This window comes from Microbacterium sp. CH1, from assembly GCF_001595495.1.
Classification (GTDB): domain Bacteria; phylum Actinomycetota; class Actinomycetes; order Actinomycetales; family Microbacteriaceae; genus Microbacterium.
Genome location: NZ_LOSO01000024.1, coordinates 328,674 through 379,121, shown reverse-complemented (window position 1 = coordinate 379,121; position 50,448 = coordinate 328,674). Strand labels below are relative to the sequence as shown.

The window sequence follows — 50,448 nt, the reverse complement described above, 5'->3', positions numbered from 1 at the left end:
CGCATCGGTGGCGCGCAGGCGGGACCGGGGCGGGGCCGGGACCGGGGCGGATAGGGGGGTCAGGGGGTGAGGGGGGCGAGGAAGGCACGGCGGACGGCGGCGACGTCGGCGTCCTCGCGCGTGGGATGCACGCGGTTGAGGAGCAGCACGCCGTAGGCGCCCGTCTCGGGGACGACCGCGAAGCACGTGCCAGTGAAGCCGGTGTGGCCGACCGCGTCGAGGTCGCCCATCCACGCGGCATCGCGCACGCGCAGGCCGATCGCCTGCCCGTAGCCGGCGTCGGCCTGGATCGACGGGGTCGTCATCCCGCGGAACGACTCCCGTGACAGCACTCGACCCTGCGGCCCCTCGCCCTCGTCGCGGAGGAGACGGGCGAGAGCGGCGACATCCCCCACCGTGCCGAACAGTCCCGCGTGGCCGGCGGGACGGCCGAGCGCATGCGCGAGCTCGTCGTGCACCTCACCGCGCACGTTCCCGCGATGCGGCTGCGTCTCGGTGGCGATCGAAGCGTCCCGCTCCGGAGCCGCGGTGAGCGACGCGGCGCCGATCCCCGCGGCCACCTCCGCCCAGAGCGCCGCGAGCGGCCGCCCGGAGACCCGTTCCAGATAGTCCCCGGCTGCGATGTACCCGACATCGGAGTACAGGTGGCGCACGCCCGGTTCGGCACCGAGCGCCCGGCGACGCACGCGGGCCCGCAACTCCTCCCCGCGCACGCCCTCCCGCCACTCGCGCCCCTCGGCCGGCAGCCCGGAGGCGTGGGTGAGGAGGTGCCGGAGGGTGATGCGCTCCGCCCCGGCACCACTGCCCACCGTGACGACGTGCTCGACGGGCTCATCGAGGTCGATCACCCCCGCGTCGACGAGCCGCAGGGCGGCGATCGCGGTGAAGACCTTCGTCAGCGACGCGAGATCGAACAGGTGCGCGGCGGTGAGCGGAGTGCGATCGCCGTGCGCCGGCGACCCGAGGAGCTGCAGCTCTTCCGCTCCCCCGGCGACCGCGCGCACCGACGCCCACGCCGAGCCCGGTGCTCCGTTCACCATGATCCGCCCGCCGCCGTCACTTGCTCATGCCGGAGGTGAGACCGTTGATGATCTGCTTCGTCGCCAGCAGGAACAGCACCACGAGCGGGATGGTGGCGATCGTGAGTCCGGCGAACAGCTGCGGCCAATCGGTCGAGTACTCCCCGAAGAACCGGGTCAGGCCCACCGGGAGCGTGTACGAGTCGCGGTCGCGCAGCAGGATCAGCGGGTAGAAGAAGTCGTTCCAGACCGGCACGAACCGGAAGACGATCACGGTCGCGAGCGCCGGGCGCACGAGCGGCAGCAGGATCTGCAGGAACGTGCGCATCGGTCCGGCGCCGTCGATGCGCGCGGCCTCCTCCAGCTCGATCGGCAGCGCTCGGAAGAACACGGTCAGCACGAAGGTGGTGAACGGGATGCCGAGGGCGCCGTAGACGAGGATGAGGCTGAAGACGTTGCTCGTCATCTTGAGCGCGTCGAGCAGATAGAACAGCGGCAGGATCGCCAGGTGCACCGGCAGCATGAGGCCCGAGAGGAACACGGCCTCGATCCCGCGGAAGAACTTCGCCCTGGCCCGCGCGAAGGCGTAGGCGGCGAGCACCGATACGACCGTCGTGACGATGACCGACCCGACCGTGACGGTGATCGAGTTGACGAAGTAGGTGTCGAACGAGGCGGTGATCCACGCGTTCTGGAAGCTCGTGGACGTCGGAGGGACGGGGAGTCCGAGCGGCTCGGTGGCGATCTGCTGCTGCGTGCGCAGGGAGTTGTTGACCATGAGCAGCAGTGGACCGATCGCGACCAGCGCGTATCCCCAGAGGAAGACGTTGGCGAGGAGGCGGCCGACGAACGGGGTGTCGTTCGTGCGACGGGAGCGCCGCCGCGGGGCGGAGGGCCGGCCGGAGACGATCGCCTCGGTGGTCGGCTCCTGACGGGTGTCGAGGGCGGTGCTCATCAGAACAGCTTTCGTTCGGCGCGGCGCATCGTCGTCGTGATGACGACGGAGATGACCATAATGAAGATGAACAGGACGGTCGCGAGGGCCGAGGAGACCCCGATGGAGTTCGGATTCCCGGACTCGAACGCGGTGCGGTAGAACAGCAGCATCATCACGTCGGTGGAGCCGGCGGGAGCGCCGTTCGACCCGGCGAGCGCGAACGGGATGGCCATCGCCTCCATGCTGCCGATGAAGGTGAGCACGGTGATGATGCCGATCGTCGGGGTGAGCATGGGGAGGGTGATGTAGCGGAAGCGCTTCGCGGCCGTGGCCCCGTCGAGCGACGCCGCCTCCTCGATCTCCTCGGGGATGCCGCCGAGGGCCGCGCCGTACAGCAGGATCGGGAATCCGATCCACTGCCAGGCGCTGACCAGCACGATGACCCAGATCGCGAGCTGCGGATCGCCGAGCCACGGCAGCGCGAGGCTCTCCAGGCCGACGCCGCGGAGGATCGCGTTCACCGGCCCGAACAGCGGAGACAGCATCAGCGACCACAGGTAGCCGATGACCATCGGGCTCACGAGGTAGGGCAGGGCGAAGATCGTCTGGAAGAAACGCTTGGTGCGCTTGCGGCGATGCAGCAGGGTGGCGATGCCGAGGCCGAGCGAGTTCTGGAAGACCAGGGCGCCGGCGAAGAGCAGCAGGTTGTGGCCGAACGCGTTCCACAGCTCGGAGGCGTAGGGCTCCTTGGTGAGGAGCGTGAGGTAGTTGCCGATACCGGCGAATCCACCCTGCTTGGTGCCCTGCCAGTCGAAGAACGAGTAGCTGAGCGCGGCGAGCATCGGGTAGAGGATCAGCACCGCGAAGAGCACGGCGGCCGGGAGCACGAACAGCGCGGCCGTCGGCGTCGACAGCGCGATGCCGGTGCGGGGGCGCCGGCTCTTCGGCGGGCGCACGGGGAGGGTCAGAGCCATGGGGGGTCCTTCGCTCGTGGTGGGGCGCCGGATGCGGCGCCCCACCACGCTCGGGTCAGGAGGAGGGGGTGAACCAGGTGGAGATGCCCGACTGCAGGTCGGCGCCCAGCTGCTCCGGGGTCTTCTGACCGAGGAACATGGCCTGGATGTCCGGGCCGAGCACGGCGGTGCCGGTCGGGTCGCCGTAGCGGAAGTCGACGAGCAGCAGGTACGGAGCCGGGTTGGCGGTGTACTGCTCGTTCATCTCCTGCATGAGCGGGTCGGAGTACTCCACCCCGGGGAGCGCGGAGAACTGGTCGACCTCGTCGGCGACGAGCTGGCCGAACTCCTTCGTCGTCATCCAGTTGAGCAGTTCGGTGGCCGCCTCCTGGTTCTCGCTGGCCGCGTTGATACCGAAGCTGCCGTCTGCGTAGCCCGGAGTGACCGCGTGGTCGAGCGCGCTGTCGGGGGACGGCGGGACCTCGTAGACACCCCACTCGGTGTCGGGCGCGGAGCTCTGGAACGTGGGCAGGTCGAACGAGCCGCCCGGCCACTGCGCGGCCTGGCCCGAGGTGAACTGCAGGACTGCGTCGGCGACGGCGATCGCGTTGACGTTCTTGTCGAGGTACTTCTGCATGTCCTGGACGATCTGCAGAGAGGACACGTAGGCGGGGTCGGTGAAGTCGACGTCGCCGGCGAGCACCTTCTCCTCGAAGTCCGCACCGCCGTAGTGCGCCGAGCCGACGATGTCGTGGAACATCGGCAGGACCCAGTCCTCGCGGGCGCCGAGCGCCATGGGGGTGACGCCCTCCTTCAGGAGGGTCTCCTGAAGCTCGATGAACTCGTCCCAGTCGGTGGGCTCCTCGAGGCCCATCTCGTCGAACATGGTCTTGTTGTAGAACATCTGCATGGTCTGGTACGCGAAGGGGACGCCGTAGGTCTTGCCGTCGTCCTTGCCCTGGGCCGCGCGCAGGACCGTCGGGTCGAACTGGTCGAGTCCGTCGACGATGTCGTCGATCGGCACGATCTGCTCCGACTGGATCGCCGACTGCACGCCGCCGTAGGCGCGCAGCATCGCGATGTCCGGACCATCGCTGCCCTCAAGGCCGGTGGCGAGGATCTGGTTGTACTCGGTCGGCTGGAAGCCCTCGAACTCGATGGTGACGCCGGGGTGGGACTCCTCGTAGGCGTCGAACACGGCCTCCCACTTCGGGGACGACGACGCCTGCCAGGACCAGACGGTCAGGGTGACATCGTCCTGGCCTTCGCCGCTCGAGGCTGCGGGCGCGCAGCCGGCGACGGCGAGTCCGGCGACCAGGATCCCTCCGGTGAGAGCGAGGCGGACGGGTCGGTTTCGCATGGTGTTCCTCTCGGGTGACGTCTTCGTCGCGGCACGGGGACGATGCCGACACTGCCACTGTGGGCAATCTCTTACAAAAATGCAAGCCTTTCTGAAAATTCCTACCGAGCGCAGACCCGACCTGCCATCATGGGCTCGTGCCGAACAGTGTCGTGACAGCCATCCATCAGCGCCTCTCCGCGCTCACTCCCACGGAACGCCGCATCGCCGAACGCGTGCTCGCCGAGCCGCAGGCGGTCCTCGAGAACTCCATCACCCGGCTCGCCGAGGAGTGCGGGGTGTCGGTCGCCAGCGTCGCGCGCTTCACCCGCAGCCTCGGGTTCCCCGGGTACCCCGACCTGCGGATCGCCCTGGCCGGAGAGCTCACGCGGAGCGCGTCCGAGCGCGAGCGCTTCCAGGTGTCCGCGGGCGATGTGAGCCGCCACGACGACGCCGCGACCACGGTGCGCAAGATCGCCTTCGCGGAGGCCGAGGCGATCGAGCGCACCGCCCGCCAGCTCGACATCGCCGAACTGGAGCGATGCGTCGCCGCGGTCCGCAGCGCGCGCCGCATCGACATCTACGGCGCGGCCTCCAGCGGGCTCGCCGCGCAGGACCTGGAGCAGAAGCTCCATCGCGCCGGTCTCGTCGCCCAGGCGCGGACCGACCACCACCTCGCCCTCACCGGCGCCGCGCTCCTGGACGATCGGGACGCCGCGATCGCCATCTCGCACTCCGGCCGCACCCTCGAGATCGTGCAGGCCGCCGAGGTGGCCGCCGCTGCGGGCGCCACCACCATCGCCATCACCAACAACCCGCGCTCGCCGCTCGCCCGCGCATGCGCGCACACCCTCGTCACGGCGGTGTCGGAGTCGACCTTCCGCTCCGGCGCGATGGCCAGCCGCATCGCCCAGCTCGCCGTCCTCGACTTCCTCTACACGCGCATCGCTCAGGCCGACTACGACCGGATCTCCGCGAACCTCCAGCGCACGCACGACGCCGTCACCGCTCACAGAATCGATTGATCATGCAGCTCGGAATCGACCGCCTCCTCCACGACGACCTGACGCAGCCGCAGCGGGACCGCCTCCGCGGCGCCCGCATCGGGATGGTCACGAACGACCTCGCCCTCACCTCGACCCTCGCCCGTGGACGCGCAGGCCTCGCCGACGCCGGCTTCCCGCTCACGCTCCTCTTCGGCCCCGAGCATGGCCTCGACGGCCGAGCCCGGGAGGGGGAGCTGATCGGGGATCTGCGCGACACGGTGACCGGGCTCCCGGTGCGCAGTCTCTACGGCGAGAACGTGCGGCCCGCGACCGCCGACCTCGCCGACCTCGACGTCGTGCTCGTCGACCTTCCCGACGTGGGTGCGCGTTTCTACACCTACATCTGGACGATGAGCCATGTGCTCGAGGCGTGCGCCGACGCCGGCGTCGCCGTGATGGTGCTCGACCGCCCGAATCCGCTCGGCGGACGCCTGGAGCAGGCCGAGGGCCCCATGCTCGACGAGGCGGCGAACTCGCTCGTCGGGCGGTGGGCGATGCCGATCCGCCACGGCTTGACGATCGGCGAGCTCGCGCGGCACTGGGTGCGTACGCGCCGGATCGACGTGGAGCTGCACGTCGTCGAGGTGCACGGATGGACGCGCGATCAGACCGTCCTCGGCCGGCAGGAGCTGACCTGGATGCCGCCCTCGCCGAACCTGCCCAGCGCCGCGACCGCCCTCCTGTACCCCGGCACGTGTCTGGCCGAGGGCGTGAACGTCTCCGAGGGTCGCAGCACGGCCGTGCCCTTCCGCGTCGTCGGCGCCCCGTTCATCGACGCCGAGGAGTACACGACCGCGTTCGTCGAGTTCGCCCTTCCCGGTGTCACCGCCTCCCCCTACGGCTTCACCCCTCTGGTGCGGGATCACGCCGGCGAGGCCTGCCAGGGGCTCCTCCTGCATGTGACCGACCCGGTCGCCTTCCGGCCGGTGCACACCGGCGTCCGCCTGCTGTCGCTGCTCGCCACCCTCTACCCCGAGGCCCTGGCCGAGCGGGCGCTGGTGCCGATGCCCGGGGAGTCCGACTGGTCCCCTCTGGAGAAGCTGTTCGGGGTCGAGGGCGCCTTCCGCCGGATCACGGCGGGCGCGTGGGACGAGCCGGAGTCGCTCGCGGTGCCGGACTGGCCGGGGCTCGTCGACGCCGACCTCCTCTACCACTGACCGGCGGCCGCGCGGACGTCAAGGGGATGGCGCGGCGCGCGGCCGCCGCACAGGATGGCCGGTATGACGGACGACGGCCCCGCGCAGACCGCGGACGGACACCACATCGTCGTGAACGGCCGGCGGTGGCGCGCCACCGATCCGTCGATCCCCGAGAACCTGCGGCAGGAGCTCGTCGACGAGCTCATGGCCGCACGGCGCGCGGTCAAGGCGGCGGAGCCCGACGCCCGCCGTCGCGTGCAGGATGCGAAGACCGCCCTCGGCGAGCGGGGTGCCCCGTGGTGGGAGGCACCCTCCGCGGCGCAGGCCGAGGAGCGGATCGCCGCGACGATGCGCGCCCTCACCCGGAAACGCGCGGACTCGTCGATCTGCCCGAGCGACGTCGCCCGCGCGGTCGGCGGCGAGGAGTGGCGCGGCCGGATGTCCGACGTGCGCCGCGTCGCCGCGGATCTCGCCTCCCGCGACGTCGTGGTCGTCACACAGAAAGGCGAGCCGGTCCAGATCACCGACGCCCGGGGCCCCGTCCGGATCCGCCGCGGCCCCGCCCTCTGAACGCCCCGGGCGCCCGACGCCGACGGCGCGCCGTCACCGGGCGTTCACCGTCCGCGGCCAGACTTCGACCATGACCTCACCCGATCCCGCGGCGGGCACCCCCGAGCCCGTGGCGACAGCGAACAGCGGCGCCGTGGCCGTCGTCGGCCTCGATCTGCGCGGAGACACCCCCGCGCCTCGGAAGCAGGTGTACTCCTGGGCGCTGTGGGATTGGGCGACCCAGCCGTTCAACACCGTCATCCTCACGTTCGTCTTCACCGCGCTGTACCTCGTCAGCGCCTCGTTCCTGCCGCCGGAGGTCGCCGCCCTCGACCCGAGCGACCCGGTCCGCGTCGCCGCGGAGGCCGACCTCGCCTCCGGTCTCGGACTGGGGTCGACGATCGCCGCCCTGGGCATCCTCCTGCTCGCTCCCGTCCTCGGCCAGCGCGCCGACGCGGCCGGACGACAGAAGCTCTGGCTGGGCATCGGCACCGGCGCTCTCATCCTGTGCATGCTGGGACTGTGGTTCGTGGAGCCGCAGCCGGCCCTCTTCTGGCTCGGCGTCGCGCTGATCTCCGCCGGTTCCGTGTTCGGCGAGATCGCCGCGGTGAACTCCAACGCCATGCTCATCGGCATCGCGAACCCGAAGAACATCGGCCGCATCTCCGGCCTGGGCTGGGGCTTCGGCTACCTCGGCGGCATCATCGCCCTCGTCATCGTCGTCCTGCTCGACACCTTCGACTGGTTCGGGATGTCCACCGACAACGGCCTCGCGTACCGGCTGATCGCCGTGGGGTGCGCGGTCTGGGCGATCGTCTTCAGCATCCCGATCTTCCTCAACGTGCCGGAGCCGTCGCTCGGGCGGCCCGAGCGCAAGGTGGGGTTCTTCCGCTCCTACGTCCTCCTCGTGCAGGACGTGATCGGTCTCTACCGCGACCCGCAGACCCGGTCGACGTTCTGGTACCTGCTCGCCAGCGCCGTGTTCCGCGACGGCCTCGGCGGGGTCTTCGCGTTCGGCGCCATCATCGGGACCGCGGTGTTCCGGTTCGGCACCCAGGACATCATCGTCTTCGGCATCGCCGCGAACCTCGTCGCCGGCGTCTCGACCATCATCGCCGGACGCCTCGACGACCGCCTCGGCCCCAAGCGGATCATCCTCGGATCGATCGGATCGATGATCGTCGCCGGCCTCGCCGTGTTCCTGCTCCGCGACGCCGGGTCCCTCGTGTTCTGGATCGGCGGCCTCGTGCTCTGCGCCTTCGTCGGCCCGGCCCAGGCGGCGGCGCGCTCCTTCCTCGCCCGCGTCACCCCGGCCGGCCGGGAGGGCGAGATCTTCGGTCTCTACGCCACGACGGGCAGGGCCGCGAGCTGGATGGCCTCCGCCGCCTGGACCGTGCTGATCGTCGCGACGAGCCAGACCGCCTACGGGATCCTCGGCATCGTCATCGTGCTCATCATCGGGTTCCTCCTCCTGCTCCCGGTGAAGGCGCCGCGCTGAGCCCGCTCAGGGCGCCGGACGAGTCGGGCGGGAGTAGCCTGACCCGGTGACCGTCGTCCTCGCCTTCCTCGCCAACATCCTCGTCGCGATCGCGAAGACGGTCGCCGCCGTCATCACCTCGTCCGCGTCGATGGTGGCCGAGGCCGCGCACTCCTGGGCGGACGCGGGGAACGAGGTCTTCCTGCTCATCGCCGACCGGCGCGGCGCGAAAACCAAGGACGCCCGGCATCCGCTCGGCTACGGCCGCAACGCGTTCGTCTGGTCCCTCATCGCGGCGTTCGGCATCTTCACCGCCGGCTCGATCGTCTCGATCATGCACGGCATCCAGGAGCTGTCCGACACCGGCCCCGTGGAGAGCCCGGTCGTGGCGTACATCGTGCTGGGCATCGCCTTCGTCCTGGAGGGGGCGTCGTTCACCCAGGCGATGGTTCGCTCCCGTCGGCTGGCCCAGGAGCGCGGATCCTCCACGTGGGACTTCGTGCTGGAGACGAGCGACACCACGCTCCGGGCGGTGTTCTTCGAGGACTCCGCCGCCCTCATCGGCCTCGTACTGGCGGGCGGATCGATCCTCCTGCATCAGCTCACCGGTGTCGCCGCGTGGGATGCGATCGGGTCGATCCTCGTCGGGATCCTGCTGGGCGTCGTCGCCGTGATCCTGATCGGACGGAACATCGCGTTCCTCGTCGGCACGTCGGTGTCCCCCGCACTGCGCTCGCGGGTGGGCACGGCCCTCCTCGGCATGGACGACATCGAGCGGGTCACCTACCTGCACATCGAGTACGTGGGGCCGAACCGGCTGTTCCTCGTCGCCGAGGTCGACCTCGCGGGCGATGCGCGCGAGCACGACGTGGCCCGGCGGCTGCGGGAGGTAGAGCGGCGGATCGAGGCGCACGACGCGGTGGAGACCGTCGTGCTGTCCCTCTCGGTGGACGACGAGCCGTCGCTGGACTTCGCCCGCGCGTGAGTCCGGTCAGGCGCGCCAGTTGTCGGCGAGCTTGGTGAGCAGCCGCGCGAGCTCGGTCCGCTCCGCATCGGTGAACGACTCGAGTGCGCGGCCGAGCAGTTCGCGGCGTTCGCCCCGCATTCCGCGAGCCAGTCGGCGCCCCTCGTCGGTCAGCGCGATGCGGGTGCGGCGGGCGTCGTCCGGATCGGCCTCGCGGCGCACGAACCCGGCCTGCACGCCCTGCTGCACGAGCCGGGACGCCCGCGGCTGATCCACGCCGATCGCCTGCCCGAGCGCACTCACGCTGAGGGGTTCCGGCGCGGCGGCGAGGGCTTCGAGCATGCGGAGACGGGCCGGTCCGCCGAGGCGGCCGCCGTCGGCCATCCACGGCGGCATCCCGGGGTGACCGCGGTGATGGGCGAAGTGCTCGCGCGGGTCACCGTGGGGCCCATGCCCGTGTGCGCCGCGTGGCCCGCCGTGCTCGCGACCGCCGGGCCCTGGTCGACGTCCGCGCAGCCGGGAGAGCGCCTGCGCGATCGCTTCGGCGGCATCGGGGGATGCGGGGTCGATCGGATCGGTGGCCATGCCCCGATTTTACATGCAGCTTGACATGCGTTTACTTTCCATGTCACACTGCATGTACATGCACAGTGACATTGATATGTCGGATGACATCCGTCATCGGTGCACCACAGACCACGAAGGATCACCATGAACACCACTGCAGACAGCACTTCTGACAACACCTCCCGCCCGTTCGGTTTCTGGCTCAAGGCCGTCGACCGCCTGATGGCACAGGACTTCGCCACCGCCTTCGCCGCCGAGGGCGCGACCCGCCGCGATTGGCGGCTGCTGAACGTCGTCGACGGCTCGGTACCCGCGCGCCGCCCGCTGAACCCGCACAAGCTGCACGATCTCGTCGACCACGGCTGGGTCGAGGCGGACGGCGACGGATGGGCGCTGACCGACGAGGGCCGCGCGGCGAAGGAGCGTCTCGGCGCCGCCGTCGACGGCATCCGCGCGAAGGTCGCCGACGCGGTCTCCGACGAGGAGATGGCGACGACCCTCGCGGCGCTCGAGAAGATCGCCCGCGCCTTCGGCTGGGACGAGGAGACCCCTCTCCCTCGGAAGCGGCGCCCCGGGTTCGGCTTCGGCCCTCGCGGCGGCTTCGGTCGTCGGCACGGCTTCGGGCACGGGCACGGCTTCGGTCCCGGGCACGGCTTCGGCCACAGGGAAAGCTTCGACCGCGGGGACTTCGGGCCCCGGCACGGCTTCGGCCCCGGGGAGGGCTTCGAGCCCCGGCACGGCTTCGACCGTCACGACGGCGAGGAGGACGGCGGGTACCGCGGACGCGGTCACCACGACGGTCACGCACACCGCGGCCACGGTCACGCGCACCGCGACCACGGCCATCGGGCGCAGCGGATGGCGGAGCGCGCATTCGAGCGCGGCTTCGACGCCGGATTCCGCCACGGCCACGCCGCCTGACCTCACCTCCCCGAAGCGCCCCAGCGGAACCCCGGCTGGGGCGCTTCTGCGCGCCGGGACACATCTCCGGGATCACTTCCGCACCTCCCGAGCGCACTCGAGGCACGTCTTCGATCCCTCACCCGAGGCACCGCCCGTCGGACACTCGAGACGGGATCAGAAACGGCCTTCCAGAGCGCTCCCCCGGCACGCTTTCGATCCCGCGCTCTGCGCCGTCGGAGGGAAGGTTCAACCCTCTGGCGGGATCAGAAAAGGCCCTCCGCGGCGAAATCGCGGCACGTTATCCGTCCTGCACCGGCCGACCCGTCCGCCGCCCTTCCGAGCCCTACACCCGGGTCGGCAGGAAGCCCGCGCCCGGGTCGGCGGCCGCGAACGGCAGCCCGACAGTGGTGATCAGCACGACGAGCGTCACCACAGCCGCCGCGAGCAGGAGGAAGAGCACGACGAAGACGACGACCGCGAGCATCCGGTAGCTGCCGGTGTCGGCGGCCTCCGGGGCGATGGACCGCTGCGCCCAGTCGTCCGCAGCCGCGGCGGGCTGCTCGCCCTGGAGGATCGCGGGCGTCGGACGGGATCGCTCCGAACGACGGGTCGGTGCCGGAAGCGCATCGCCTGCGGCGTCCGGTGCCGTCAACAGCCCCTCCGGAATCGGCGTCTCCGGCGGCGGAGGCGGGATCACGGCGTCGGCCGGCGGGATCACCGCGTCGGCCGGCGGGATCACCGCGTCGGCGGGAGCGATCTCCGGCCCCGACTCATCCGGCGGCGCCGCCCCCTCGGGCACCGCGGACTCGTCGGAACCCGTCCCGCTCGCGTCGCTCATGTCAGCCTCCGACGGCTCCGATGTCAGTCACTCCCACGTCGGTGCGGTGGAAGTTCTGGAACGACCGGGACGCCGTCGGACCCCGCTGACCCTGGTAGCGGTTGCCGTAGGCACCGGAGCCGTACGGGTTCTCCGCCGGCGAGGTGAGCCGGAAGAAGCACAGCTGGCCGATCTTCATGCCGGGCCACAGCTTGATCGGCAGCGTCGCCACGTTCGCGAGCTCCAGCGTCACATGCCCGGAGAAGCCCGGGTCGATGAAGCCGGCGGTCGAGTGGGTGATGAGCCCGAGGCGACCGAGCGACGACTTCCCCTCCAGCCGCGCGGCGATGTCGTCCGGCAGGGTGACCTGCTCGAACGTGGCCCCCAGCGCGAACTCGCCGGGGTGGAGGATGAAGGGCTCGTCCGGATCGACCTCGATCAGCCGCGTCAGCTCGGGCTGGTCGACCGAGGGATCGATGAACGGGTACTTGTGATTGTCGAAGAGGCGGAAGTAGCGGTCCAGTCGCACGTCGATGCTCGACGGCTGGATCATCTCCGGCGCATGCGGTTCCAGGCCGACGCGGCCGGAGGCGAGTTCTGCTCTGATGTCGCGATCGCTGAGAAGCACGGCACAAGCCTAGTCATGAGCGACCCGCGCTTTGGCCATCCGGCCCGCGACAGGTAGGCTTGCTCCACCTGCTCTCGGGCGGGTGCGGGGCTGTAGTTCAATGGTAGAACTTCTGCTTCCCAAGCAGACAGCGCGGGTTCGATTCCCGTCAGCCCCTCCACGTAGTTTCCCCCAGGTCAGACCGCGTTTTCGCCTGCCGTCAAGCCCATGCGAGTGACCGAATCCAGGCCTTTTCGTGCCATCCCCGTGCCAGTAGCGCCCTCAGAGCGCGGCTCCAGGGCCGCTCCTGCGAGCACATCGATCGCCGCCGCGAGGACGCCGTTCCTCTCCTCAGCCACATGCTGATAGATCAGCGAGGCACGCTCGGTCCGGTGTCCGGCTCGGGCCATGAGTTCTCGCGTCGTAGCGCCCGCCTGAGCCGCCAACGTGAGGCCCGCATGCTTCGTGTCGTAGGGCCGGTACTGAGCCAACCCAAGCGCCCGCGCTGACTTCCGCCACGCATGACCGAGCGCGTTCGTCGTGATCGGCTGGCCGTCTTCGCGCGAAAACAGGGGAGACCGAGGGAACCCGGTCGTCCTGGTGAGATAGGCCTCGATCTCCGCCGCGATGCTGGGCGGGAGAACCACCGTCCTAGTGTCCTCCGTCTTCGTCGGAGTCGTGAGGATCTCGCCGCGCACTCGCTGGATCTGCCGCTCGACACGGAGCGCGCCGTTCGCATAGTCCCGCCGCTGGAGTCCGACCAACTCGCCCGGGCGCAGGTGGGCCCCGAACATGGCACGGATCGGAAGGTGCCACTTCTCGGGCATCCCACCGACGATCGCCCCAAGCGCAGCGGGAGGCATGAACGGGCGCTCCGGGTCGCTCACACTCCCCGCTCCGGAGATCTGACATGGGTTCTCGCTGATGAGCCGGTCCCTGACTGCGGCGTTTAGGACCGTCCGGAGCAGGCTGTACGCCTGACGGAGCCGTGCCCTCCCGGTGGCTCCGGGCCGATTCTTGACCGCCTTTGTGAGAGCCTTGCCGGTGCGGCTGTACCAGGTGCGCACTTCGTCGGGGCTGATCGCGCTGAGGGCTCGATCATGGAATCCGGCGAGCGGTCCGTCGAGGAGGTCCTCGTAGAGGGCTGTGGTCTTGGGTGCGAGGCGTCCTCGGGTGCCGCCGTTGCCGACCCACTTCCTCGCGTATGGGCCGAAGGCCTGTAGGCCGTCGCGATGGTCTCGGTAGGTGCCTCGGGTTCGGTCGGCGCGGACTCCGGCGAGGTGGTCGAGGGCCTCCCGCTTCGTGCCGAAGGTGTGGGGCCCGGTCATGGGCTTCCCTGCTGGGTCGAGGTAGCGGGCTTGCCAGCGTCCGGAGGGGAGTTTTCGGACCGATCCGAAGTCGATTCTGGAATTTTTTCTGCCGGTCGTAGTCATGGGATCCGCCTTCCGTTCTCAACGCCTGGTTTCTGCGCCTGATCTGATCTTTCCTGCGTTCGCTCCAGATCTCACCGTGGGCTCTACTTAGTTCTCATGATGGGAAATAAGTTGTCTGATCTGGGGTTTTCTTGTCGCTGGGACAGCCTAATCTGGTCCCAGGACACCGATCCGCACCGAACGAACGGAAGCCAGAAATGACCGCCAGAACCGCCGCCACTTCGCCGCAGACCCTGACAATCGAGGACCTCCACGGACGCGCAACGTGCACCGTCCCCGAGGCCGCGCAGATCCTCGGAATCGGCACCTGGAGCGCCTACGAAGCGATCAAGCGCGACGAGATCCCAGTCCTCCGCATCGGCAAGCGGATCCTCGTGCCCGTCGCACGCCTCCGCGCCCTCCTTGGCGCAGACGCCTGACCACAGATCCTCCACGCATCTGACCGCCCCGAATCGGTCGAGATTGAGAGCAACCAGGGGTGCCAACGATGACAGAGCAGACACGCCTCTACAAGCGGTTCGAGCGGGCCCGCCAGCAGATCGCTGAGGCTCGAGCAGAAGCCCGCCGCCGCGAGCACGAACGCCGGGTCAACCCGCCGCTGTTCGACCTTCACGAGATCGAGGAGGACGACCGATGAGCAGGCACACATCCCGGATCCCTCACTGGCTCCAGGAGCACGGTTCCGCGCTGGGCCTCCAGAGCGCCGATCTTGCGGTCTACGCCGCGCTCCTCCACGAGTGCGACTGGCGGAGCGGAATCACCCGCCGCGTCAGCATGGCAACGATCGCCCGACTCGCGCTGATGAAGTCCGCGACGACCGCCGATGCATCGATCAAGCGACTGGTCGGCGCGGGGGCGGTGATGATCCACGAGCGTGGGGTCAACCGCCCTCACCTGTACCGCCTCGGCATGATCCCGGAGGCCCTCAGTTCACAGAATCTGGTGACCAGCAATCGGGGACCGAAGGATCTCAGTCCCCAGAATCTGGTAGGCAGTCCCCAGAATCTGGTGCCTCAGTCCCCAGAATCTGGTGACGATCTAGAAGAGAACTCTTTCAAGAACCCCGGGGCTCCGCCCCGGGCTGATGACGGGCCAGGATCATCGACCCCCGGGATCTGTCCCACCGACGAGTTCGAGGCCTGGTACGCCGCATACCCCGTCGATCGGAACAAGACCGCCGCTCGCAGGGAATGGGATAAGACACGGGCTGAGCATCCGGCAGATCTCCTCGCCCGCACAAAGCAGTTCGCGCGCTCCGTCCAGGGCAAGGACCTCCAGTTCGTGAAGCACCCTGCGACCTGGCTCCGAGATCGGATGTGGGAGAACGTCATGCTCCCCACGATCTCCCCGGATCAGCGAGCCCGCGAGGTCTGGGAACGCCACGGACGACCCGAGGAGGGCAGCCCCGGCTGGGATGCCTTCGTAGCCGAACGCGACGACGAACGGAGAGCATCATGACCATCCCCCGCCGCACCGACAGCACCTATCAGCCCGTCCGCGAAGCAAGCCGCGAACTCCAGCGGGTCACCCCCGCATTCAAGCGAGCGATGGACGCCTCCCCCGGCTGGGTCAAGGACGCAATCAGGGACTACTGCTCAGCGATCCGAGCAGAGGCGGCGGCATACCGCGTCGAGGCCCGGACGCACCGACTCCGCCTGGAGGAGATCACCCGCACCACCACGACACCCATGGACCAGGACACACAGGAGGATCAGGCATGACCAGCACCAAGGGCAAGACCCGCACCCAGATCCGCGCGGAGGCTCGGACCCGAGAGGCGAAGGCTCTCGATCTCCGCCTCCTCGGCTACTCGTATGACCGCATCGCCCGAGAACTCGGCTGGACTCATCGGAGCGCGGCACGGAAGGCAGTGGAACGCGCACTCAAAGCGATCCCCCGCGAGGCGGCACTCCAGTTGCGGGACATCGAACTGGAGCGGCTGGATTTCGCTCAGCGGTCGATCGCTAAGCAACTCCTCGCCGGGAACCTCGGCGCGATCGATCGGCTGATCCGGATCATGGACCACCGCGCGAAGTTGCTGGGCCTTTATGAACCTCAGCCCGATACCGGCATGGCTGAGGTCGCGGCGGTCCTCGGCGCATGGCTCGGCAAGGTCCGCGAGGAGGACGAAGCCCTGGGCGGCGATCTGCCGGATCAGGAGCCCGAGGTCCTCCCCGGACCCCTGGACCACGAGAACTCGCGGCAGACGAGCGCAGGAGGCGTCTGACAGATATCTACCAGGGCGAGACGCCCATCACTCGACCAGATCCGTACATCCATCCAGCCCGACCGGGCACCATCACAGATCGGAGATCTACCACCATGACCACCACCTACGCCGAGGCGTTCGCTCGCCTCCAGAAGGAGCGCCGCGCCGCGATCAGCCACGAGGACCGCGACCTGTCGCCCCAGGCCCTCACCGCCCACCGGCTCAGGCTCCTCCAGCGCGCGAACGAGAACCTCGCCGCCCACATCCCGACCGTCCCCGAGATCACCGGCCCGAGCCGCACCGAGATCCTCGACGGCCTCCACCCGGCCACCGCCGACGAGATCGCCGTCTCCCGAGACATGCGCGAGCGGATCCAGGCCGACCTGGACCGTGGCCGTCGCCTGGAGCAGATCCTCGCCTCGGCGGATCAGCGCACGATCGTGTCGCTCCTGCACTGGCTCCCAACGATGCCCGACGTGGCAGGCTCCCAGCACCGCGACGAGATCGTGGCGGAGATCCAGGCTCTCGCGTTCGAACGGCTCGCGGAGATCGGCCACGAGCCCGCCTCGACCCGACGCCAGGCCGAGGAGGCGACCGCGCTACCCGCCGCCGTGACTCGGGTGTTCTCGGAGGCCCTCGCGGGCACGGTAACCACCGGGGCATGGACGGACCTCCACCGCGCGGACCCCGACCTCTACCGGGAGATCCAGGCGGCGGAGATCCCGGGGCTCGCGGACGAGGTTCGCCGGTTCGGGATCCTCGCGGAGCGCCAGGTCGAGCCGGATCAGTTCGCTGTGCGGTAGGCCTCTCGACTGGTCGAGCGCCTCGGTGTGTACGGATGCCGGGGCGCTCTGTTCGTCAAGCGAGATGCCCTCGCCACTGGCTGGGCTCAAGCGTCACTCCGTCACCATGTACCGCGCCCTTACGTCGATGGAGTCGATACGCGCCAGGAGTCGCCAAGTCGATGCCCGCGATCACAAATAGTTCGTAGCGATCGGCGTTGGCTATCGAGAACTTCCGCTCACCCTCAGTAAGCCAGAACACCGGCTCTCCCGCCTGAGTGCCTTTGACCTCCACGAAGGCAACCGGATCCTCGGCAGGACCGACGCGGACATCGAAGCCCGGGTTGTTTCGTGCCTGCTCGACGACTTCAACATCCGGGTGCTCAACATGGAGGAGGTCGAGGACTATCCCCACGGCGTACCGCTCCACCGCAAGGGCCGTCGCCGCGTCGGCGTAACCGGGCACCCCGTCGGTGTCTGTTGCATGGTCGCGGCCCGGAGTGCCGTCCGGCCAGCCCGCCGCAATCATCCGCTCGTATGCGCTCTCCGAGACGCGGCGGACCCCCTGCGACCAGAACACCCCGAATCGCCCTGACTCGGGGTCCGCCTCGTAGTAATGATCGTCTGGCCCTCGGAGCGGAACCTGCACATCGAACTGCTTGTAATCGAGGATCTCGCAGACGCTGTTGGATGCGTTCTCCGAGAGCCGTATAGGGCCGATCAGACCGGCTCCGCTGTAGTGACCAGGGCGGTGATAGATGAAGCGCTCACCCGGTTGAATCATCGACAGATAGCGATCGGGAAACTCGTAGGAAACGCCGGTTCGGTCATCGTAGACGTAACCGGCGCGGGACGGACCCTCGCCGGTGTAGAGGACGATCGGCATCTACTTCTCCACGGCAGTGCGCTCGACTGCGAGGCGCGACCTGTTGAGCCGCATCGTCACCGACTCCGGGACCTCTTTGTCCCCGCACGCGGCGACGTAGCGCTCCAGAAACGCTAGTTCATGCGGATACTCCCGGAGACGGCGCAGGACGACCGACATCTGCTCTGAGGGCCAGGGGTCAGGAACCTCGCCCGTCACGCCTGCCTCGCGCTCTGCGGCGTAGATGCACTGCTCCAGCACGTCGCGTGCTTCTTCCATCCTCTTCTGCCGCTTGAGTTCCGAGATCGCGGGTTTCAGCAGAGGCCAGTACTGACCATCGACTGCACCAGCGGCGCGGCGGGCTTCCTTGTGTGCTTCGCGGGCCGCCTTCTCGGCCTCCTTGCGTTCTCGCTCGGCCTCGCGCTCTGCGTAGTAGGCCTCTGCCTCTCGACGCTCAGCGGCGTAATCCTTCTCGCTCTCGCGGTCCCCGGAGAACATGAGAGTCACGCGGGATCGCCAGGTGCCGTCGTCGTTGCGAGCCCAGATGCGGGCAAGAACGGTGGCAACGTTGCCGCGTCCCACGCCGGCGCAGACGCGCGCAATCGCGGCGCTGGCCTCCTGCGGGACGTGTCCGACCTGCTCACCCATGACGACCACGCGGACGGCGTTCCGGTCGTACTTGTTGTTGGGCTCGGGCACGAGGTAGGCGGTCTGCATGGTCACGCCGCCCTCGGCGCGTCCGAGGCTCCGGAAGATCTTGCCGATGCCGTCGCGGTAGTAGGACTCCCCGGAGACTTCGAGATCCTCGCGGAATGAGACCGAGACCTCGCGGCCTGGAGCAGTCGGAGCAGGGTCCGTTTGAGGCACCGGCGCTGGCTCGGTCTTGGCCTTCTCGCCGCCGAACAGTTTGGACAGGAACCCGGCCATTGGCACCCCTCATGTCAGCGAGACATCCCAGACATCCCGTCTCAACGGAGTCTAGCCACCAGAAACTTGCGAGTTAGGAGCGGATGACATGTTGATAGTCAGCGTTCTGTCGGACGTGCCGTATAGTCTGTCGCAAGGACGGGCCGCCTGATGCTCGCCGGGGATCGCCAGCGGTGCTGCCACCGCACTCCTTAAGTGGATCGGCCCCTGGGGGCTTCAGGGGGCCCGTACTGCACTGCAGTGCTTGCACAGACAGTCGTTCCATTCCAACTGCCGTGCAATGCGGTTATCCGGCATCGACATGAATCCCAAGGGAATCCGGCAGTCCTGATAGCCACGTCGCACTTGCGGCCAGATCGTCCGGAGATACTGCGGCTCAACTAGACCGAACTCTGCGGGCCAGACAGCAGCCCGAAGGAAGCCCCCGTAGAGGTCGGCAGCCTGACTCTCGAGGTATTTGTCAGCGGACACCCACTGCAGTCCCCGTTCGAGAGTATGTGGAACCTTCGGGTCCATTGACGACTGGAACTCGAGGTATTGCTTCGACCCCGTGTGGTCATGCCCACGGACGTGGCCGTAACGAGTGTGAACTCCCGCTGAGCCCTGCCAGTTCCGAGCAGCCCACAGGATGTTCTTGTACATCTTGAACGCAACGTAGTTGTAGAACAGTTCGCGATTCTGGGTGTACTGCCCGGTCACCTGATCCTTCTGGCAATAGACATAGGACACCCACACATCGGGCACGGCTGCCAACATGTTCGCGGCGTACTGTCGTCGCGCATGAGTCTTGACGTGTTCCTTCCAGGACATCACCTTGTTGGCGGGAACGTGGAAGGTGGTCCGCAGGTGAGAGATGGCCGCTCGCAAGCCTGGGGCGGAGAGGTCAGTGACGAGAACCGCCGCCATGCCGAATATCGGACTTGACCCGTTCGTGCCCGCCAACCCACGGTCGCCGGTCTCATCAATGTATGCGAATACGACCACAGCACAACCATAGATAACACCCGTCACGACGGCGTGCCGGACGCGCGTGCTCCGTGCCAGATCCGTGCCATTAGAGGGCCATTCGTGCCATAACTCCCCCTCACAGGACCAAACGACCACGCCACAGAATCCCCGAGATCACGCGGGATTTCGGGCCTCCAGGGCGAGCCGTGGGTCTGCTTCCCAAGCAGACAGCGCGGGTTCGATTCCCGTCAGCCCCTCCATATGTCCAGCCGCGCGCGGCGCGCCCCTTGGCAGGGGCTGGCGTCCGCACTTCGGTCACGCTGCCGATCGTTCCTCCGCCGCGACGGGCGAAGCGACAGTGGTCATGTCACGGGCTGACCCGCTCGGGGATGGGCTGCGACGGATGCGGGGTGTCCCCCAGCTCGGCCTGCAGCGACCAGAGGACTGCTTTCAACTCTTCCCGCTGGTCCCGGTAAGCAGGCTCGTGATAGACGTTGCGGAGCTCTTCGGGATCCTCAACGAGGTCGTACATCTCCCACTCCGGCGGGTAGACGAACGGCGACGAACCGGGCAATCCCATCCCATCGTTGTAGAAGTAGATCAGCTTGTGCGTTTCCGTGCGGACGCCGTAGTGAGCGAGGGCATGGTGGTTCGCATCGTCATTCTCGAAGTACCGGTAGTACATCGCCTCACGGGTCGGTTTGTCCGGGGCATCCGTGAGCTGCGGCCAGAAACTCACCCCCTGCATACGCGGGTGCGGCTTCAGTCCGGCAGCGTCGAGGATGGTCTGCGCGAAGTCGACATTCGTGACGATCTGTTCGATGGTGCGTCCGGGGTCGCTGATTCGGGAGGGGCAGCTGATGAGCAGGGGCATGCGCAACGACTCGTCGTACATGAAGCGCTTGTCGAACCAGCCGTGGTCGCCGAGGAAGAATCCCTGGTCCGACGTGTACATCATGAGCGTGTCATCGAAGAGGTTCTCGTCGTGCAACCAGTCGATGACTCGCCCGACGTTGTCGTCGACGGACGCCACGCAGGCCAGGTAGTCCTCCATGTATCGCTGGTACTTCCACAGTGCGGCCTGCTCGTAGGTCATGTCTTCCGGCGGGCTCTGCTTGAGATCCGTCAAGGTCAGGTGGTCTGCGATGCGCATCGCGGCGCGATGCGCAGCCGACGAACGCGTCGCGTAATCATCATCGAACGTGTCCGGGACGGGGATCGGGTTCGTGAACATCTCCTTGTGCTTCTCGTCCGGCTCCCACGGACGGTGTGGGGCCTTGTGATGGATGAGGATGCACCACGGCTCGTCGCCGGGCAACGACTCCAACCACCGGAGCGAGAGATCCGTGATGATGTCAGTGGCGTAGCCCTCGATGATCTCCACTCCACCCGAGGTCAGGATCTGCGGGTTGAAATACTCGCCCTGGTCGCGGAGCACCGCCCAGTAATCGAAGCCCTCCGGGTCGTGTCCGGGCCCCTCCCCCATATGCCATTTGCCGACAAGGGCTGTGCGGTACCCCGCTTCCCGCAACTGCGTGATGAAGGTCGGCTGGCTGGCGTCGATGGGCGTCTCCAGGGTGGTGACGCCGTTGATGTGGCTGTACGTTCCGGTAAGGATGGATGCGCGGCTCGGGGTGCACAGGGCGTTGGTGCAGAAACAGTTGTCGATCCGCACACCGCTGTCCGCGATCTCGTCGATGCGAGGGGTCGCGTTGACCACTGAGCCATAGGCACCGATCGCGTGCGATGCGTGGTCATCCGTGAGGATGAGGACGATGTTGGGGCGTTGCTGGTCAGTCACTGCTGGCCTCTCCATTCCTTGGGTCATCAGGGGCGTGCCGCCTCGATGCGGCGTGTGAGCTCGGCGAGGAACAGCTCGTCAGCGAGTTGCGCGGCGGCCGCTTGGATCACGTCCTCGAAGGGGTCCACTCCGGCCTCGGTTCGCGAGAGGCATCGGACCTCCGCGGTAGTCCCGTCATCGCGTGTCACGACCACCTGCTCCCCGGCACGCAGCAGCAAGGCCGAGGAGACCACGGTGTCGTCACTCTCCTGCAGGGTACGGACCGTCGTCTCGTCGATATGGAGTTCCGTCGACGCCTGGGCGCGGCCGCGCTCCCATTCCGTGACCCGCACGACGATCACGTCCTGACGGGCGAAGAAGTCCAGGTTCTGCTCGTAGTACTCCCGGACGTCGTTGCGACTCAACCCGGAACGAATCGACGAGACGATGAGTTCGATACTGGTGTCCACCTCACGCTCGTACGCCTCCCAGGAGGATCGTCCGCGTGGTCCGGCCTGAGCCGACTCCGGCGGCTGCAGAGCGTCGACGGTCACGGGCTCCCTGAGCTCGAGTTCCGCCGCCCAATCGAAGACCACGATGTCGTGGAGCTGCTGGGATGGCGAGGCGTCCGGCTCGCCGGCTCGCTCATAGATCGCGTGCACCGTGGACTCCGAGGAGCTCAGCTCCGGCTGCGCGGAGCACCCACCGCTGAACGCCAGGGCTCCCGCGATGAGCGCGATGATGACGCCCTGCCGTGCCTTCATGTTGTCGAGCGCCGTGTGTACAGACACCACCCGACGATTGTCGTCAGGGCGGCACCGACAAGCAGGATCAGCGGAACAGGAGACCCCGTCTGAGCGAGAGCCGCGACGGCGGCAGCGGAACCGGCGGATGTGGCGGCGCCAGTCGGAGGCGCCGTCCCTCCGGCCTCTGCGGAGACGTCCCCTGACGCGCCACCACCTGTCGACTCAGCGGGGACGAACTGCACCGCTCCCACGGTGATCCCCTCGGGCTCGAGGACCGGCGCCGTGCCGGAAGGAAGCGCAGCGCCGCGGAAGTCCGTGCCGTACGTGACGCCGTCGACCTCCGGAAGGTTCCACGCGGCGACCATGTCGATACTGCTGCTTCGGCGTGCCACCGCGTGGATCTCCATCGGTGAGAGATCGCGACGGTCGGTCACCGTGCCGTCATAGCGAGCGACCAGCTCGGCCAGCGTGATGCCGGCTCCTCGGAGCGAAGAGTCCGCCGCAGGTGCGTACCCGTCGAAGCTGGTACCCATGTGGGCGCCGGTACGCGGCCGTGTGATGTCGATGTTCACCGGCGCGTCACCGATGTCTGGAAGCCCCAGGTCGCCTGTCACCGCGTGTTCCTCTTCTGCGGGTGCGGCGATGCCGCCGGCGTACGCGTTGTTGTAGAGCCGCACCTGGGAACGCATCGTCGCTGCCTCGCCGACGTAGAACGGCTGTCCTTCCGGGTAGTGGAAGACGTTGTTGAAGATGAAGACCTCGCGGTTTCCGGTGCCCGCTGCGGAGTTGGCAAGGTCCAGCACGCCTCCGCGGGGTCCGCGGAGAAGCGAGTCCGAGGAGATGGTGTTGTTGTAGATCATCGTCCCGGCCGCCGTGCCGCGGGAGAACTCGAAGGTCTTGTCGGCATCGTTCTGGCTGATGTTGTACCGGACGGTGGGCGCGGTGTGCGGGAATCCGTTCATGATCAGCATGAACCCGCCCTCGTTGTCGTGCGAGTAGTTGTACTGCATGACCGAGTAGGACGACACGTGATCGGTGTCCAGACCTTGACCGTCCTGAACACCGTGTGTGTGCGACACCTCGTTGTACTGGATCACGGTGTTCGTGGCCTGGAACGGCCAGATGCCTGCGTTGTAGCCGGTGTTCTGGTATCGGGCGTGCTGCACGAGGTTGTACTCGATGAGCGCTCCGTCCGAGTCGCGCACGGTGATGCCGTCTCCACCGGTGTACCGGATCTGATTGTCGCGGAGCACGATGCCGGTCGACGGGTACCAGTGCAGCGGAATGTTCGGCGAGTTCTGCGCGGACTGGTTCGCCCAGGTGGAGCTCACCAGTTTGATCCCGGAGCGGTCGACGCGCTCGATGACGTTGTCGGCGATGAGGACCCCATCGAACTTGGTGGGCACTCCGCGGAGTTCCCCATCTTCGATTGCCGCACCGATGTCGAAGAAGATGCCGCCGTTCCATTTGGAGGACAGGTTCCCGTTGATGTCGTGGATATGCAGGTCCGTCAGGGAGATGTCCGAGACGACCCCGAAGTCACGCGCGGAGACGTTCACCGCGCGAAGGTTCTTCACCTGGTTCGTGCTCGTGTTCAGACCGAAGCGGCTGTCGTACCCGGGATGCACGTTGGTGATCTCGAGCCCGCTGATGCTCACATGCTCTTGGTTGAAGAGTGAGATGACGTTCTCGACCTCGCCGGCACCGTCGAGGCGAGGCCGTGGGCCCTCCCCGTACGCGCCGACCTCGATGGGTGCGTTCGCGGAACCCGAACCCTGGAACCGGAGTGCCGCGTCGTCTCCGTCGAACACGCTGCCGCGTTTGAGGAGGATGCGATCCCCGGGCCCGAAGGCCCTGTTCAGGGGTGTGAAGGATGCCCAGGCGGTCTCAGCGGAGGTTCCGGTGTTGCTGTCGGCTCCGCCCGCCGGGTCGACGTAGTACGTCGTCGGGGCGACTGCTGCTGAAGTGAAGTTCGCGGTGAGGACGACGTCCTCCGCCACATCTTTCGGGATGGTGAAGCCCCCATCGGGTACAGGGTTCCCCTTCCAGGACAGACCCTGGAGGACGTACCCGCCCTTGGGGAAGGCATCCCACGTCACCGTTTCCCCGCTGGAAGCGGTGTACCGGGACAGGACGACCGCGCCCGCCGTTCGCTCGGCGTCTGCGACCCCATCCTTCGAGATCTCCACGCTCACTCCGACCTGCACGGGCGTCCGGACGATCGTCAGATTGTCGACGGCGATGGATGAACCCGCTGTCATGTTGATGACGCCCGCGCCAGGGCTGAGTCCCGACCACCCTGCGCTGTCGTTCACGCTGTCGACGTTCACGTACGACAGGAGCGGGGAGCCGTCCACGGTCACCGAGACCGTGTCGCCGGACACATCGATCGACACGTGTCGGGCCCTCTGGTCGAACACGAACGCGGTACTCGCAAGCTCCACATTGGCGGTCGCGTCGATTCGGCGCAGGAGCGCCTTCGAGCCGTTGAGCGCCAGGACGTAGCGAGATTCCATACCGGCGCCGCGGAAGGCGATCTGAGCCGTACCCGCAACGGCGTCGGCCTTTCGGACGTCCACCTCGATCGCGTAGGCGGGTGGGTCCGCCCAGCCGCTCGACCGGACGAAAGCGGACGCAGAACCGGCGGTAGGCGCGAGGACCAACGCCTGGTCCTCCACACGCACGGCGGCCCCGCCCTGGATGTCGTAATCGTTGTCGGCGTTGAGGGCCCCGGTGAAGTCATCGCGGAACAGCAGGTTGGGGTCGGCGGGCTCGGTCACGAACATGGCGATGATGACGACGCTGCCGGTCTTGTCGTCGAGGGTGAACCGGTTGTCGCTGATGGTCAGGAGTCCGTCCGTGCTGGTCATGGTGTCTGCGCGGAGGGAGATGTACCCGTCGAAGACGTACCCGGGGCGCGCGGTGTATGTCAGCGTCACGGCGTCACCGGCGTTCCCTGATGAGCGGCTCGCGGTGAGCGTTCCGCCGGCTGTCTCGATCGAGGTGTCGCGGACACCGTTGGTCTGGGTCGCGACATCCACGGTGTATTCACCCACCGCCTCGGCCTCGTCGGTGGTGACGACGATGTTGTCGACGCTGTAATCCTGTTGGGGGAATTGGCTGGCCAGGACGATGCGGCCGGCAGCGGCGTCGGCCATGTCGGCGTCGACGGTATCGAGGAGCAGCTGGCCTCCGACGCGTGCCCGCACCCGGTCGCCGTCCACGCTGATCTCCACGTGATGGGCGGTTCCATTGGTGTTGACGGGGAGACTGAGCGATGCGGGCACGCCGCGCAGCGTCGTTGCCCCCTGCTCGACCCGTTCGAACGCGAGGCGACTCCTCGGCGCGTCGTACGTCACTTGGTAGCGGGATGCTGCGGCTTCGGTGGCGAAGAAGCCGAACTTGATGGCGCTGTTCGTATTGCCGGCATGGATGAAGAGGTCGAGACTGAGGGTGAAGTCGTGGGCGGCGATGACGTCTTTGGTGACGATGCGGTTCTCGGGTCCGCTTCCTTTCACGTTCACCATCCCGCCGGTGTAGGTCACCTGGGAGGCCGCGTTCGCCGTGGTCACGTTCCACTGCGCCCCGTCACCGGCGGTGAAGTCTTCGCTGAAGACCGTGCGGGTCGTGGCTTGGCTTTCGGCCGCGACCGGCACGGAAGCGGACGCGGGAGCGGCGAGACCACTCCAGCTGAAGGCGATCGCGAGGGACGCCGCGATTGACGCCCTGACTGTTCTGTTCATCGTGTCCTCACCACATCGTCGGGGTCAGCTGGGGCTCCGCAAGAGCCCCCGAGGTTGATAGCAGGTCGTGTTCACGCCGTACCCGCGCAGCCGCATCGTCGGCGTCGAGGGCGGGGTTCCAGATCCGTTCGGCCACGGCGAGCAGGCGGGGAAAGAGCATGTCGAGCAAGTCGGCCCCGTCCAGCACGAACTCCGACCAGACGCAGGCCTGCACCCCCAGGCACCGCGGGTCGGCTGTCTCGGGCCAGGGCGCGTGAAGGATGTCGTCGACCGAGATGGCGGGCGTCATCCCGTTCTGCTGGCCGCTGCCCTCCGGATCGACCCGGTTCAGGTACAGAGTGCGCGCGTCGGCGAATACGTAGGGAAGCGTCGAGCGGCCCACACGTTCCATTCCGCGGGCTTCGTCCCATGCGATGACGATGGCGTCGTCCTCGTCCCAGATATCGCAGGCTTCGTCCCAGACAGCGACCGTCTTGCCGTGGCGCTGCAGCTCCGCGGACGCGACGTTCATGAACCATGCCTGCAGGTCTTCGATACGCGCCAACCCACGGGTTTCCAGGGCTGCCGGGAGGTCCGGATCGGACTCCCACTGACGGTACGCGCACTCATCGCCGCCGATGTGGACGAGCTTCCCGGGGAAGAGTCGGGCCACACGGCGGAGCACTGCTCGGACGAATTGTTCTGCGTCGGCAGTCGGCCACAACAGATCGTTGCGGGCAGGCCACCACATGTGGTCGCGCATCGAGCCATCGGGCAGGGGGAGGTGCGCGGGGCGTCCGAGTTCCGGGTACGCCGTGATCGCCGCCGACATGTGCCCGGGAAGGTCGACCTCCGGGATGATCTCGATCCCGTGCGCGGTGGCGTAGTCGACGACCGTGGCGATCTCCTCGTCGGAGTAGAACCCGTTGGTCCATTTGGTGACTGCGGCGGCTTTCGCCCGCTCCAGAGTCTCTGCCGCAAGGGCGTTGTAGTCGTCGAAGGCGCCTCGCGGCAGGGCGGCGCCGATCGCCGTCAGCAGAGGGTAGTCGGGCACGTCGAAGCGCCAGCCTTGGTCGTCGGTCAGGTGCCAGTGGAGCCGGTTGAACCCGTATCGTGCAGCGAGCTCGATGACCCGCAGGATGGTCGGCACCGTGAAGCGAGTGCGGGCAGAGTCGATCATCAGCCCACGCCAAGGGAATGACGGTTCGCGCCCCCGGACTGGTCCGACGAGGACAGGGGGCAGATCAGCGAGAGTCATCCCTTGACCGCTCCGGCAACCATCCCCTGGGAGATCTTGTTCTGCACGGCCATGAAGATGATGATGACGGGGACGGCGATGAGGGTGGCGCCGGCCATCACCCCGCCCCAATCGGTCGCTTTGAGCCCCTGCTGGAACGACTGGATCCAGATCGGGAGGGTCACCGATGAGTCCTTGGAGAGGACGATCAGCGCGAGGGTGTACTCATTCCATGCGAAGAGGAAACTGAAGACGGACGTGGACACCAACCCGGGCGCGAGCAGGGGGAGGGTCACGCGCCGGAACGCGCCGAAGCGAGAGCACCCGTCGACCATGGCGGCTTCCTCGAGCTCGATCGGAACTCCGTCGACGAACCCGCGCGTCATCCAGGCGACGAAGGGGACGATGGTTCCGATGTAGAGGATCGAGAGCCCGAGAACCGAGTTCAACAGCCCCCACCCGTCCAGCATCCGATACTGCGAGATGAAGAGCGCTTCGGCCGGGATCATCTGCACCACGAGGATCGCGATGATCATGATGGTGCGGCCGCGGAAGCGGAAGCGCGACAGAGCGTACGCGGCGGTCAGCGCCCCGATGGTGGAGAACACGACAGTCAGAGATGCGGCGAGAAGGGACGATCCCAGCGCGGGAGCGAAGTGGGGATTGGTCAATGCCGAGATGAAGTTCCCCCAGGTGAACTCCTGGGGCAGCAGATGCGGCGGCCAGGACATGAGCTCGGAGTCGGATTGGAATGCCGAGTTGACCATCCAGTAGACCGGCACCAACCACAGCAGCGCGACGAGAAGACCGGTGACGTTCGCGAGCGGGTTCTTCGGCCGCCACGAGCGAGTGGTGATGTCTGTCGCCTTCGCCCCGACCTTCGGGGAGGTGGTGAGAACGCGCGTCGACGTGTCCACGGTGTGAAGCGCCATCAGAACATTCCTCCCTGGCGGTACAGCATTCGGAGATAGCGGGCGGTGAGCACGAGGGTGAGCGCGAGGACGACCATCGCCAGCGCGGAGGCCACCCCGTAGTCGCCGTGAGCGATTCCGGTCTGGTAGATGTACGTCCCCAGCAGGTTGGTCTCGCTCGCGATACCGCCGGATTGCTGGAGGACGTAGATCTGGGTGAACACGCGAAGGTCCCAGATCACTTGGAGCACTCCGATGAGGGAGATGACGGGCGCCACCATCGGGAGCATGATGTGGCGGATCTGCTGGAACCCGGTGGCACCGTCGATCTCGGATGCCTCGAGAACCTCGGTGGGCATCTGCGCAAGAGCCGCGTAGATCGTGATGGAGACCAGGGGCAGGGACGCCCAGATGATCACGGCCGATGCGATGAGGTAGAACGTCCAGAAGTTCTCGCCCAGCCAGTTGAAATTCTCGAAGCCGCTGAGTCCGACGCTCGTGAGCGCGTAGTTCAGCAGACCCGAGCGGGGGTCCACCAGCCACTGCCAGATCGTCAGAGCAGCCAGGGCCGGCATCGCCCACACGATGATGAGGGCGGTGTTCAGGAACGACCGGATCACCTTGTGCAGTCGCAGCATGAGCACCGCGACGCCCACTCCGAGCAACATCGTCACACCCGCCGTCCAGGCGCAGAACGCCAGAGACTTCAGGAACACGCTCCAGAAGTAGGGGTCGGTGAGGATGGTGGCGTAGTTCGACACACCGGCCCACTCGGCGGGCTGCCCGAACTGCTGCGCCAAGCCGAAGTGCTGGAAGGACATGATCGCTTGCCGCACCAGCGGGTAGCCCAGCGCGACGGCGACCATGATCGTCGCCGGCGCCAGGAGCATCCAGGGTGTCAGGCGTCCGCGAGCGCCACGGACCCGTGCGCTCATCGCTGCGGTGGCGGTCTTCGCGGTGCGCTCGCTGCGACGAGCGGGCCGGAGTGTCGTCTGCGTCATGAGGAGATGTCGATCCGTCTTACTTGTTCAGCGAGGTGTCGACCTGCTCGTCGAAGGATGCGGCGACGGCGGCGACGTCTTCCCCCTTGGCGATGCGGGTAAAGAACTCGTTCAGCTGCGTGGATCCGAAGGCCACACCCCATTCCGGGCTGTTCGGAGTCAGCTTCGAGTTCGTGATGATCTCACCGGCGATCTCGCCGAAAGGACCGGCAACCGCATCGCTGTACGCCGTGTTGCCGGGAACCCAGCCCTCCTCAGCGAGCCGGGTCTGGAAGTCCTCGCTGAAGATCAGCTCGAGGGCCTTCGTCGCCAGCTCCGGCTGCGGAGAATTCGTCGCCATCGCAATGTTCGACCCTCCGGCGAAGGTCGCACCGGGGACGCCCGGCTCGTCAGAGGGGATCGCGAAGACACCGACCTTGCCGGCGTCCCACAGCGCCTGATCGATCTTCGTTCCGATGTTCCCGGTACCGATGAGGATGCCCGTGGACCCCTCGTTGAAGTACCGCTCGAACGACTTCTGCCCGGCCTGCGAATCCAGGGCGAAGGTCGTGCCGTTCTGAAACAGGTCTTGCAGTGCGGTGAGAGCCGCGAGGGACTCATCGGTGGAGGCCGCTCCCACCCACTCATCGCCGTCCTGCTCGGCGTACTCGAAACCCTGCGGGAAGAGGTACGACTCGACCCCGTGCGGGTCCACAGCCGCGAGGTACATGCCCGAGAAGTTCGGGGTGCCTTCGGGGTTCGCCGCCTGCAGCGCGATCGCCGCTTCACTGAATTCTTCGATGGTCGTCGGGACGCTGATCCCGGCCTGCTCGAACAGGTCCGTGCGATAGAACACACCCCGCGCGCCGGCGTAGAGCGGGTATGCGTAGATCTTGCCGTCGATGGTGGACGCGTCCACGAACGACGGAATGAGGTCATCGCCGCCGAGCTCGTCCTTGAGGCCGGTGACGTCGGCGAACGCTCCGACTGACGTGAACGTCGAGGTCTGAGTGTTTCCGATCTCCACGAGATCGGGGCTCTCGTTCTTCGACGCAAGGGACGTCTGGAGCTTCGAGACGATGCCGTCCCATTGCTGCACCTCGACCTTGAGTTCGCTTCCGGGGTTCTCCTCGGCGAACTGCTCCTCGAGGTACTGCCGACTCTCATCCGAGAGCGAGCCCTCCATCACCCAGAGCCTCACCGTCCCGGTCTCGTCCCCGCTGTCGCCTGCGCCTGTGCCCGCGTCGTTGCTGCAAGCGGCCAAGGTGAGAAGTACGGATGCACTGGCGATGCCAGCCAGCACGCTGCGTGCCTTCATGATCCCTCCGATGGAATCTGCCCCGCTCTGCTCACGGCGGCGACGGGCGATGGTTGATCTCGACGTTGAGTGTGTGAGCTCGAATCAGCATGACGGGCACATTCGAAAGTGTCAATAAATTTAACAAAATCGTCGAGGGGGCCCACCTCGAGCACGGTAGGCTGGAGCCCGGCTGAAGGGAGCCCGATGACGAGCGTCACACCCAACGCGCAGCGCCTGCTTCGATCTCTGATGGTCGATGGCCCCGCCTATCGGGCGGACCTCGCTCGCGTCCTGGATGTCTCGCGAGCCACCGTCTCCAACCTCACCAACTCGTTGCTGGAGGAGGGGTGGATCGAGGAACCGGGGCACGAGCCGGGGGCCCTCAAGACGCATATCGGCACGTCCGTCCGGCTGGGTGTCCTCGTGTCCATGGTGTTCCTCGTCGACTCGTGCACGGTGACGTTGTCGCGCGTGGATGGAAGAGTGGTAATTTCCCACACACTCCGGACGAATACGTCTGCGTCCGCCGAGCAGCGGCTGCACGCCGGCGCTGACCTCATCGACCGCCTGTTCGAAGAGGTCGGACACCCGCGCACACTTCTGCGGGCCATTCATCTCGCCGTCGACACGCAGATCGACACGCAGACGGGGCTGGTCTACGCTCAGCGCGCATCGAGCCGCTGGTACGGCGTCAATCCGAAGCTGCACCTCGAGACGCGGTTCGGGGTGAGCGTGCATCTGCAGAACACCGCACGCCTCGAAGGTCTCGCGGAATCACTGTGGGGCGCGGGGGCCAACCATCGGGACGTCCTCTACGTCGACGTCAGCTTCGGCGTGACCTCCGGGCACGTGGTCGATGGACTGATTCGCACGGGCGCCCGCGGAGGCTCCGGGGAACTCGGACACACCATCTACGACTGGAACGGCCCGCTATGCACCTGCGGGAACGCCGGCTGCCTCATGCAGTATGTATCCGTCCCTGCCCTCCTCCGCGACTACCAGACGAGCACGGGCTCCGCCGTCGACTGGGGCCGGTACTGCGAACTCGTCACCCTGGGCGACGAGTCCGCCCTCGCCCTCGCTCGGCGCGCCGCCGAGGTCTTGGGACGGGTTCTCGTCAACACCTGTCACCTCGTGGATCCGGAAGTCATCGTCATGAACGGTGAGCTCGTCAGATGCCTCCCTGCGTTCATCGATGACACCGCGGCCGCTCTGCGTGCGTCGGCGCTCCCCCTTGTCTCCCGTAACGTCACCGTTCTCGCCGCACAGGAAGAAGACGTCCTCGCAACGACCGCTCTGGCGGGAATCGCGTCCCTGCGACGCATCGAGGACGTCGTGGTTGCCGTCACCGGTCTCACCGCAGACGCCAGATGACACCCTGAAGCAAGCGTTCAGCGCCGGCCGCGATGACGCCGACACTCGTCATCGACGCCGCGGGGACAAGCGCGCACAGGCAGCATCGCCGCCCGACCGGCATCCATCGAAAGAGGGAGACTTCCCTCCATCGTCGTGACGATGTCGCCGTACGACGCTCCTGGTGGAGTGACGGGTATGGCAGATTATCGCGCTCTTCGGCGCTTTCCCGAGTGGATGACCTCCCGTGGCGGCGCATGGATCGCGCTCGGCGTGGTCCTCCTGATCATGATGACTCTCTTCGGCCTGTTCGGGTCGGCGAAGGCACCCGCCGGCACCGAGCAGGCCCCCGCGGGGTCGGAGTCGGCGCGCACGAGCGCCCTGCTGGCCGAGTTCCCGAACGCGGATCGGCAGTCCGTGATCGTGGTCGCGTCGCGCGACGACGGCGCGACGCTCACGGCACCCGACGTCGACGCGCTCGAAGGCCTCCTCCCGGTGCTCGGCGCGCACGCGGACGCGGATCCGACCGGGCCTCTCGTGAGCGAGGACGAGATGGCGGCGGTTCTGGTGACGCCGATCGCGGTCGGCCAGACGAGCACCGACACCGCCGGGGTGATCGCGGCGCTCCGCGCCGACATCGACGAGCACGCACCGGCTGGGATGACCCTGCTCGTGACCGGCGGACCGGCCTTCGGCGCCGATATCGCCGCCTCCTTCGAAGGCGCCGACTTCACTCTGCTCCTCGTGACCGTCCTGATCGTCGCGGTCCTTCTCATCGTCACGTACCGGTCGCCGGTGCTGTGGTTGCTGCCGCTCGCCGCCGTCGGTCTGGCCGACGGACTCGCCGGACGACTGACCGCGGCTGCCGGTTCCGCGTGGGATCTGCAGTTCGACGCCGGGATCATCAGCGTCCTCGTCTTCGGCGCCGGGACCAACTACGCCCTGCTCCTGATCTCGAGATATCGGGAGGAGCTCACCACCACGACGGACCACCGCCGCGCGCTCAGCACGGCCTGGCGCCGGACAGCTCCGGCGATCCTCGCCTCGAACGTCACGGTCGTCCTCGCCCTCCTGACACTCGCCCTCGCGGTGATCCCCGGCACGCACGGACTCGGCGTCTCGTCCGCCATCGGCCTGCTGGTCGCCCTCGCATCCGTTCTCTTCCTGCTGCCTCCCCTGCTGGCGGTGTGCGGACGGACGGTGTTCTGGCCGCTCGTCCCTCGTCCCGGAGCTGCCGAACGGCGCGGTGGAGTGTGGCGGACGATCGCGACGCGCGTCGTGAGCCGGCCGGTCGTGAGCCTCCTCGGGGGTGCAGCCCTGCTGGCCGTGATGACGGTCGGCCTCGTCGGGACGCCCGTCGGGCTCGACCAGGTCGACAAGTTCCGGGCCCCGTCCGCGTCCGCGACGGGTCTCGAGGTGCTCTCGAACCACTTCCCGGCGGGAGAGGCGCAGCCGATCCTCATCGTCACGGACAGCGGCGAAGTCGAAGCCGTCCTCACCGCGGCGCGCGAGGTGGACGGCGTCGTCCGCGCCACTCCTGTCGGGACGACGGACGACGAGATGCTCACGAAGATCCTGGTGACCAGCGAGTATGCGCCCAGCACCGACGAGAGCCTGGCCCAGATCACGGATCTCCGGGACGCCGTGCACGATGTGCCGGGGGCGCGGGCGATCGTCGGCGGCGCGGTGGCGACGGACCTCGACGCCCGTGCCGGGAACCTAGCGGACCTCGGCGTCGTGGTGCCGCTGGTGCTGGCGGTGAGCTTCCTGGTGCTGGCGTTCCTGCTGCGATCGCTGGTCGCGCCGCTGCTGCTGCTCGCCGTCAACGTGGCGAGCGCCGTGGCCGCCATCGGCGCCGGGGCCTGGCTCAGTCGCGTGCTGTTCGGGCAGCACGCGCTCGATCTCCCGGTACCGCTGCTGGCCTTCCTGTTCCTGGTCGCCCTCGGCATCGACTACACGATCTTCCTCGTCCACCGCGCCCGGAACGAAGCGGCGCTGCGGGGTACCCGGGACGGCATGGTGGAAGCGGTCGCCCACACCGGCGGCGTCATCACGAGCGCCGGGATCGTCCTCGCCGCCGTGTTCGCGGCGCTCGGCGTCCTGCCGCTGGTCACCCTCGGGCAGCTCGGGCTGATCGTCGGGGTCGGCGTGATCGTCGACACCCTGGTGGTCAGGACCGTGATCGTCCCGGCGCTGTTCGCTCTCATCGGCGACCGCATCTGGTGGCCGGGGCGACCGGCCTCCCGGCGGGCCGCCCCCGACCTCACTCGCGGATGAGCGGCACGAGCACGGTCTCCCCGTCCGGCGCGATGTCCACCACGCCGCGCTCGTCGACGATCACGATCCGCTCCGCGCCGACCGTGCTCAGCGCCTGCACAGGACCCTCGGCGGCCCCCACCGTCGCCCAGGCCCCGTCGGCGTCCGTCGCCCACAGAACACCCTCCACATCGACCCCGACGAGACGCCCGTCCGCCCGCGCGTCGACGGAGTACAGCACCGGCGCCCCGGCGAGTGCTTCGAAACCCGCTCGCCCGTCGCTGCTGTGCAGGAGCCCCGACTCGGTCGCCGCGTGGATCCCGGCATCCGTCACTGCGAGGTCGACCGCCTCCAGCTGCGGCCCCCTGCTCCAGGTGACGCCCTCATCGACGCTCGTCAGCAGCTCCGGACCGCTCGACCCGATGCCATAGAGGGTTCCGTCCGGATCGGCCGTCAGCACGTGGAAGTCCTCGACCCCGGTGAAGGCGACCGGCTCCCACGTCTGGCCCGCGTCGTCACTGCGGACGATGCCGAGGTTCCCCTCGCCGAGGTCGGGCGATGTGGACGGCCCAGGGTGTCCGGAGGCGAAGAGCGTCAGCCCTGCGACCGTGAAGCCCATCGCGTCGAAATCATGGCCGCCGACGGGTCCCGCAAGGGCACCGTCCGCGCCCACGGTGAAGACACCGTTGTGCGTGGCGATGAGCAGCGCGTCACCCGTGGGCGCCTCGGCCACGGCGTGGACGTGCTCGATCACCGGTGGGCCGGACTCCGGCGCCTCCGCCGCCCCACACCCCGTCAGGATCACGAGCATCCCCCCGAGGGCGCAGGCCGTCGATACGCGCGCTCCTCGCTTCATCGCTGTCCCCGGTAGAGGCCGCGGAGCACGACAACGGCGACGAAGGAGATCGCGACCCCGGCGGCCACGATCAGGCTGGTGAAGACCACTTCCATCGCATGGATCGTGGCCTCATCGACGAGCGGCTCGGGGCCGCGTCCCAGACGGATGTTCATGTGCTGTCCTTCTCTGCTCGCGCGGAGGGCGCACAAGAAGGACCTCGACCGCACGGTTTCCGCGCTGAGACACCCGACGACCCTTCTTGGTCAGTCTTGTCGCTCAGCGGGTACTGCGCCCTCGTCCGCAGGCCCGATTGCGGGCTTGCGCACACCGTACCAGGGCACCCTATGCAGGGAGCACTTCGGCCGGCCGATACCGCTGCGCGACGGCACCGGAACGGAACTCCCGCCGCTCCACGAGTTCGAGCCGAAGACGCTCGTGCACGCCGTCGAGCAATCGGGGGCCATGCCCCGCGACGACCGGATGGACCACGAACAGGTACTCGTCGATCAGCCCGAGGTCCGCGAGCGCCGCGGGCAGCGCCACACCGCCGACCGACAGACCCTCCCCCGGCTGATCCTTCAGCCGCCGCACGGCCTCGGCGAGGTCGCCGCGCACGAGGTCCGCGTTCCAGTCGACGGCATCGAGCGTCGCCGACACCACGTACTTCGGCAGACGATCGATGGTCTCGGCGAAGGGCGTCTCCCACTCCTCCATCCAGTCCGGCCAGACCCCGGAGTCCGGACGCCGCCACGCGGCCCGCATCATGTCGTACGTCACCCGACCGTAGAGCACAGCGTCGGCGCGCTGCAGCTCCGCGGTCCAGAAGCGCATCGACTCCTCGTCGGGCGGGAGTCCCGCTTCGTGATGGCAGCAGCCGTCGAGCGTCACGTTGATCGCGTACCGCAGCGGTCTCATCGGAGCTCTCCGACCGGGATCGGCACCGTCAGCACGTTGCCGGGTGGCGCCAGCGGGCACGCCCACGCCGGGTCGTAGGCGCAGGACGGGTTGTACGCGAAGTTGAAGTCGAGCACGAGCGTGCCGCGGCGCGGGTCGGCCCCGAGGTCGGCACCCTTGATCGTGTCGATGAGGTACCGCCCGCCGCCGTATGTCCCCCCGCTCTGCCCGGCGGAGGCATCGCGCACCGGCACGAACAGGCCGCCGCCGTACGAGGCAAGCCGCCACACGTCGAGAGACCCGACGTCAGGGATCTCCACGACGCCGACGCGCTCGAACGGCACGATGCCGTCCGTCCCCGTCGCGAACTCGAACGTGGCCGGATCGGTGTCGAGGATCGGGAGCTCGAACCGCCAGGCGGGGTCGTACGAGGCGATCGGCAGCCCCTCGAACAGCGCCCTGTCCTGCGGGAGGAGGGGCGTCGCCGGGTGCCGCAGCAGCAGTTCATCGCGCTCGATCCGCCACAGCTCGTGCGCCTCCTCCGGGGAGTCGGCCCGTCGCACCGCTTCGTACAGGGCGAACACCCGCCGCCGCCAGTCGACGACCTCGACGGCCGTCTGCGCATTCGTCATGCGCCCACGGTACGCCGGACGACGGACGCTCGGAACGGCCTCAGCCCCGGTCGATCATCTCCGCGTAGCCGTCCTCGTAGGTCGGGTAGTCGAGCCTGCCGAGGACCGCATGCACCAGCGAGCCGTCGTAGACGAAGCCGGTCGCCGCACCGCCGTCGTCCGGGGGCACGGGCACGCCGAGGCGATCGGCGAGGAAGGTCACGACGTCTCCCAGCGGAGCGGGCGCCTGGTCGACGGCGTGCACGAGCGCCGGGGGCTCCGGCATCCGCAGCAGCAGGTCGAGAATGCGTACGAGATCGGTCTCGTGGATCCGGTTCGTGCGGCGGCGATGCGTGACGGGTGCCCCCTCCGTGACCTTCCGGAAGAGGAACTCGCGCCCGGGGCCGTAGATCCCCGCGGGGCGCACGACCACCGCGTCGAAGAGCTCGACGGCCGCCTTCTCGCCGTCCCGCAGACCGCGGCCCCGGTCGGTGGTGGGTGCCGGCTCGACCCGCTCGGTCACGGGCTCGGAGCTCCCGGCGCCGTCGAACACCCCGGTGGACGAGACGAAGACCGTCCGCGTCGGCCGGGCCGGCAACGCCGCCGCGAGATGCGCGAGCGCCGTGCGATACGACGACACGTCGGGCCCCGGTGGCAGGGTCGTCACGACCGCGTCGACCTCGGGCAGCGGCGCGGTGAGCGGAACGGTCAGATCGGCCGCGAGCGCCGTCACCCCGTCCGGCACGGGTCCGTCACTGCGGCGGAGAGCCAGGACCTCACCACCGTCCGCGAGGAGCAGCGGAGCGAGCCGGGTGCCGAGCTTCCCGAAGCCGACCAGGAGGGTGCGGCGCGGCGGAGGCGGAGTGGTCATCCCTCCCACCCTCGCACATCGTCGCCGGACGACGGACGTAGGCTTGATCGGTGACGGAATCGCAGGGACGGGTGTGGACGGGAGTCCTCCGCGTCGGTCCGCACCGCGGGGATCACCGGGTCGCCCTGCGCGCCGCCGTCAGTGTCGCCGTCCCGCTCCTCGTGCTGTGGGCCGTCAGCCGGCTCGACCTCAGCATCTATGCGAGCTTCGGTGCCTTCGCCGCACTCTACGGCCGGCACGACGTCTTCCGCGACCGGATCCGTATGCAGGCCAGCGCCGGCGGCGTGCTGCTCGGCGCGATGCTGATCGGCACGGCCCTGTCGGTCCTCGCCGCCCCCGCCGTGCTGAGCATCGTCGTCGTCGCCCTCGTCGCGTCGGCCGTGACGCTGCTCGCCTACGTCCTGCAGTGGCACCCGCCCGGTCCGCTGTTCACGGTCTTCGCGACCGGGGCGTGCGCGACCATCCCCGCCACCGGCGCCTCCTTCGGCGCCGTCCTGCTCGTCGGCGGCGCGAGCGTGCTCTTCGGCCTCGCGCTCACCGCCCTGGTCGCCGTCGTCACCCGGACCACGGCGGAGGCGGCACCGAAGGCACGCCCGGCCGTCGGGCCGGTCGCCGCCGAGATGGCCGCCTCGGTCGCCGCCGCGATCGTCGGAGCGGGCGTGGTCGGCCTGCTCCTCGGCGGCACCCACTGGTACTGGGCGGCGGTCGGCGCGGTCGCGGCGGTCAGCGGCGCGCAGCTCAACGCCCACGTGATCCGCGGCATCCAGCGCCTCGTCGGCACGCTGCTCGGCGTGCTGGTCGCCGCCGGGATCCTCGCCCTCGACATGCCGCCGCTCGCCGTGATCGCCATCGTGGTGATCCTGCAGGGGACGGCCGAACTGTTCATCGGCCGCAACTACGGCATCGCGATGGTGTTCGTCACCCCGCTCGCGCTCCTGATGGTGCACCTGGCCGCGCCGACTCCTGTCGCCGATCTGCTGACCGACCGCGTGCTGGAGACGATCATCGGCGTCGTGGTCGGAACGGTGGTGGCCGTCACGTCCGCCGCGCTGCGCCGACGGAGCCGACGCCGCTGACGAGACGACGAAGCGCCGCACCCCGGGAGGGATGCGGCGCTCCGAAGGGTGTGCTCCTACTCGGCGTCCGCGGCGATCTTCCGCGCATCGTCGGCGTTGAGCACCCGGAACAGCAGGGCCGCGATGATGGCACCGACCGCGGGGGCCACGATGTACAGCCACAGCGAGCCCCACGCGAAGTGCCCGCTGACCGAGAGGCCGAGGGCCACCGCCGGGTTGAATCCGCCACCCGAGATGGAGCCGACCGTCGCCGCACCGACGAAGACGGTCGCACCGATCGCGAGCCCGTAGAACGAGTTGCCCGCCGTGTCCTTCGAGGTGGCGGAGTTCAGCACGACCCAGACGAGGATCAGGGTGAACAGCGCCTCCACGAGGAACGCCGGACCGACCTCGATGACCATCGCCTTCTCCCCCGCCGGCCAGACGGCGAGGGCCACGAGAGCGGCGAGCGCCCCGCCGGCGAACTGCGCGACGAGGTAGGAGACGAAGTCGGCGACGCTGAGCCCGCCGCGCAGGAACACACCCAGCGAGACCGCCGGGTTGAGGTGGGCGCCGGAGATGTGGCCCGTGGAGTACACAAGCACCATCAGCGTGAAGCCGATCGCGAGCGGGGTGAGCGGGCTTCCGCTGTTCACCGCGGCGATGATGGCGAGGACGAAGAGGAACGTGGCGACCGCTTCTGCGAGCGCCTTTCGAGGTGTACCGGTCATGATGGTGTCCTTCTGTGGGATCGCAGGCGGCCCCCCGTCTCCCCGGAACGGCCCGGGCGACGACCCGCCTTGCGGCACCGACGATAGCGCGCGGTCGGCTCTCGCTGGCTCATTGGCGGCGGAACTGTCAAGCCCGTCGCCCGCCGGAGTTCCGGCCCCTACCGTGCAAGGATGACCGTCCATACCGAGCCGCGCGCCGAGACCCCCACCCGGCTGCGCCGCGCCATCACCGGCCCCCTGCTGTTCGCGTTCATCCTCGGCGACGTGCTGGGGGCGGGGATCTACGCGCTCATGGGCGTGCTCTCGGAAGACGTGGGCGGGCTGCTCTGGGCACCGCTCGTCCTCGCGCTCCTCCTCGCCATGCTCACCGCAGGGTCGTATGCCGAGCTCGTCACCAAGTACCCGCGCGCCGGCGGCGCCGCCGTGTTCGCCGAGCGGGCCTTCCGCAGCCCGCTGGTCTCCTTCCTCGTCGGCTTCAGCATGCTCGCGGCCGGCGTGACGAGCGCGGCCGGTCTTGCCATCGCCTTCGCCGGCGACTACCTCAGCACCTTCATCGACCTGCCGACGACCCCGGTCGCGATCGTCTTCCTCGCGATCGTCGGCCTGCTCAACGCCCGCGGCATCCGCGAGTCGATGGGCGCGAACCTCGTGATGACGGCGATCGAGCTCAGCGGCCTCGTGATCGTGATCGTCGTCGTCGCGGTGTTCGTCGGCGGCGGAGGCGGCGACCTGTCCCGGGCGACGCAGGTGCCCGAGGGGGCGAACGTCGCCCTCGCCGTGCTCTCCGGAGCGGTGATCGCCTACTACTCGTTCGTCGGCTTCGAGACCTCGGCCAACATGATCGAAGAGGTCAAGAACCCCCGGCGTACGTACCCGCGCGCGTTGTTCGGCGCGCTCCTCACCGCTGGTGTCGTGTACGTGCTCGTCGGCATCGCCAGCGCCGTCGCGCTGCCGGCATCCGAGCTGCAGGAGTCCAGCGGTCCGCTGCTCGCGGTCGTCGAGGCCACCGGGGTCAGCGTCCCGTCCTGGCTGTTCAGCCTCATCGCGCTCATCGCCGTCGCCAACGGCGCCCTGCTGACGATGATCATGGTCAGCCGCCTCACCTACGGCATGGCCGAGCAGAACCTCCTGCCGTCGGTGCTCGGGCGCGTGCTGCCGAAGCGGAAGACCCCGTGGGTCGCGATCCTCACCACGACGCTCGTGGCGATGGGCCTCACACTGGTCGGAGACCTCGCGACGCTCGCCGAGACCGTCGTGCTGCTGCTGCTCGTCGTGTTCCTCAGCGTGAACATCTCGGTGCTGGTCCTGCGCCGCGACAGGGTCGAGCACGACCACTTCCGCGTGTGGACGTTCGTCCCGGTGCTCGGCATCGCGTCGTGCATCCTGCTGCTCACCCAGCAGCGCCCGCAGGTGTGGCTGTTCGGAGCCATCCTGCTCGCCGTCGGCGGCGTGCTCTACGCTGTCGCCCGGTGGACCCGCAACCGCTCGAAGACCGCCGACACGAAGGAGAGCCATGAGCACGCCTGACGACACCGCCGACGAGACGTTCGAGGAGAACCGTCACGACCAGCTGACCTCGGCCCCCGATGCCACGGAGGCCGACGCCGCGCCGCGCGTGGACGTCTCGGAGCACGACGGCAACACGCGCATCGACATCCGGGACGACGCCGAGGTGCGTCCGGGGCCCGGGCCTGGAATGCCCGAAGCCGACGGCGAGGACTGACCGAAGGCGGTTCCGGCTTACAGCCAGCCCTTGCGCTTGAAGGCCGCGTACAGCCCGACCCCCATCGCGACCATGAGCAGCACCGCCATGGGGTACCCGAATGCCCAGTGGAGTTCGGGCATGTGGTCGAAGTTCATGCCGTAGACCGTGCCGACCAGCGTCGGGGCGAAGAGGATCGCCGCCCAGCCGGAGATTTTCTTCACCTCGTCGTTCTGGCGGATGCTCAGCTCGGTCATCCGGCGCATCTCGTCGTTCTGCCGCCGCGCGACGATGGTCGACTCCACCGTGAGGGCGTTGTCGAGCACGGAGCGGAAGGTGGACGCCTTGTCGCTCACGCGCAGGGTGTGGTCGAGCACGTCGCGCAGATATCGCTGGAGTTCCTCGCTCATGCGGTACTTCTCGGAGCCGCGCAGCAGCGCCTCCAGCATGCCGGCCAGCGGCTGGGTCGCGCGCTGGAAGTCGATCACTTCGCGACCGAGATCGTAGATCCGCTGAGTCGCGTCGGCATCCTCCTCGAAGAGCTGACCCTCGATCTCGTCGATGTCGTTCTCGAGACCGGCCAGGACCGGGGAGTACTCGTCGACCACCTCGTCGAGGATCGCGTAGAGCACCGCCTCGGGACCGTGCGCGAGCAGCGCCGGGTCGGCCTCGAGCCGGCGACGCACCCGACCGAGGTCGGGCGACTCCGCATGACGGATCGTCACGACGAAATCAGGACCGACCAGCACGTGCACCTCGCCGAACTCGACCTCCTCGCGCTCGTCCAGGTAACGCGCGGGCCGCAGCACCATGAACAGCACATCGCCGTACCGCTCCAGCTTGGCGCGCTGGTGGCCGGACAGGGCGTCCTCGACGACGAGCTCGTGGATGCCGAACTCGTCGGCGACGGCACGGACCTCCTCCGCGCTCGGGCGGTAGAGGCCGATCCACCCCATGCCCCGCCGTTCCCGGATCCGCTCGAACGTCTCATCGAGGCTGCGTGGGTTCTCCGCGCGGACACCATCCACGTAGATCGCGTTGTCGACGATCGCCATCCGGACCTCGCTCGCTCGGGCCGGGATCACTCCGCCGGCGGAATGCAGGGAAGGGCGGCCTCCGCCGTCGCCGCGTGGTACTGCTCCGCGGTGAAGGGGAGACCGAACTCCGGTGCCGTCGCCCCGGAGGCGGCCGGCGCCTTGGAGGCGATGGCCGCGAGCTCCCAGGAGAGCTGCTGGGCGAACAGGGCACCGGCCGTCGAGTCGTTCAGCACGACGGCCACGGCGAAGCCGGTGGTCGGGTCGGAGTAGGCCGCGGTCGCGTAACCGGGAGTCCAACCGTGCTGCCCGATCATCGAACCGGCGAGGTACGCCCCACCCGTGGCCTGATACCAGGACGGTGCCCCCTCGACGGGGAGCGGGGTGGCGAATCGGTTCGGCTCGTCCTTCGTGCGGAGCGCTTGCCGCGCCTCCGCCTGGATGTACCGCCCGAGGTCCGTGATCGTCGAGACGACACCCGAGTCGGTGAAGCCGGTGCTGGAGGACAGCGTCGTGATGTCGACGGGAGCCGCACAGTCGAAGCCGCCCTCCACGGGGTTCATGTAATGGCCGGCGAGCACGGGGCCGTCAGCGGGAGGCGCCGCGGCCGGTGTGGGGAGCGCGGTCTCCGCGAGCTCGAGGGGCTCGGCGACATACTCCTCGATGAGCTGCCGCGCGCTCATCCCCGACGCGCGCTCGAGAGCCAGCCCGAGCAGGAGGTATCCGGCGTCGGAGTCACGGAAGGTGGTGTGCGGGGCGAGGCGGTCGCGGCCGAGACCGTAGCCGGCGAGCTCGAGCGGCGCCCATACGCGCTCCGGCGTGTTCTGCCACGCGCCCTTCGCCGTGTCCTCCGAGGAGCCGGCGCCGCTGGTCCCGTTGCAGAGGTCGAGGAGTGTGACGTCTTCCATGTCGGCGACGCCGGAGACGTATTCGGGCACCGTCGCATCGAGCTCCACCGTGCCCTCGTCGACGAGCGCGTACAGGACGTCGCAGGTCATCAGACGGGTCACGTCGCCGATCCGGAACGACATGTCTGTGGAGAGCTCACCGCCGTCCGCCTTGCTCTGCGTCCCCGTGGCGGCGACCCAGGTCCCGCTCCACGGCACCCAGACGCCGACGATCGCGCCGCTCGCTCCGGAGGCCGCGATCGCGTTGTCGACGGCGCCCTGGAGCGCCGCGACCGTCTCGTCGGGAAGGGTCGCCTCGGCCTGCTCGGGCGGCGTATAGCTGAAGGTGTCCTCGGAGGAGCATCCGGTGAGGACGAGACCGAGGACGGCCGCTGTGGCCGCTGCGGCGCGCCACCGGCGCGACGAGAGAAGCTGCATGTGTGGGAACCCCCGAAGACGTGTCTCCTGAGTCTAGAGCGCGGATGCTGAAAGTCGGCCCCGCGAGCCGTCGTAGGGTGTCCCTGTGCCCCATGACTTCGCTGCCGACGTGATCGCCGCCGTCCTCCGCCACATGAACGACGACCACACCGACGACAACCTGCTCATCGCCCGCGCCTTCTCCGCACCGCCCGTGGACGACATCGACGGCGCCGTGATGACGGGCTTCGACGGGGAGGCCGGACGGTGGGAGGTCTCGCGTGGCGGCGCGACGTCGGAGCTCCGGGTGCCGTGGCCGGGCGGTCCCATCACCGAGCGCCGAGAGGTCCGCCGGGAGATCGTGGCGCTGTACGACGACGCCTGCGACCGCCTCGGCGTGGAGCCCCGACCCCACGACTGACCGCCGGCGGCGGGCTTCCCTCCAAGGTTAGGCTGCCCTTACACTGAAGCCATGCCCGAGATCCTCTCCTTCTCCGCCGCCCTCCGGGAGCGCTCCTCCGGTTCCCATTCCCGCAGCGAGACGGCGGGCTTCATGTCCGACCTCCTCAAGGGAGAGGGCTCGCGCGAGGACTACATCGCGCTCGTCGCACAGCACTACTTCATCTACGACGCGCTCGAAGGAGCCGGCGAGCGCATGCGCCAGGACCCGGTGGCGTCGGTGTTCCTGAGCGACAAGCTCACGCGCCTCCCCGCGCTCGAGGCCGACCTCGCCTTCCTCCTCGGGCCCGAGTGGCGGGAGCGGATCGCCCCGCTGCCCACCACGCAGCGCTACGTCGAGCGCATCCGACAGGTGGGCGCGACGTGGGCTGGCGGCTTCGTCGCGCACCACTACACCCGCTACCTCGGCGACCTCTCCGGCGGCATCTTCATCGGCCGGGTGATGGCGCGGCGCTTCGGCTTCGAGACGAACGGCATCGGCTTCTACCTCTTCGACGACATCGCCGACCCCTCCGCCTTCAAGGACGTGTATCGCGAGCAGCTGGACGCCGCTCCGTGGGACGAGGCCGAGCGCGAGCGCGTCATCGACGAGGTGCTCCTCGCGTACCGCTTCAACACCGAGCTGTTCGAAGACCTCGACCGCGCCCGCGCCGCCGCCTGACCCGGCGGTCGCCGTCAGGTCCGCGGCAGCTCGGGCGTCGAGGCCGCGAGCCACGCATCGCGCATGAACCGCCGCACGTCCTCGTCCACGCGGATGTCGCTCGGCCGCAGGGGTCGGGAGAGGTAGAGGCCCTCCAGTGACGTGAGCCGGCTGAGGGCGACGTAGGTCTGCCCCGGCGCGAACGCCCCGGAGCCCAGGTCGATCACGGCCCGGTCGTAGGTCTTGCCCTGCGACTTGTGGATCGTCACGGCCCAGGCCAGGCGCAGCGGGAACTGGGTGAACTCGGCCACGACGTCCCGGGAGAGCTTCTTCGTGTTCGGGTCGTAGGCGTACCGGAACCGCTCCCAGACGGCCGGCTCGACATCGACCTCCTCGCCGTCGATCTCCACGCGCACGGTCCCGCCGAGGATGCGGGTCACCGTCCCGATCGTGCCGTTGACCCAGCGGGGCGGCTCTCCGGTCATCGCGGTGTCGTTGCGCAGGAACATCACCTGCGCGCCCACCTTGAGCTTGAGCTCGGACTCGGCGGGCAGGGAGGCCTCTCCGCGTCCGAAGTCGCCGCTGACCTCCGCCCGCGCGGTCTGCTCCTTGCCGGGGAGTGCGGCCAGATGCCGGCTGTTGATGCTGTTCACGATGTCGTTGCGGGTGGCGAGGGTGATCATCGGCACCTCGCCCGGCTCAGGGTCCGGAGGGGTGCGCGCGCCCTGAGCGTTGAGGATCCCGGCGATCTCCGCCGTCACCCGCCCGTAGCGGACCGCGTTGAGCATGGACTTGAAGCCGTCGTCCGACTGGCGGTGGATCTGCACGAGCTCCCGCACGTGCAGCTCCGCCCTGGTGTCCACCTCGAACAGCGCCCCCTGGGTCCCCTGGGTCCCTGAGCCTGTCGAAGGGCCCGTCGAAGAGTGGGTCCCTGAGCCTGTCGAAGGGCCCGCCCACACCTTCGCGTCGAAGAACCAGAACGACCGGTAGTGGTCCTTCACGTACCGCGCCTCGTCTCCGCGCGGGGGGACGGGGGCGAGCTGGTACGGGTCGCCGAACATGACGATCTGCACGCCGCCGAAGGGCTCGCCCCGTCGACCCCTGGCCTGCCGGAGGGAGCGGTCGATGGCGTCCATGAGGTCGGCGTTGACCATGGAGATCTCATCGATGACGAGGGTCTCGATGGCGTTGAGGATGCGTCGGGTCGCATCGTTCTGATCGATGTCCCCGTCCCCGATGAGCCCGATCGGCAGCCGGAACAGGGAGTGGATCGTCTGCCCCTCGACGTTCAGGGCCGCGACGCCGGTGGGGGCGCAGATCGCGATCTGCTTCTTCGTGTTCCAGGCGAAATGCTGCAGCAGCGTGGACTTGCCGGTGCCCGCGCGTCCTGTGATGAAGACGTGCTCTCTGGTGTCCTCGATGAGCCGGAACAGCTCCTGCTGCTCCTCGGACAGGGCGGGAAGGGACACGGTTCTCACAGGGCTGGCGGGGCGGACACGGGACGCTCCCCCATGCTACGTGCCCCGTCCAGTGGCGGCCCGCCGACGCTCGGCGTCCCCTCAGGACGCCCTCCTAGACTGACCGGCATGGAGCGGGCCGGGACGCGCGCGCCCCGGCGGTCGCGCCTGGGCGCCGATCTGGCGATCCTCGGGCTCATCGGCGTCCTCCTGCTGGCCGCGATCGGCGCCGGCGGTGCGACCCTCTACCGGCAGTTCTACGGCCCGTCGGCCTTCGTGGTCCGCTACCTCGATCTGCTCGCCGAGGGGCGCGCGGCCGACGCCCTCCGGGTCCCCGGCGTCGCGATCGATCGGGAGACCCTCGACGAGGCCGGGATCGACCCCGCCGCCTCCGAGGCCATGCTGCGCCGCTCCGCCCTCGGCCCGCTCACCGACATCGAGGTCGAGTCGGAGAAGACCTCCGGCGACGACACCGCGGTCACGGTCAGCTACCGGGCGGGAGGCCACTCCGGGACGACCACCTTCCACGTCGCGCAGGACGGCTGGGCGGGCGTCACCCCGAACTGGCGCTTCACCACGAGCCCCCTGGCGGTGGTCGAGCTCACCGTGCGCGGTTCCGACCGCTTCGCCGTGAACGGCTTCGAGGTCGACCGTCGCCAGATCTCCGCTGCCGGTGCCGCCGCCACTCCGCTCGAACCTCTGCCCCTGCTGGTCTTCACCCCCGGCGTCTACTCCGTCACGGTGGACACGGCGATCTCCACATCCTCCGGGCACGGGGTCCTCGCCGACAAACCGCTGGCCGTGACCCCGTTGGACGTGCAGTCGGAGCCGACGGAGGAGTTCGTCGAGGTCGTCCAGGAACGCGTCGAGGAGTTCCTCACCGACTGCACCACGCAGGAGGTGCTGCAGCCCACCGCGTGCCCGTTCGGACTGCGGGTGCAGAACCGGATCGCCGAGCCGCCGAAGTGGTCGATCAGCCAGCAGCCCGAGATCATGGTCGCGCCCTCCGACGACGGGCACTGGCAGATCCCGCCCGCGACCGCCGTGGCGCACGTCGAGGTCGAGATCCAGTCGCTCTTCGACGGCTCCGTCGAGCCGGTCTCCGAAGACGTGCCGTTCCGCGTGAACGGCTCGATCGCCATCCTTCCCGACGGCTCCGCCTCGATCCGCGTCGGATCGCCGGACGACCTCGGGCAGTGAGCCGCGTCAGCGGCGCTGACGCTCCGCGGCGCGCTGGTCGCGTGCCGCGAGGTCGGCCAGCCGGGCGTTGTATTCCTCCAGCTCGGCGTCGCCGGTGCGGTCCGCATGGCGGTCGCGCCGGCGCTGGAGCTTGGTGTCGCTCCGGCTCCACTGGATGGCGACGGTGATGGCGAGGATGAGCGTCGGGATCTCCCCGATCGACCACGCGATGCCGCCGCCCACATACTGGTCGGTCATCGGGTCGGCGCCCCAGTCGCGGCCCATCGCGCCGAACCAGTCCGCGACCATCAGCCCTTCCTGCATCATGATCGCCATGCCGAAGAACGCGTGCATGGCCATCACCGCGATGAGGGTGATGAGTCGGCCGGGGTACGGCAGGCGGTACGGCACGGGGTCGGCGCCGATGAGGCTCATCACGAACAGGTAGCCCGAGATCAGGAAGTGGATGACCATCCACTCGTGCCCGAGGTGCTCGTACATCGACCAGCGCACCAGATCGGTGAAGTAGAACGCCCAGAGCGACAGGATGAAGATCGCCGCTGCCACGATCGGGTGGGTGACGACCCGCGCGAACGGCGAGTGGACGGCCCACATGATCCATTCGCGGCCGCCGCGGGTGCCGTCGTCGCGCTTGTGGATCGCGCGCAGCGCGAGCGTGATCGGCGCTCCGGAGACGAGCAGCAGCGGGATCGCCATCGAGAGCATCATGTGCCCGAGCATGTGCACGCTGAAGAGGTACTCCTGGTAGGCGTTGATGGGGCCGCCCGTGACCCACACCAGCAGCAGCAGGCCGAGCACCCAGAACACCGTGCGGTGGATCGGCCAGCGATCGCCGCGGAGCCGGAGTCGGCGCACGCCCGCGAGATAGAAGAAGAGTCCGAAACCCGCCGCGACGAGCCACAGCACATCGATGTCCCACGCCGTGAACCAGCGCTCCAGGGTGAGCTCGGGCGGCAGCAGCGATCCGGTGAGGATCTGCGCCGGGGTCTGCGCGAACGCCGCGACCTCGCCGGTGGGCGGGGGCGTGCGCGCGAGGGCGGCCGCGGCACCGGAGGCGAGTCCCATCAGGGCCACCTCGCCGAGGACGAGCGCCCAGAACCACCGGGACGCGCGGTCCCCGCTCAGCTTCGGGATCAGACGCGTGCGGTACCAGGCGCCGAGCAGCCCCATCCCGACGAGCAGAGCGGCCTTGACGACGACGATGAGGCCGTAGGGGGTGGTCCACACGGCCTCCCAGCTGCCGACGGCCACGATGGAACGGGTGAAGCCGGAGACGGCGACCACCGCGAAGGCCGCGATCGCGAGGGAGGAGTACCGGCCGACGAGCGTGCGCAGATCGAGGTCCTGCTGCCCGCGGAGGAGCACGAGGAGGAGCAGTCCGCCCAGCCACACGGCCGCGCCGATCGTGTGCAGGAGGATGGAGTTGACGGCCATGTTGTGTCCGTCGAGGTCGCCCGCGTGCCCCTGGGTCGCCAGCGGCAGGAACGACACCGCGGCCAGCAGGGCGGTGAGCAGCGTGGGCGTCCAGGTGCGCCAGGCGAACGCGAGCACCGTGATGACCGCACCGAGAATGGTCGTGATCAGCCACGACTGCCCCAGCGGGAGCTCCAGCAGGAAGCGTCCGAGCTGCGAGCCGAACTCGCGCTCGATGCTGAGCTGCGGGTTGAAGGCCGCCATAAAGGAGAAGAAGCCGGCCAGACCCGAGGAGACGGTGAAGACGGCGGCCCCGACCGAGGCGATGTTCAGGGCCGTGTCGAACGTGCGCTCTCCCGCTCGCAGTCCGAACAGGGCCAGCACGAGCGATCCGAGCATGAGAGCGCCGGCGAGGTTCATCGCGAGCTTCGCGAGCGGTGTGCCCCACAGCACCACGGGTCCGGGGTCCTGCAGCAGCGGCGGGTTCGCCCCTCCCCCGACGAGCAGCGCCCAGACGAGGGCGACGCCGGCAGCGGCGAGGAGGATGACGATGCCGGCGAGACGGTACGCCGACGTCGAGCGCGGCGTCTCGGTGCGGGAACTCACCCCTCCAGCCTAGGCGCGCGCAGCAGGGAGGATGCACGAAGGCCGCCTCCGAAGCGGGGGCGGCCTTCGAAAAGGGTGCGGTCTTACTTGACGGCAGCCTTGAGCTTGGAACCGGCGGTCACCTTGACGCGCTTGCCGGCCGGGATCTTGATCTCGGCGCCGGTCTGCGGGTTGCGGCCCGTGCGGGCGGCCGTGTCGACCTGCTCGAACGAGATCCAGCCCGGGATGGAGACCTTGCTGCCCTTGGCGACAGCGTCGGAGACCGTGGCGAACAGCGAGTCGAGGACACCGGAGACGGTGGCCTGGCTCTGGCCGGTGGCGGAAGCGATGCTCGCGACGAGCTCGGTCTTGGTGATGGACTTGTCAGCCATGTCATCCTCCAGCGACGAAGGACCGTCGCATCGTGTGTGGGTACGGGAAGCGGGTGCTCCCCGGTGGTCGTGTGACCGCCTCGAATGTACCAACGGCCACCCGGATTTCCGCGTCATTTCGCGGGTTTCGACCGATTTCCCGGCGTGTCGCGTCACATTGGCCACTCGCGTCACAGGTTTTCGGTCGCCCTCTCGCCGGTTCAGGCCCCCGCGCGACAACAGGCGCTCCCCCGCTCACGCGCCTGTTCCCGCGCGATCGCCTGCGTCGCCGGGCATGCAAAAAGGGCGAGGATCCGAGATCCTCGCCCTTTCTCGCTCGATGCTTACCAGCTCGACTTGGTCACGCCGGGCAGCTCGCCACGGTGCGCCATGTCACGGAAGCGGACACGCGAGATGCCGAACTTCGTGAGGACACCACGGGGGCGGCCGTCGATGACGTCGCGCGAACGCACGCGAGCCGGCGACGCGTTGCGCGGCAGCTTCTGCAGGCCGACGCGGGCGGCCTCGCGGGCCTCGTCGGTGGCGTTCGGGTCGACCAGGGTCTTCTTCAGCTCGGCACGACGCTCGGCGTAGCGCTCGACGATGACCTTGCGCTGCTCGTTGCGCGCGATCTTGCTCTTCTTAGCCATGGATCAACGCTCCTCTCGGAATTCGACGTGCTGACGGATGACCGGGTCGTACTTCTTGAGCACGAGGCGGTCGGGGGTGTTGCGGCGGTTCTTCTTGGTCACGTACGTGTAACCCGTACCTGCCGTCGAACGCAGCTTGATGATCGGACGGACGTCCTGAGCCTTCTTGGCCATTAGAGCTTCACACCCTTCGCCTGGAGGTCCTTGACGACGTTCTCGATGCCACGCGCGTCGATCACCTTGATGCCCTTGGCGGACACGTTGAGCGTGATCTTACGACCGAGCGAGGGCACGAAATAGGTCTTCTTCTGCACGTTCGGGTCGAAGCGACGCTTCGTCCGGCGGTGCGAGTGCGAGACGTTGTGACCGAAGCCGGGAACAGCTCCGGTCACCTGGCACACTGCTGCCATGATGATGACTCCTTCATTACCGTGAGACCGGACGGCCTCACCCAAGATCCCTTGTCTGCACGCCGCCCCGCATACCGATCTCTCGGCGGAAGAAGGGGGAGCACACGAACTGCGCACAGGAGCGTGCGCAGACGAAGAGTCAGTCTAGCACGGCCTCCGCCGGCCGTTCGAATCGCCTGAATGGCCCCATCTCAGGCCGAAAAGCCGCCATTCGCGCGATTCGAAGCGTCGGCGGCACCCCGCCCCCACCGGAACGGGGAGACCGTGGGGTCGCCGGGGATCCAGAAGCGCCAGGGGAACGCGTCCGTCCCGGCGATGCCCGCCACCCCCACCCGCGGGCCCTGAGCGACGTCCGCCACGGGAGGGCCGAGCCACAGCTCCGCCCTGGCACCGTTCTGCTCGTCGCCCGTGATGGCGTCGAGGCCGTCGTGCAGGGAGTGCCGCAGCCCCGCGGCCT

General features: G+C 68.5%; 53 protein-coding genes, 2 tRNA genes and 1 riboswitch (1 of these 56 cut by a window edge). Of the genes, 22 read left to right on the top strand and 33 right to left on the bottom strand.

Features of this window, described 5'->3' with window-relative positions:
• Positions 1-59 precede the first annotated feature (59 nt).
• From AUV07_RS17195 to AUV07_RS17180, 4 genes are read right to left on the bottom strand one after another with little or no spacing between them, the layout of a single operon-like run.
• Positions 60-1,040, bottom strand: coding sequence for a serine hydrolase domain-containing protein (locus AUV07_RS17195; RefSeq protein WP_062637993.1), 981 nt, complete (start codon positions 1,038-1,040; stop codon positions 60-62).
• A gap of 16 nt (positions 1,041-1,056) precedes the next feature.
• On the bottom strand, positions 1,057-1,974 hold the full coding sequence (locus tag AUV07_RS17190) for a carbohydrate ABC transporter permease (RefSeq protein WP_062637991.1): 918 nt from the start codon (positions 1,972-1,974) through the stop codon (positions 1,057-1,059).
• Positions 1,974-2,930, bottom strand: coding sequence for a carbohydrate ABC transporter permease (locus AUV07_RS17185; RefSeq protein ID WP_025102684.1), 957 nt, complete (start codon positions 2,928-2,930; stop codon positions 1,974-1,976). Before AUV07_RS17185 ends, AUV07_RS17190 begins: the two co-directional genes overlap by 1 nt.
• A gap of 55 nt (positions 2,931-2,985) precedes the next feature.
• Complete coding sequence (locus tag AUV07_RS17180) at positions 2,986-4,269, bottom strand: ABC transporter substrate-binding protein (protein ID WP_062637989.1); 1,284 nt, start codon at positions 4,267-4,269, stop codon at positions 2,986-2,988.
• Positions 4,270-4,406: 137 nt separating this feature from the next.
• Here AUV07_RS17180 and AUV07_RS17175 point away from each other — a divergent pair, with 137 nt between their 5' ends.
• The 5 genes from AUV07_RS17175 to AUV07_RS17155 all read left to right on the top strand — a co-directional run bounded on the left by AUV07_RS17175 (position 4,407) and on the right by AUV07_RS17155 (position 9,444).
• A complete protein-coding gene (locus AUV07_RS17175; RefSeq protein ID WP_062637987.1) occupies positions 4,407-5,273 on the top strand; it encodes a MurR/RpiR family transcriptional regulator in 867 nt (288 codons plus the stop codon).
• 2 nt (positions 5,274-5,275) lie between these two features.
• Entirely contained in the window at positions 5,276-6,451 is a 1,176-nt protein-coding gene (locus AUV07_RS17170) for an exo-beta-N-acetylmuramidase NamZ family protein (protein ID WP_062637985.1), read from the top strand.
• Between the two features lie 63 nt (positions 6,452-6,514).
• Positions 6,515-7,003, top strand: coding sequence for a DUF3253 domain-containing protein (locus AUV07_RS17165; protein ID WP_062637983.1), 489 nt, complete (start codon positions 6,515-6,517; stop codon positions 7,001-7,003).
• A 70-nt stretch (positions 7,004-7,073) separates the two neighbouring features.
• Complete coding sequence (locus AUV07_RS17160) at positions 7,074-8,480, top strand: MFS transporter (protein ID WP_062637981.1); 1,407 nt, start codon at positions 7,074-7,076, stop codon at positions 8,478-8,480.
• A 46-nt stretch (positions 8,481-8,526) separates the two neighbouring features.
• On the top strand, positions 8,527-9,444 hold the full coding sequence (locus AUV07_RS17155) for a cation diffusion facilitator family transporter (protein ID WP_062637979.1): 918 nt from the start codon (positions 8,527-8,529) through the stop codon (positions 9,442-9,444).
• 6 nt (positions 9,445-9,450) lie between these two features.
• On the opposite strand, the gene AUV07_RS17150 is transcribed toward AUV07_RS17155, so the two are convergent.
• Complete coding sequence (locus tag AUV07_RS17150) at positions 9,451-10,008, bottom strand: MarR family winged helix-turn-helix transcriptional regulator (protein WP_231868304.1); 558 nt, start codon at positions 10,006-10,008, stop codon at positions 9,451-9,453.
• Between the two features lie 126 nt (positions 10,009-10,134).
• Between AUV07_RS17150 and AUV07_RS17145 the strand changes: the two genes are divergently transcribed.
• A complete protein-coding gene (locus AUV07_RS17145; RefSeq protein WP_062637975.1) occupies positions 10,135-10,911 on the top strand; it encodes a MarR family winged helix-turn-helix transcriptional regulator in 777 nt (258 codons plus the stop codon).
• Positions 10,912-11,236: 325 nt separating this feature from the next.
• Here the strand turns inward: AUV07_RS17145 and AUV07_RS17140 are convergent, their stop codons facing one another.
• Positions 11,237-11,731 carry a hypothetical protein gene (locus tag AUV07_RS17140; protein ID WP_062637973.1) on the bottom strand — a complete coding sequence of 165 codons (495 nt, stop codon included), beginning with the start codon at positions 11,729-11,731 and terminating at the stop codon, positions 11,237-11,239.
• A gap of 1 nt (position 11,732) precedes the next feature.
• Positions 11,733-12,338 (bottom strand): dCTP deaminase, encoded by a 606-nt coding sequence (gene dcd / locus AUV07_RS17135; RefSeq protein ID WP_062637971.1) that lies wholly within the window; start codon positions 12,336-12,338, stop codon positions 11,733-11,735.
• Between the two features lie 86 nt (positions 12,339-12,424).
• Between dcd and AUV07_RS17130 the strand changes: the two genes are divergently transcribed.
• Positions 12,425-12,498: transfer RNA gene (locus tag AUV07_RS17130), tRNA-Gly, on the top strand.
• Between the two features lie 16 nt (positions 12,499-12,514).
• On the opposite strand, the gene AUV07_RS17125 is transcribed toward AUV07_RS17130, so the two are convergent.
• Positions 12,515-13,750: a tyrosine-type recombinase/integrase gene (locus tag AUV07_RS17125; protein ID WP_082803030.1), complete on the bottom strand. Its 1,236-nt coding sequence runs from the start codon at positions 13,748-13,750 to the stop codon at positions 12,515-12,517.
• Positions 13,751-13,947: 197 nt separating this feature from the next.
• Here AUV07_RS17125 and AUV07_RS17120 point away from each other — a divergent pair, with 197 nt between their 5' ends.
• The 6 genes from AUV07_RS17120 (at position 13,948) to AUV07_RS17100 (ending at position 16,762) form a co-directional block, all read left to right on the top strand.
• Positions 13,948-14,169 (top strand): helix-turn-helix domain-containing protein, encoded by a 222-nt coding sequence (locus tag AUV07_RS17120; RefSeq protein ID WP_062637967.1) that lies wholly within the window; start codon positions 13,948-13,950, stop codon positions 14,167-14,169.
• Positions 14,170-14,237: 68 nt separating this feature from the next.
• Complete coding sequence (locus tag AUV07_RS17700; RefSeq protein WP_157524137.1) at positions 14,238-14,387, top strand: hypothetical protein; 150 nt, start codon at positions 14,238-14,240, stop codon at positions 14,385-14,387.
• On the top strand, positions 14,384-15,208 hold the full coding sequence (locus AUV07_RS17115; protein WP_062637965.1) for a hypothetical protein: 825 nt from the start codon (positions 14,384-14,386) through the stop codon (positions 15,206-15,208). Before AUV07_RS17700 ends, AUV07_RS17115 begins: the two co-directional genes overlap by 4 nt.
• Positions 15,205-15,471 carry a hypothetical protein gene (locus AUV07_RS17110; protein ID WP_062637963.1) on the top strand — a complete coding sequence of 89 codons (267 nt, stop codon included), beginning with the start codon at positions 15,205-15,207 and terminating at the stop codon, positions 15,469-15,471. The genes AUV07_RS17115 and AUV07_RS17110 overlap by 4 nt, the downstream gene beginning before the upstream one ends.
• Entirely contained in the window at positions 15,468-15,977 is a 510-nt protein-coding gene (locus tag AUV07_RS17105; protein ID WP_062637961.1) for a hypothetical protein, read from the top strand. The genes AUV07_RS17110 and AUV07_RS17105 overlap by 4 nt, the downstream gene beginning before the upstream one ends.
• A 95-nt stretch (positions 15,978-16,072) precedes the next feature.
• Entirely contained in the window at positions 16,073-16,762 is a 690-nt protein-coding gene (locus AUV07_RS17100; protein WP_062637959.1) for a hypothetical protein, read from the top strand.
• 55 nt (positions 16,763-16,817) lie between these two features.
• Here AUV07_RS17100 and AUV07_RS17095 read toward each other — a convergent pair whose 3' ends face one another.
• From AUV07_RS17095 to AUV07_RS17085, 3 genes are all read right to left on the bottom strand, one after another.
• On the bottom strand, positions 16,818-17,627 hold the full coding sequence (locus AUV07_RS17095) for a DUF3883 domain-containing protein (protein ID WP_062637957.1): 810 nt from the start codon (positions 17,625-17,627) through the stop codon (positions 16,818-16,820).
• Complete coding sequence (locus AUV07_RS17090) at positions 17,628-18,533, bottom strand: HIRAN domain-containing protein (protein ID WP_062637956.1); 906 nt, start codon at positions 18,531-18,533, stop codon at positions 17,628-17,630.
• Between the two features lie 216 nt (positions 18,534-18,749).
• Entirely contained in the window at positions 18,750-19,517 is a 768-nt protein-coding gene (locus AUV07_RS17085) for a DUF3800 domain-containing protein (protein WP_062637954.1), read from the bottom strand.
• Between the two features lie 144 nt (positions 19,518-19,661).
• Here AUV07_RS17085 and AUV07_RS17080 point away from each other — a divergent pair.
• Positions 19,662-19,741 (top strand) — tRNA-Gly (locus tag AUV07_RS17080).
• A gap of 107 nt (positions 19,742-19,848) precedes the next feature.
• Here AUV07_RS17080 and AUV07_RS17075 read toward each other — a convergent pair.
• The 7 genes from AUV07_RS17075 to AUV07_RS17045 are packed head-to-tail and all read right to left on the bottom strand — an operon-like array spanning position 19,849 to position 30,175.
• Entirely contained in the window at positions 19,849-21,282 is a 1,434-nt protein-coding gene (locus AUV07_RS17075) for a sulfatase family protein (RefSeq protein WP_231868303.1), read from the bottom strand.
• A gap of 26 nt (positions 21,283-21,308) precedes the next feature.
• Complete coding sequence (locus AUV07_RS17070) at positions 21,309-22,055, bottom strand: hypothetical protein (protein WP_157524135.1); 747 nt, start codon at positions 22,053-22,055, stop codon at positions 21,309-21,311.
• Positions 22,022-25,750 carry a right-handed parallel beta-helix repeat-containing protein gene (locus AUV07_RS17065; protein WP_082803029.1) on the bottom strand — a complete coding sequence of 1,243 codons (3,729 nt, stop codon included), beginning with the start codon at positions 25,748-25,750 and terminating at the stop codon, positions 22,022-22,024. Before AUV07_RS17065 ends, AUV07_RS17070 begins: the two co-directional genes overlap by 34 nt.
• A gap of 7 nt (positions 25,751-25,757) precedes the next feature.
• On the bottom strand, positions 25,758-26,987 hold the full coding sequence (locus tag AUV07_RS17450) for a family 20 glycosylhydrolase (protein ID WP_082803028.1): 1,230 nt from the start codon (positions 26,985-26,987) through the stop codon (positions 25,758-25,760).
• Entirely contained in the window at positions 26,984-27,898 is a 915-nt protein-coding gene (locus AUV07_RS17055; protein ID WP_082803027.1) for a carbohydrate ABC transporter permease, read from the bottom strand. Before AUV07_RS17055 ends, AUV07_RS17450 begins: the two co-directional genes overlap by 4 nt.
• The gene (locus AUV07_RS17050) at positions 27,898-28,878 is read right to left on the bottom strand and encodes a carbohydrate ABC transporter permease (protein ID WP_231868302.1); all 981 of its coding nucleotides are present in this window, start codon (positions 28,876-28,878) and stop codon (positions 27,898-27,900) included. Before AUV07_RS17050 ends, AUV07_RS17055 begins: the two co-directional genes overlap by 1 nt.
• Before the next feature lie 19 nt (positions 28,879-28,897).
• On the bottom strand, positions 28,898-30,175 hold the full coding sequence (locus AUV07_RS17045; protein WP_062637946.1) for an extracellular solute-binding protein: 1,278 nt from the start codon (positions 30,173-30,175) through the stop codon (positions 28,898-28,900).
• Positions 30,176-30,361: 186 nt separating this feature from the next.
• Here AUV07_RS17045 and AUV07_RS17040 point away from each other — a divergent pair, with 186 nt between their 5' ends.
• Complete coding sequence (locus AUV07_RS17040) at positions 30,362-31,531, top strand: ROK family protein (protein WP_062637944.1); 1,170 nt, start codon at positions 30,362-30,364, stop codon at positions 31,529-31,531.
• A gap of 216 nt (positions 31,532-31,747) precedes the next feature.
• Positions 31,748-33,787 (top strand): MMPL family transporter, encoded by a 2,040-nt coding sequence (locus AUV07_RS17035; protein WP_062637941.1) that lies wholly within the window; start codon positions 31,748-31,750, stop codon positions 33,785-33,787.
• Here the strand turns inward: AUV07_RS17035 and AUV07_RS17030 are convergent.
• From AUV07_RS17030 to AUV07_RS17015, 5 genes are all read right to left on the bottom strand, one after another.
• On the bottom strand, positions 33,774-34,577 hold the full coding sequence (locus AUV07_RS17030; protein WP_231868301.1) for a F510_1955 family glycosylhydrolase: 804 nt from the start codon (positions 34,575-34,577) through the stop codon (positions 33,774-33,776). The genes AUV07_RS17035 and AUV07_RS17030 overlap by 14 nt on opposite strands.
• Before the next feature lie 41 nt (positions 34,578-34,618).
• Positions 34,619-34,777 carry a hypothetical protein gene (locus tag AUV07_RS17695; protein WP_157524133.1) on the bottom strand — a complete coding sequence of 53 codons (159 nt, stop codon included), beginning with the start codon at positions 34,775-34,777 and terminating at the stop codon, positions 34,619-34,621.
• An 85-nt stretch (positions 34,778-34,862) separates the two neighbouring features.
• A riboswitch (guanidine-III (ykkC-III) riboswitch) is annotated at positions 34,863-34,927 on the bottom strand.
• 19 nt (positions 34,928-34,946) lie between these two features.
• Entirely contained in the window at positions 34,947-35,519 is a 573-nt protein-coding gene (locus AUV07_RS17025; RefSeq protein ID WP_062637937.1) for a dihydrofolate reductase family protein, read from the bottom strand.
• Positions 35,516-36,130 (bottom strand): DUF1684 domain-containing protein, encoded by a 615-nt coding sequence (locus AUV07_RS17020; RefSeq protein ID WP_062637936.1) that lies wholly within the window; start codon positions 36,128-36,130, stop codon positions 35,516-35,518. The genes AUV07_RS17025 and AUV07_RS17020 overlap by 4 nt, the downstream gene beginning before the upstream one ends.
• Positions 36,131-36,170: 40 nt before the next feature.
• Complete coding sequence (locus AUV07_RS17015; protein WP_062637934.1) at positions 36,171-36,980, bottom strand: sugar nucleotide-binding protein; 810 nt, start codon at positions 36,978-36,980, stop codon at positions 36,171-36,173.
• A gap of 50 nt (positions 36,981-37,030) precedes the next feature.
• Between AUV07_RS17015 and AUV07_RS17010 the strand changes: the two genes are divergently transcribed.
• Positions 37,031-38,056 carry an FUSC family protein gene (locus AUV07_RS17010; RefSeq protein WP_062637932.1) on the top strand — a complete coding sequence of 342 codons (1,026 nt, stop codon included), beginning with the start codon at positions 37,031-37,033 and terminating at the stop codon, positions 38,054-38,056.
• A gap of 56 nt (positions 38,057-38,112) precedes the next feature.
• Here the strand turns inward: AUV07_RS17010 and AUV07_RS17005 are convergent, their stop codons facing one another.
• On the bottom strand, positions 38,113-38,766 hold the full coding sequence (locus AUV07_RS17005; protein WP_025102708.1) for an MIP/aquaporin family protein: 654 nt from the start codon (positions 38,764-38,766) through the stop codon (positions 38,113-38,115).
• 171 nt (positions 38,767-38,937) lie between these two features.
• Between AUV07_RS17005 and AUV07_RS17000 the strand changes: the two genes are divergently transcribed.
• Together AUV07_RS17000 and AUV07_RS16995 are read left to right on the top strand one after the other, a co-directional pair.
• Entirely contained in the window at positions 38,938-40,293 is a 1,356-nt protein-coding gene (locus tag AUV07_RS17000; RefSeq protein ID WP_062637930.1) for an APC family permease, read from the top strand.
• The gene (locus AUV07_RS16995; RefSeq protein WP_062637928.1) at positions 40,280-40,489 is read left to right on the top strand and encodes a hypothetical protein; all 210 of its coding nucleotides are present in this window, start codon (positions 40,280-40,282) and stop codon (positions 40,487-40,489) included. Before AUV07_RS17000 ends, AUV07_RS16995 begins: the two co-directional genes overlap by 14 nt.
• Before the next feature lie 17 nt (positions 40,490-40,506).
• Here the strand turns inward: AUV07_RS16995 and corA are convergent, their stop codons facing one another.
• Together corA and AUV07_RS16985 are read right to left on the bottom strand one after the other, a co-directional pair.
• On the bottom strand, positions 40,507-41,523 hold the full coding sequence (gene corA / locus AUV07_RS16990) for a magnesium/cobalt transporter CorA (protein WP_062638051.1): 1,017 nt from the start codon (positions 41,521-41,523) through the stop codon (positions 40,507-40,509).
• Between the two features lie 26 nt (positions 41,524-41,549).
• Positions 41,550-42,827, bottom strand: coding sequence for a serine hydrolase domain-containing protein (locus AUV07_RS16985; RefSeq protein WP_062637925.1), 1,278 nt, complete (start codon positions 42,825-42,827; stop codon positions 41,550-41,552).
• 85 nt (positions 42,828-42,912) lie between these two features.
• On the opposite strand from AUV07_RS16985, the gene AUV07_RS18065 reads away from it, so the two are divergent.
• Both AUV07_RS18065 and AUV07_RS16975 read left to right on the top strand, forming a co-directional pair.
• On the top strand, positions 42,913-43,227 hold the full coding sequence (locus tag AUV07_RS18065; RefSeq protein WP_062637923.1) for a DUF2470 domain-containing protein: 315 nt from the start codon (positions 42,913-42,915) through the stop codon (positions 43,225-43,227).
• Between the two features lie 51 nt (positions 43,228-43,278).
• Positions 43,279-43,926 carry a biliverdin-producing heme oxygenase gene (locus tag AUV07_RS16975; protein WP_025102725.1) on the top strand — a complete coding sequence of 216 codons (648 nt, stop codon included), beginning with the start codon at positions 43,279-43,281 and terminating at the stop codon, positions 43,924-43,926.
• 14 nt (positions 43,927-43,940) lie between these two features.
• On the opposite strand, the gene AUV07_RS16970 is transcribed toward AUV07_RS16975, so the two are convergent.
• Complete coding sequence (locus AUV07_RS16970; protein WP_062637921.1) at positions 43,941-45,374, bottom strand: ATP-dependent DNA helicase; 1,434 nt, start codon at positions 45,372-45,374, stop codon at positions 43,941-43,943.
• Between the two features lie 117 nt (positions 45,375-45,491).
• Here AUV07_RS16970 and AUV07_RS16965 point away from each other — a divergent pair, with 117 nt between their 5' ends.
• The gene (locus AUV07_RS16965) at positions 45,492-46,562 is read left to right on the top strand and encodes a hypothetical protein (RefSeq protein ID WP_062637919.1); all 1,071 of its coding nucleotides are present in this window, start codon (positions 45,492-45,494) and stop codon (positions 46,560-46,562) included.
• Between the two features lie 6 nt (positions 46,563-46,568).
• Here the strand turns inward: AUV07_RS16965 and AUV07_RS16960 are convergent, their stop codons facing one another.
• The 6 genes from AUV07_RS16960 to AUV07_RS16935 form a co-directional block, all read right to left on the bottom strand.
• Positions 46,569-48,581, bottom strand: coding sequence for a cytochrome c oxidase assembly protein (locus AUV07_RS16960; protein WP_082803025.1), 2,013 nt, complete (start codon positions 48,579-48,581; stop codon positions 46,569-46,571).
• Positions 48,582-48,664: 83 nt separating this feature from the next.
• Complete coding sequence (locus tag AUV07_RS16955; RefSeq protein ID WP_017203554.1) at positions 48,665-48,952, bottom strand: HU family DNA-binding protein; 288 nt, start codon at positions 48,950-48,952, stop codon at positions 48,665-48,667.
• A 323-nt stretch (positions 48,953-49,275) separates the two neighbouring features.
• Positions 49,276-49,581: a 30S ribosomal protein S14 gene (gene rpsN, locus AUV07_RS16950; RefSeq protein WP_017829734.1), complete on the bottom strand. Its 306-nt coding sequence runs from the start codon at positions 49,579-49,581 to the stop codon at positions 49,276-49,278.
• 3 nt (positions 49,582-49,584) lie between these two features.
• Complete coding sequence (rpmG, locus tag AUV07_RS16945) at positions 49,585-49,755, bottom strand: 50S ribosomal protein L33 (protein WP_017203558.1); 171 nt, start codon at positions 49,753-49,755, stop codon at positions 49,585-49,587.
• Positions 49,755-49,991 (bottom strand): 50S ribosomal protein L28, encoded by a 237-nt coding sequence (gene rpmB / locus AUV07_RS16940; protein ID WP_025102729.1) that lies wholly within the window; start codon positions 49,989-49,991, stop codon positions 49,755-49,757. Before rpmB ends, rpmG begins: the two co-directional genes overlap by 1 nt.
• A 191-nt stretch (positions 49,992-50,182) precedes the next feature.
• Positions 50,183-50,448 carry the 3' end of a DNA-3-methyladenine glycosylase gene (locus AUV07_RS16935; protein ID WP_062637918.1) on the bottom strand. 457 nt of this gene lie beyond the right edge of the window, so 266 of the gene's 723 nt are visible here — the last part of the coding sequence; its start codon lies beyond the right edge, outside the window; it ends in the stop codon at positions 50,183-50,185.

Coding starts and splice junctions, on each gene's coding strand:
- AUV07_RS16955 (WP_017203554.1), bottom strand. CDS start 48,952: ATGGCTGACAAGTCCATCACCAAGACCGAGCTCGTCGCGAGCATCGCT.
- AUV07_RS17030 (WP_231868301.1), bottom strand. CDS start 34,577: ATGCTCGTGATCCTGACGGGGTGTGGGGCGGCGGAGGCGCCGGAGTCC.
- AUV07_RS17700 (WP_157524137.1), top strand. CDS start 14,238: ATGACAGAGCAGACACGCCTCTACAAGCGGTTCGAGCGGGCCCGCCAG.
- AUV07_RS17040 (WP_062637944.1), top strand. CDS start 30,362: ATGACGAGCGTCACACCCAACGCGCAGCGCCTGCTTCGATCTCTGATG.
- AUV07_RS17145 (WP_062637975.1), top strand. CDS start 10,135: ATGAACACCACTGCAGACAGCACTTCTGACAACACCTCCCGCCCGTTC.
- AUV07_RS17095 (WP_062637957.1), bottom strand. CDS start 17,627: ATGCCGATCGTCCTCTACACCGGCGAGGGTCCGTCCCGCGCCGGTTAC.
- AUV07_RS17050 (WP_231868302.1), bottom strand. CDS start 28,878: ATGACGCAGACGACACTCCGGCCCGCTCGTCGCAGCGAGCGCACCGCG.
- rpmG (WP_017203558.1), bottom strand. CDS start 49,755: ATGGCCAAGAAGGCTCAGGACGTCCGTCCGATCATCAAGCTGCGTTCG.
- AUV07_RS16985 (WP_062637925.1), bottom strand. CDS start 42,827: ATGCAGCTTCTCTCGTCGCGCCGGTGGCGCGCCGCAGCGGCCACAGCG.
- AUV07_RS17140 (WP_062637973.1), bottom strand. CDS start 11,731: ATGAGCGACGCGAGCGGGACGGGTTCCGACGAGTCCGCGGTGCCCGAG.
- AUV07_RS17065 (WP_082803029.1), bottom strand. CDS start 25,750: ATGAACAGAACAGTCAGGGCGTCAATCGCGGCGTCCCTCGCGATCGCC.
- AUV07_RS17180 (WP_062637989.1), bottom strand. CDS start 4,269: ATGCGAAACCGACCCGTCCGCCTCGCTCTCACCGGAGGGATCCTGGTC.
- AUV07_RS17160 (WP_062637981.1), top strand. CDS start 7,074: ATGACCTCACCCGATCCCGCGGCGGGCACCCCCGAGCCCGTGGCGACA.
- rpmB (WP_025102729.1), bottom strand. CDS start 49,991: ATGGCAGCAGTGTGCCAGGTGACCGGAGCTGTTCCCGGCTTCGGTCAC.
- AUV07_RS17120 (WP_062637967.1), top strand. CDS start 13,948: ATGACCGCCAGAACCGCCGCCACTTCGCCGCAGACCCTGACAATCGAG.
- AUV07_RS17110 (WP_062637963.1), top strand. CDS start 15,205: ATGACCATCCCCCGCCGCACCGACAGCACCTATCAGCCCGTCCGCGAA.
- AUV07_RS17020 (WP_062637936.1), bottom strand. CDS start 36,130: ATGACGAATGCGCAGACGGCCGTCGAGGTCGTCGACTGGCGGCGGCGG.
- AUV07_RS17125 (WP_082803030.1), bottom strand. CDS start 13,750: ATGACTACGACCGGCAGAAAAAATTCCAGAATCGACTTCGGATCGGTC.
- AUV07_RS17185 (WP_025102684.1), bottom strand. CDS start 2,930: ATGGCTCTGACCCTCCCCGTGCGCCCGCCGAAGAGCCGGCGCCCCCGC.
- AUV07_RS17190 (WP_062637991.1), bottom strand. CDS start 1,974: ATGAGCACCGCCCTCGACACCCGTCAGGAGCCGACCACCGAGGCGATC.
- AUV07_RS17000 (WP_062637930.1), top strand. CDS start 38,938: ATGACCGTCCATACCGAGCCGCGCGCCGAGACCCCCACCCGGCTGCGC.
- AUV07_RS17695 (WP_157524133.1), bottom strand. CDS start 34,777: ATGAACATCCGTCTGGGACGCGGCCCCGAGCCGCTCGTCGATGAGGCC.
- AUV07_RS17165 (WP_062637983.1), top strand. CDS start 6,515: ATGACGGACGACGGCCCCGCGCAGACCGCGGACGGACACCACATCGTC.
- AUV07_RS17090 (WP_062637956.1), bottom strand. CDS start 18,533: ATGGCCGGGTTCCTGTCCAAACTGTTCGGCGGCGAGAAGGCCAAGACC.
- AUV07_RS17195 (WP_062637993.1), bottom strand. CDS start 1,040: ATGGTGAACGGAGCACCGGGCTCGGCGTGGGCGTCGGTGCGCGCGGTC.
- rpsN (WP_017829734.1), bottom strand. CDS start 49,581: ATGGCTAAGAAGAGCAAGATCGCGCGCAACGAGCAGCGCAAGGTCATC.
- AUV07_RS17150 (WP_231868304.1), bottom strand. CDS start 10,008: ATGGCCACCGATCCGATCGACCCCGCATCCCCCGATGCCGCCGAAGCG.
- AUV07_RS17105 (WP_062637961.1), top strand. CDS start 15,468: ATGACCAGCACCAAGGGCAAGACCCGCACCCAGATCCGCGCGGAGGCT.
- AUV07_RS16965 (WP_062637919.1), top strand. CDS start 45,492: ATGGAGCGGGCCGGGACGCGCGCGCCCCGGCGGTCGCGCCTGGGCGCC.
- AUV07_RS16995 (WP_062637928.1), top strand. CDS start 40,280: ATGAGCACGCCTGACGACACCGCCGACGAGACGTTCGAGGAGAACCGT.
- AUV07_RS16975 (WP_025102725.1), top strand. CDS start 43,279: ATGCCCGAGATCCTCTCCTTCTCCGCCGCCCTCCGGGAGCGCTCCTCC.
- AUV07_RS17450 (WP_082803028.1), bottom strand. CDS start 26,987: ATGACTCTCGCTGATCTGCCCCCTGTCCTCGTCGGACCAGTCCGGGGG.
- AUV07_RS17170 (WP_062637985.1), top strand. CDS start 5,276: ATGCAGCTCGGAATCGACCGCCTCCTCCACGACGACCTGACGCAGCCG.
- AUV07_RS17115 (WP_062637965.1), top strand. CDS start 14,384: ATGAGCAGGCACACATCCCGGATCCCTCACTGGCTCCAGGAGCACGGT.
- AUV07_RS17055 (WP_082803027.1), bottom strand. CDS start 27,898: ATGGCGCTTCACACCGTGGACACGTCGACGCGCGTTCTCACCACCTCC.
- corA (WP_062638051.1), bottom strand. CDS start 41,523: ATGGCGATCGTCGACAACGCGATCTACGTGGATGGTGTCCGCGCGGAG.
- AUV07_RS17005 (WP_025102708.1), bottom strand. CDS start 38,766: ATGACCGGTACACCTCGAAAGGCGCTCGCAGAAGCGGTCGCCACGTTC.
- AUV07_RS17045 (WP_062637946.1), bottom strand. CDS start 30,175: ATGAAGGCACGCAGCGTGCTGGCTGGCATCGCCAGTGCATCCGTACTT.
- AUV07_RS17025 (WP_062637937.1), bottom strand. CDS start 35,519: ATGAGACCGCTGCGGTACGCGATCAACGTGACGCTCGACGGCTGCTGC.
- AUV07_RS17100 (WP_062637959.1), top strand. CDS start 16,073: ATGACCACCACCTACGCCGAGGCGTTCGCTCGCCTCCAGAAGGAGCGC.
- AUV07_RS17015 (WP_062637934.1), bottom strand. CDS start 36,980: ATGACCACTCCGCCTCCGCCGCGCCGCACCCTCCTGGTCGGCTTCGGG.
- AUV07_RS17035 (WP_062637941.1), top strand. CDS start 31,748: ATGACCTCCCGTGGCGGCGCATGGATCGCGCTCGGCGTGGTCCTCCTG.